Annotated in this window: 62 protein-coding genes and 1 tRNA gene (1 of these 63 only partly in view); 12 read left to right on the plus strand and 51 right to left on the minus strand. The window is 35.1% G+C overall.

Going from position 1 to position 57671, the window contains the following annotated elements; translation table 11 throughout:
- Positions 1-139 precede the first annotated feature (139 nt).
- From MKD52_RS01345 to hisF, 5 genes are all read right to left on the minus strand, one after another.
- Positions 140-781, minus strand: coding sequence for an HNH endonuclease family protein (locus MKD52_RS01345; RefSeq protein ID WP_242098996.1), 642 nt, complete (start codon positions 779-781; stop codon positions 140-142).
- A gap of 18 nt (positions 782-799) precedes the next feature.
- Positions 800-1114, minus strand: a complete 315-nt coding sequence (locus MKD52_RS01350; RefSeq protein WP_242098997.1) for a hypothetical protein — start codon at positions 1112-1114, stop codon at positions 800-802.
- Between the two features lie 62 nt (positions 1115-1176).
- Positions 1177-1539 (minus strand): DUF262 domain-containing protein, encoded by a 363-nt coding sequence (locus MKD52_RS01355; RefSeq protein ID WP_347340925.1) that lies wholly within the window; start codon positions 1537-1539, stop codon positions 1177-1179.
- 72 nt (positions 1540-1611) lie between these two features.
- Positions 1612-2052: a YqaA family protein gene (locus MKD52_RS01360; RefSeq protein ID WP_242098998.1), complete on the minus strand. Its 441-nt coding sequence runs from the start codon at positions 2050-2052 to the stop codon at positions 1612-1614.
- 10 nt (positions 2053-2062) lie between these two features.
- Positions 2063-2839 (minus strand): imidazole glycerol phosphate synthase subunit HisF, encoded by a 777-nt coding sequence (gene hisF, locus MKD52_RS01365; protein WP_242098999.1) that lies wholly within the window; start codon positions 2837-2839, stop codon positions 2063-2065.
- 103 nt (positions 2840-2942) lie between these two features.
- Between hisF and trpS the strand changes: the two genes are divergently transcribed.
- On the plus strand, positions 2943-3950 hold the full coding sequence (gene trpS / locus MKD52_RS01370; protein ID WP_112057272.1) for a tryptophan--tRNA ligase: 1008 nt from the start codon (positions 2943-2945) through the stop codon (positions 3948-3950).
- 7 nt (positions 3951-3957) lie between these two features.
- On the opposite strand, the gene MKD52_RS01375 is transcribed toward trpS, so the two are convergent.
- Complete coding sequence (locus tag MKD52_RS01375; RefSeq protein ID WP_242099000.1) at positions 3958-4899, minus strand: D-2-hydroxyacid dehydrogenase; 942 nt, start codon at positions 4897-4899, stop codon at positions 3958-3960.
- A gap of 59 nt (positions 4900-4958) precedes the next feature.
- Here MKD52_RS01375 and argB point away from each other — a divergent pair, with 59 nt between their 5' ends.
- On the plus strand, positions 4959-5810 hold the full coding sequence (gene argB / locus MKD52_RS01380; protein WP_242099001.1) for an acetylglutamate kinase: 852 nt from the start codon (positions 4959-4961) through the stop codon (positions 5808-5810).
- 37 nt (positions 5811-5847) lie between these two features.
- Here the strand turns inward: argB and MKD52_RS01385 are convergent, their stop codons facing one another.
- From MKD52_RS01385 to nikA, 11 genes are read right to left on the minus strand one after another with little or no spacing between them, the layout of a single operon-like run.
- On the minus strand, positions 5848-6357 hold the full coding sequence (locus MKD52_RS01385; protein WP_242099002.1) for a YhcH/YjgK/YiaL family protein: 510 nt from the start codon (positions 6355-6357) through the stop codon (positions 5848-5850).
- A gap of 12 nt (positions 6358-6369) precedes the next feature.
- The gene (gene sixA / locus MKD52_RS01390; RefSeq protein WP_112057268.1) at positions 6370-6837 is read right to left on the minus strand and encodes a phosphohistidine phosphatase SixA; all 468 of its coding nucleotides are present in this window, start codon (positions 6835-6837) and stop codon (positions 6370-6372) included.
- Positions 6838-6847: 10 nt separating this feature from the next.
- Positions 6848-7537, minus strand: coding sequence for a 5'-methylthioadenosine/adenosylhomocysteine nucleosidase (locus MKD52_RS01395; RefSeq protein ID WP_242099003.1), 690 nt, complete (start codon positions 7535-7537; stop codon positions 6848-6850).
- A gap of 3 nt (positions 7538-7540) precedes the next feature.
- Positions 7541-8461 (minus strand): ACP S-malonyltransferase, encoded by a 921-nt coding sequence (gene fabD, locus MKD52_RS01400; RefSeq protein ID WP_242099004.1) that lies wholly within the window; start codon positions 8459-8461, stop codon positions 7541-7543.
- Between the two features lie 9 nt (positions 8462-8470).
- Complete coding sequence (gene argS, locus MKD52_RS01405; protein WP_242099005.1) at positions 8471-10036, minus strand: arginine--tRNA ligase; 1566 nt, start codon at positions 10034-10036, stop codon at positions 8471-8473.
- Positions 10037-10039: 3 nt separating this feature from the next.
- On the minus strand, positions 10040-10288 hold the full coding sequence (locus MKD52_RS01410) for a twin-arginine translocase TatA/TatE family subunit (RefSeq protein WP_242099006.1): 249 nt from the start codon (positions 10286-10288) through the stop codon (positions 10040-10042).
- A gap of 36 nt (positions 10289-10324) precedes the next feature.
- Complete coding sequence (locus MKD52_RS01415) at positions 10325-11122, minus strand: ATP-binding cassette domain-containing protein (protein ID WP_242099007.1); 798 nt, start codon at positions 11120-11122, stop codon at positions 10325-10327.
- On the minus strand, positions 11106-11837 hold the full coding sequence (locus MKD52_RS01420) for an ATP-binding cassette domain-containing protein (RefSeq protein ID WP_242099008.1): 732 nt from the start codon (positions 11835-11837) through the stop codon (positions 11106-11108). Before MKD52_RS01420 ends, MKD52_RS01415 begins: the two co-directional genes overlap by 17 nt.
- Entirely contained in the window at positions 11834-12634 is an 801-nt protein-coding gene (nikC, locus tag MKD52_RS01425; RefSeq protein WP_242099009.1) for a nickel ABC transporter permease subunit NikC, read from the minus strand. Before nikC ends, MKD52_RS01420 begins: the two co-directional genes overlap by 4 nt.
- Positions 12634-13566 (minus strand): ABC transporter permease subunit, encoded by a 933-nt coding sequence (locus tag MKD52_RS01430; RefSeq protein WP_242099010.1) that lies wholly within the window; start codon positions 13564-13566, stop codon positions 12634-12636. The genes nikC and MKD52_RS01430 overlap by 1 nt, the downstream gene beginning before the upstream one ends.
- Positions 13566-15041: a nickel ABC transporter substrate-binding protein gene (gene nikA / locus MKD52_RS01435; RefSeq protein WP_242099011.1), complete on the minus strand. Its 1476-nt coding sequence runs from the start codon at positions 15039-15041 to the stop codon at positions 13566-13568. Before nikA ends, MKD52_RS01430 begins: the two co-directional genes overlap by 1 nt.
- 218 nt (positions 15042-15259) lie before the next feature.
- Between nikA and MKD52_RS01440 the strand changes: the two genes are divergently transcribed.
- Positions 15260-15697 (plus strand): globin domain-containing protein, encoded by a 438-nt coding sequence (locus MKD52_RS01440; protein ID WP_112057258.1) that lies wholly within the window; start codon positions 15260-15262, stop codon positions 15695-15697.
- A gap of 124 nt (positions 15698-15821) precedes the next feature.
- Here MKD52_RS01440 and ilvC read toward each other — a convergent pair whose 3' ends face one another.
- From ilvC to MKD52_RS01495, 11 genes are all read right to left on the minus strand, one after another.
- Positions 15822-16847 carry a ketol-acid reductoisomerase gene (gene ilvC, locus MKD52_RS01445; protein WP_242099012.1) on the minus strand — a complete coding sequence of 342 codons (1026 nt, stop codon included), beginning with the start codon at positions 16845-16847 and terminating at the stop codon, positions 15822-15824.
- Between the two features lie 95 nt (positions 16848-16942).
- A complete protein-coding gene (locus MKD52_RS01450; RefSeq protein WP_242099013.1) occupies positions 16943-17194 on the minus strand; it encodes a helix-hairpin-helix domain-containing protein in 252 nt (83 codons plus the stop codon).
- A gap of 113 nt (positions 17195-17307) precedes the next feature.
- Positions 17308-18825: a YifB family Mg chelatase-like AAA ATPase gene (locus MKD52_RS01455; RefSeq protein ID WP_112057255.1), complete on the minus strand. Its 1518-nt coding sequence runs from the start codon at positions 18823-18825 to the stop codon at positions 17308-17310.
- 2 nt (positions 18826-18827) lie between these two features.
- Positions 18828-19334 (minus strand): peptide deformylase, encoded by a 507-nt coding sequence (gene def / locus MKD52_RS01460; RefSeq protein WP_112057254.1) that lies wholly within the window; start codon positions 19332-19334, stop codon positions 18828-18830.
- Positions 19334-20422, minus strand: coding sequence for a diguanylate cyclase (locus tag MKD52_RS01465; protein ID WP_242099014.1), 1089 nt, complete (start codon positions 20420-20422; stop codon positions 19334-19336). Before MKD52_RS01465 ends, def begins: the two co-directional genes overlap by 1 nt.
- A gap of 8 nt (positions 20423-20430) precedes the next feature.
- Positions 20431-21021: an ATP-dependent Clp endopeptidase proteolytic subunit ClpP gene (gene clpP, locus MKD52_RS01470; protein ID WP_112057252.1), complete on the minus strand. Its 591-nt coding sequence runs from the start codon at positions 21019-21021 to the stop codon at positions 20431-20433.
- Complete coding sequence (gene tig, locus MKD52_RS01475; protein WP_242099015.1) at positions 21018-22322, minus strand: trigger factor; 1305 nt, start codon at positions 22320-22322, stop codon at positions 21018-21020. Before tig ends, clpP begins: the two co-directional genes overlap by 4 nt.
- A gap of 92 nt (positions 22323-22414) precedes the next feature.
- Positions 22415-25006: a DNA translocase FtsK gene (locus tag MKD52_RS01480; protein ID WP_347340926.1), complete on the minus strand. Its 2592-nt coding sequence runs from the start codon at positions 25004-25006 to the stop codon at positions 22415-22417.
- A 912-nt stretch (positions 25007-25918) separates the two neighbouring features.
- Positions 25919-26017 (minus strand) — tRNA-Sec (locus tag MKD52_RS01485).
- Positions 26018-26097: 80 nt separating this feature from the next.
- Positions 26098-27171, minus strand: coding sequence for a flagellar biosynthesis protein FlhB (gene flhB, locus MKD52_RS01490; RefSeq protein ID WP_242099016.1), 1074 nt, complete (start codon positions 27169-27171; stop codon positions 26098-26100).
- Complete coding sequence (locus tag MKD52_RS01495; RefSeq protein ID WP_242099017.1) at positions 27164-27721, minus strand: molybdenum cofactor guanylyltransferase; 558 nt, start codon at positions 27719-27721, stop codon at positions 27164-27166. Before MKD52_RS01495 ends, flhB begins: the two co-directional genes overlap by 8 nt.
- 89 nt (positions 27722-27810) lie before the next feature.
- Here MKD52_RS01495 and moaA point away from each other — a divergent pair, with 89 nt between their 5' ends.
- From moaA to MKD52_RS01510, 3 genes are all read left to right on the plus strand, one after another.
- Positions 27811-28776 carry a GTP 3',8-cyclase MoaA gene (moaA, locus tag MKD52_RS01500; RefSeq protein WP_112057283.1) on the plus strand — a complete coding sequence of 322 codons (966 nt, stop codon included), beginning with the start codon at positions 27811-27813 and terminating at the stop codon, positions 28774-28776.
- A 111-nt stretch (positions 28777-28887) separates the two neighbouring features.
- Positions 28888-29325, plus strand: a complete 438-nt coding sequence (locus tag MKD52_RS01505; RefSeq protein WP_112057248.1) for a DNA starvation/stationary phase protection protein — start codon at positions 28888-28890, stop codon at positions 29323-29325.
- Positions 29326-29505: 180 nt separating this feature from the next.
- Positions 29506-30273, plus strand: coding sequence for a complement resistance protein TraT (locus MKD52_RS01510; RefSeq protein ID WP_242099018.1), 768 nt, complete (start codon positions 29506-29508; stop codon positions 30271-30273).
- A gap of 49 nt (positions 30274-30322) precedes the next feature.
- On the opposite strand, the gene dgt is transcribed toward MKD52_RS01510, so the two are convergent.
- Positions 30323-31414, minus strand: coding sequence for a dGTP triphosphohydrolase (gene dgt / locus MKD52_RS01515; RefSeq protein WP_242099019.1), 1092 nt, complete (start codon positions 31412-31414; stop codon positions 30323-30325).
- Between the two features lie 80 nt (positions 31415-31494).
- On the opposite strand from dgt, the gene MKD52_RS01520 reads away from it, so the two are divergent.
- A complete protein-coding gene (locus tag MKD52_RS01520; protein ID WP_242099020.1) occupies positions 31495-32196 on the plus strand; it encodes an MBL fold metallo-hydrolase in 702 nt (233 codons plus the stop codon).
- Between the two features lie 49 nt (positions 32197-32245).
- On the opposite strand, the gene MKD52_RS01525 is transcribed toward MKD52_RS01520, so the two are convergent.
- Entirely contained in the window at positions 32246-33880 is a 1635-nt protein-coding gene (locus MKD52_RS01525; protein ID WP_242099021.1) for a lactate permease LctP family transporter, read from the minus strand.
- A 229-nt stretch (positions 33881-34109) separates the two neighbouring features.
- Here MKD52_RS01525 and MKD52_RS01530 point away from each other — a divergent pair, with 229 nt between their 5' ends.
- Genes MKD52_RS01530 through queC form a run of 4 tightly spaced genes read left to right on the plus strand, consistent with a single transcriptional unit; the run spans position 34110 to position 37620 of the window.
- Complete coding sequence (locus MKD52_RS01530; protein ID WP_242099022.1) at positions 34110-34835, plus strand: (Fe-S)-binding protein; 726 nt, start codon at positions 34110-34112, stop codon at positions 34833-34835.
- Positions 34836-34845: 10 nt separating this feature from the next.
- On the plus strand, positions 34846-36288 hold the full coding sequence (locus MKD52_RS01535) for a LutB/LldF family L-lactate oxidation iron-sulfur protein (protein WP_112057242.1): 1443 nt from the start codon (positions 34846-34848) through the stop codon (positions 36286-36288).
- Complete coding sequence (locus MKD52_RS01540; protein ID WP_112057241.1) at positions 36281-36928, plus strand: lactate utilization protein C; 648 nt, start codon at positions 36281-36283, stop codon at positions 36926-36928. The genes MKD52_RS01535 and MKD52_RS01540 overlap by 8 nt, the downstream gene beginning before the upstream one ends.
- A 17-nt stretch (positions 36929-36945) precedes the next feature.
- Entirely contained in the window at positions 36946-37620 is a 675-nt protein-coding gene (queC, locus tag MKD52_RS01545) for a 7-cyano-7-deazaguanine synthase QueC (protein WP_112057240.1), read from the plus strand.
- Positions 37621-37633: 13 nt separating this feature from the next.
- On the opposite strand, the gene MKD52_RS01550 is transcribed toward queC, so the two are convergent.
- Positions 37634-38017 (minus strand): group III truncated hemoglobin, encoded by a 384-nt coding sequence (locus MKD52_RS01550; RefSeq protein WP_112057239.1) that lies wholly within the window; start codon positions 38015-38017, stop codon positions 37634-37636.
- Positions 38018-38026: 9 nt separating this feature from the next.
- A complete protein-coding gene (locus tag MKD52_RS01555) occupies positions 38027-38467 on the minus strand; it encodes a copper resistance protein CopD (RefSeq protein ID WP_112057238.1) in 441 nt (146 codons plus the stop codon).
- Positions 38468-38569: 102 nt separating this feature from the next.
- Between MKD52_RS01555 and MKD52_RS01560 the strand changes: the two genes are divergently transcribed.
- Positions 38570-39139 carry a Crp/Fnr family transcriptional regulator gene (locus tag MKD52_RS01560; RefSeq protein ID WP_112057282.1) on the plus strand — a complete coding sequence of 190 codons (570 nt, stop codon included), beginning with the start codon at positions 38570-38572 and terminating at the stop codon, positions 39137-39139.
- 197 nt (positions 39140-39336) lie between these two features.
- Here MKD52_RS01560 and MKD52_RS01565 read toward each other — a convergent pair whose 3' ends face one another.
- The 19 genes from MKD52_RS01565 to MKD52_RS01655 form a co-directional block, all read right to left on the minus strand.
- On the minus strand, positions 39337-40308 hold the full coding sequence (locus tag MKD52_RS01565; protein WP_347340927.1) for an NnrS family protein: 972 nt from the start codon (positions 40306-40308) through the stop codon (positions 39337-39339).
- Between the two features lie 146 nt (positions 40309-40454).
- Positions 40455-41144: an ATP-binding cassette domain-containing protein gene (locus MKD52_RS01570; RefSeq protein ID WP_112057236.1), complete on the minus strand. Its 690-nt coding sequence runs from the start codon at positions 41142-41144 to the stop codon at positions 40455-40457.
- A gap of 8 nt (positions 41145-41152) precedes the next feature.
- Entirely contained in the window at positions 41153-41947 is a 795-nt protein-coding gene (locus MKD52_RS01575; RefSeq protein ID WP_242099023.1) for an ABC transporter permease subunit, read from the minus strand.
- Positions 41944-42936, minus strand: a complete 993-nt coding sequence (locus MKD52_RS01580; RefSeq protein WP_242099024.1) for an ABC transporter substrate-binding protein — start codon at positions 42934-42936, stop codon at positions 41944-41946. Before MKD52_RS01580 ends, MKD52_RS01575 begins: the two co-directional genes overlap by 4 nt.
- 11 nt (positions 42937-42947) lie before the next feature.
- Positions 42948-44840, minus strand: a complete 1893-nt coding sequence (locus MKD52_RS01585) for a TonB-dependent receptor (protein WP_242099025.1) — start codon at positions 44838-44840, stop codon at positions 42948-42950.
- A gap of 630 nt (positions 44841-45470) precedes the next feature.
- Positions 45471-47714 (minus strand): flagellar hook protein FlgE, encoded by a 2244-nt coding sequence (flgE, locus tag MKD52_RS01590; RefSeq protein WP_242099026.1) that lies wholly within the window; start codon positions 47712-47714, stop codon positions 45471-45473.
- A gap of 212 nt (positions 47715-47926) precedes the next feature.
- Complete coding sequence (locus tag MKD52_RS01595) at positions 47927-48601, minus strand: di-trans,poly-cis-decaprenylcistransferase (protein WP_112057232.1); 675 nt, start codon at positions 48599-48601, stop codon at positions 47927-47929.
- Positions 48602-49360 (minus strand): hypothetical protein, encoded by a 759-nt coding sequence (locus MKD52_RS01600; protein WP_242099027.1) that lies wholly within the window; start codon positions 49358-49360, stop codon positions 48602-48604.
- A complete protein-coding gene (coaBC, locus tag MKD52_RS01605; RefSeq protein ID WP_242099028.1) occupies positions 49357-50577 on the minus strand; it encodes a bifunctional phosphopantothenoylcysteine decarboxylase/phosphopantothenate--cysteine ligase CoaBC in 1221 nt (406 codons plus the stop codon). Before coaBC ends, MKD52_RS01600 begins: the two co-directional genes overlap by 4 nt.
- A 2-nt stretch (positions 50578-50579) precedes the next feature.
- Entirely contained in the window at positions 50580-52397 is a 1818-nt protein-coding gene (mrdA, locus tag MKD52_RS01610; protein WP_242099029.1) for a penicillin-binding protein 2, read from the minus strand.
- On the minus strand, positions 52398-52862 hold the full coding sequence (locus tag MKD52_RS01615) for a hypothetical protein (protein ID WP_242099030.1): 465 nt from the start codon (positions 52860-52862) through the stop codon (positions 52398-52400). It lies immediately after the preceding gene.
- Complete coding sequence (locus tag MKD52_RS01620; RefSeq protein WP_242099031.1) at positions 52829-53350, minus strand: GNAT family N-acetyltransferase; 522 nt, start codon at positions 53348-53350, stop codon at positions 52829-52831. Before MKD52_RS01620 ends, MKD52_RS01615 begins: the two co-directional genes overlap by 34 nt.
- Positions 53347-53976 (minus strand): ribosome biogenesis GTP-binding protein YihA/YsxC, encoded by a 630-nt coding sequence (yihA, locus tag MKD52_RS01625; RefSeq protein WP_242099032.1) that lies wholly within the window; start codon positions 53974-53976, stop codon positions 53347-53349. The genes MKD52_RS01620 and yihA overlap by 4 nt, the downstream gene beginning before the upstream one ends.
- The gene (lptA, locus tag MKD52_RS01630) at positions 53973-54440 is read right to left on the minus strand and encodes a lipopolysaccharide transport periplasmic protein LptA (protein WP_242099033.1); all 468 of its coding nucleotides are present in this window, start codon (positions 54438-54440) and stop codon (positions 53973-53975) included. The genes yihA and lptA overlap by 4 nt, the downstream gene beginning before the upstream one ends.
- On the minus strand, positions 54437-55009 hold the full coding sequence (locus MKD52_RS01635; RefSeq protein ID WP_242099034.1) for a hypothetical protein: 573 nt from the start codon (positions 55007-55009) through the stop codon (positions 54437-54439). The genes lptA and MKD52_RS01635 overlap by 4 nt, the downstream gene beginning before the upstream one ends.
- The gene (locus tag MKD52_RS01640) at positions 54996-55487 is read right to left on the minus strand and encodes an HAD-IIIA family hydrolase (RefSeq protein WP_242099035.1); all 492 of its coding nucleotides are present in this window, start codon (positions 55485-55487) and stop codon (positions 54996-54998) included. The genes MKD52_RS01635 and MKD52_RS01640 overlap by 14 nt, the downstream gene beginning before the upstream one ends.
- Positions 55484-56056 (minus strand): imidazoleglycerol-phosphate dehydratase HisB, encoded by a 573-nt coding sequence (gene hisB, locus MKD52_RS01645; protein ID WP_242099036.1) that lies wholly within the window; start codon positions 56054-56056, stop codon positions 55484-55486. The genes MKD52_RS01640 and hisB overlap by 4 nt, the downstream gene beginning before the upstream one ends.
- Positions 56057-56059: 3 nt before the next feature.
- The gene (locus MKD52_RS01650) at positions 56060-56860 is read right to left on the minus strand and encodes a septal ring lytic transglycosylase RlpA family protein (RefSeq protein WP_112057222.1); all 801 of its coding nucleotides are present in this window, start codon (positions 56858-56860) and stop codon (positions 56060-56062) included.
- A gap of 3 nt (positions 56861-56863) precedes the next feature.
- Positions 56864-57671 carry the 3' portion of a lytic transglycosylase domain-containing protein gene (locus MKD52_RS01655; RefSeq protein ID WP_242099037.1) on the minus strand. It continues 266 nt past the right edge of the window, so only the last 808 of its 1074 coding nucleotides appear in the window; the start codon falls outside the window, past its right edge; it ends in the stop codon at positions 56864-56866.

Genomic DNA, 57671 nt, shown 5'->3' on the forward strand with positions numbered 1-57671 from the left:
TTTTAAACCATAAAAAAAAATTTCTCCCACCCCCGTTGTGCAAAAATCTTTTTTTTAATTAATATATTGTCCAAATTTTCCCCCCCCCCCCCCACTTTTTTTGCATTATTAGAAAATTGATTACTCTAAGCAAATATGCTTAGATATGTTTGCTAAAGAAATCATTTAATCTTTGATAGATTTCTTTGTTTCTAGATTCAATATCTTCTTTTAGACATTTTTTCTCTCTTATGTCCAATTCATAAACTTCTTTTAAGCCTATGATTTTTTTATACTCATCTTGCTTTTTTGCAAAAAAGTGATCAGAGCATTTGATATTATTCTTATCAGGAAGCAGAATCTTGTTGCCAATTTGTTCTAAATATTGGTTGTGTAGATTCTCATTCCAACCATTAAAATTTGCATTTTGCCATTGTTTTGGCAAAATATGCTCTATTTGAAGCTTAGCTGTATTAGCATTTTCAGTAAAATCAGCATAGATATTCGCATATAAAAAGAGTATGAATTTTATTTTTCTGCTATCCATATTTTCTAGGTTTTGTAAAAAGGTTTCAAAATTTGGCATTTGTTGCTTGATTTGAATATTGCTCCAATCATTAGTTTTTAGGGCTACATTCATTTTAAAGATTATTTCTTTAGTGGTATTAATGGTGGCATTATTATTCAAAAGCAATAAACTTGATATTGTTATCAGTTTTGGCAAAAACTTATCAAAATCCTCACTAAATTTTGCAACATTAAATTTAACTTGCTTAAATTCAAGATGATTTTTCCATACCAAGCAACTTACAAAGCTTTTCTAAGCATCATTTTGAAAAAGATTTAAGTTTTTTAGGCAGTTTGTTGATTTCCTACTAAGATAATCTTGCGGATTAAGCCAAAAGTCAGCTAAATTTAAAATAAAAGGCATAGTTTCATCTTTGTATAGCCAATTTTCAGAAGCTCCATAATACACTTTTTTATCTTGTTTTGTAAAAAAGTTTAAAACGCTTTGGGTTGTTGTATCAAAGTCTTCGTGTTGAGCGCGAATAATATGCATAAATTGCAAAAATAAAAAATCTAAACTTTTGATTTCTTTGTCATCATCAATAGCTACTTCGCTATACAAATGCATTTCATCAAAATATAATTTTTCATCAGCACTATCAAATTTCCAAATACACCTTCCAAAACCATTTAAATAACCTTGCTTAACATTTTTGCCCTCATTTTTAAAATGCTCATAAAATGCTCATAAAATGCTCTAAAAAGCAAAGTCAATGTAGTAATTCTTTGTTGCCCATCGATAATTTCAAGCAACTTTTGATCATTTTTGTAAGTTACAATAGAACCCAAAAAATACTCTTCAATGTTTTCTCCATCTCCAAATACATTGATTATATCAGTCCAAAGCTGCTCACATTCATCTTTCCTCCAACTATAAGGACGCTGATAATCAGGTATAACAAATATCGTATCTTCTTCACCAAGTAGCTTTGCTACATATTCTTTTTTGGATTCAAATTGTATCTTAATCTCCTTTGTAAAAATAGCAACAATTTATAGGTAACATAGTATTTCTTGATTATGTCTAAATTTTACACAAAGAATTCTTACTTTGCCCCGATATAGTTAAAAATAAAAAACTTTGGTTAGGTAGATTAACAGATAATATCGTAAGCCTTTGCCAAGAAAAATAAAAAAGGTGGCTTTTAAAAAAGGGTAGCGAGTAGCCCCTAAAACAAATGCAAAAATATCTCCCAAAAAGGGCAAAAAACTAAAAAATGCCCCCACAAAACCATATTTGCCAACAAAAACGAGATATTTTTCAAAATTTTTTGGTTTTGTAAAGTGTTTTGCTAAAATAAAATTTTCTCCCCAATAGCCAATGGCATAAGTGCTAAGCGAACCTAAAGTATTGCCAATGGTAGCAACACTCCACACAAGAAACAAAGGATAATCTAAAGTCGCAAAAAAGCTAACAAAAACTTCAGATCCCAAAGGATAAAGGCTACTTGAAATGAAGCAAATGCAAAAAAGCCCAAATAAGCCAAGTGATTCTAGGGTTTGCATTGCTTTGGTGCTAGATTCTTACAGGAATGCCTTTGGATTTAAGGAAGTGCTTTAAGTCTGCGATTTGGATTTCTTGATAATGAAAAATTGAAGCAGCTAGTGCCGCATCAGCTCCATTCAAAAAAGCTTCTAAAATATGTTCCTTGCTTCCTGCACCACCACTTGCAATAAGTGGAATATGGACTAATTTTGAGATTTTTTGGAGTTGGACTAAATCATAGCCATTTTTGGTGCCATCACAATCCATACTCGTAAGCAAAATCTCTCCCGCGCCCCTGTTATAAGCTTCTAGCGCCCATTCTTCTAAGTCGATTCCAGTGTTTTTTCTGCCGCCGTGCGTATAGACCTCCCAGCCTTTTCCTGTGGCTTTTTTCTTGGCATCTATGGCAACGATAATACATTGTGAGCCAAAGCGTTTTGCGCTTTGTGTGATGAAGTTGGGATTTGCAATGGCAGAAGAGTTTAGGCTAACCTTATCGCACCCTGCATTAAGTAGCTTGTAAATATCTTCTAAACTAGAGATTCCGCCTCCCACAGCTAGAGGGATAAAGATTTCTTTAGCAACTCGCTTTACCATTTCTATGGTGGTGTTGCGCCCTTCGTGAGTGGCAGTAATGTCTAAAAAGGTGATTTCATCTGCTCCTTCATCGTTATAGCGTTTTGCTACTTCTATGGGATCTCCGGCATCTTGCAAACCAACGAAATTAACGCCTTTAACTACGCGCCCATCTTTAATGTCAAGGCAGGGAATGATTCGCTTTGTGAGTGTTGGTTTGGCTAAGTTCAATCGTGCTCCTTTTGTGAGATTCTTTGGGTAAAATTTTAACAAAAAAGTTTAAGTTTTGTTATAATTCACACTTTAAATTACACTTTTTGAAGGATTGATTGCTATGCAAACCAAAGTAACCACAAAGAAACCGCGCGTTTTTTCTGGGATTCAGCCAACAGGAAATATTCATTTGGGGAATTATTTGGGTGCAGTGAAAAATTGGGTGGATCGCCAAGAAGAATATGAAAATATTTTTTGTGTGGTTAATTCACACGCCATCACGATTCCACAGAATCCAAAGACTTTGCGCGAAAAAACTTTTGAGCTTTGTGCGATGCTACTTGCTTGTGGTATTGATCCACAGAAATCTACACTTTTTATTCAATCAGAGATTCAAGAACACACCTCTTTGGCGTGGCTTTTGACTTGTATTACGCCTATGGGTGATTTAAGTCGTATGACGCAGTTTAAGGACAAAAGCCAAAAGAATCCAAAAAGTATTTTTGCAGGGCTTTTTAATTATCCTAATTTGATGAGTGCAGATATTTTGCTTTATAAAAGTGAGTTTGTACCTGTGGGCGAGGATCAAAAGCAGCACATTGAATTAGCGCGTGATACAGCAATGCGGTTTAATCGTGATTATGGTGAGATTTTTGTTGTTCCGCAGCCTTTGATTCAAAAAGAGGGCGCAAGAATTATGGGGCTAGATGATCCGACAAAAAAGATGAGTAAAAGTTCAGGAGATAAGCCAAACCACTTAATCGCGCTTTTAGATAGTCCTGATGAGATTGTAAGAAAATTCAAAAAAGCAACGACTGATTCAGAGGGTGTTATTGCTTTTGATGAGAGTCGTGCGGGAGTTTATAATCTTTTGAATATTTATCAATGTTTTAGCAAAGAATCAAGAGAAGAAATTGAAAGGTTTTTTGCAGGAAAAGGTTATGGGGAATTAAAAATGAAAGTGGCAGAGGTCGTAATTGAGGGATTGCGCCCTATTAGAGAATCTTATGAAAGGCTTTTTGGTGATTTTGCCTATTTGCAAGGGATTTTGCAAAAAGGATCACAGACAGCTAGAGAAATCGCACAAAAAACCTATCAAGAAGCCAAAGAAAAAATGGGACTTATCTAAAGGCAGATTAAGCCTTTAGAAAGTTTTGAATATTGTCTATTACACCTTTTATGAGGATTTCTTTGCTTGTTTCATAACCCCAAGCATTGTGCGGAGTGAGAATAAATTGATCGGCGATTTTAGGGTTTAAAAATGGATGATTTTCTACCATAGGTTCTTGGCTAAAAACATCAAATCCAGCATAAATTTTACGCTTTTGCATTTCTTCTGCCAATTCAAGTTCATTGACGATTCCACCCCTACCTACATTAATAAGGATTCCACCCTCTTTAATAAGGGATAAATTGCTTTTGTTTAATAGATTCTGTGTGGAGGGATTTAGCGGTGCGTGAATGGAGATAACATCACTCTCTTTAAGAAGAGATTCTAAGGCAATACAAGGGTAATTTGGGTTTTGATTCTTGCCGCTTGTAGAATAATAGCTTATTTTAGCGCCAAATGCACTAGCTAGTCTTGCTACTTCTAAGCCGATAGTTCCAAGCCCAATTATTCCCCATTTTTTATTATCTAGTAATTCTAGTGGTGTGGATAAGTTTGTAAAAATTGGGCTTTTAGCATAGGTGCCACTTTTGCAATAAGAATCATAAAAAGGTAGTTTTGCACTCAAAGCCAATGCCATCATTAAAGTGTGCTGGGCAACGCTTTTTGTGGAATAACCTGCGACATTTTTTACTTCGATTCCTAAATCTTTAGCGGTTTGCAAATCAACATTATTGGTCCCTGTAGCAGTGATACAAACTAGTTTTAAAGTATCTTTTAGGGCAGTTAAGATTTCTTTGTTTAAAACTACTTTATTTGTTAAGACAATGTTAGCCCCTTTGCAACGATTAAGAGTTTCATTGGGGCTTGTAGTAGGGTATTCTGTGTAATTTCCAATACTTTGTAAGCTTTCTCTTAGGTTGTTTTCGCCAAGACTTAAAGCATCTAAAAAAACAATATTATTTTGCATTTTGAAATCCTTTTTTGAGTTATAATTTCATAAATATTTTACTAGAAAAAAGGAAAATAATGCATAATTATTCTAAAATTGTTTCTATTTTACTTGATTCGCTTCCCTATATCAAAATTTTTCGTGGTTCAAAAATTGTGATTAAATATGGGGGTGCTGCACAAATTAATCCTGAGTTAAAAGAGCAATTTGCTATGGATATTGTGTTGCTTTATATGCTTGGCATTAAGCCTATTATTGTGCATGGTGGGGGAAAAAGGATTAATGAATTATTAGGGGCATTAAAGATAGAGAGTGAATTTATCAATGGCGTGAGAGTAACAAGCGCAGAAGCACTAAAAGTGGTGGAAATGGTGTTAAGTGGAGAGATAAATAAAGAAATTACTTCATTTTTAAATCATCACGGAGTGAGTGCTTTGGGTATGAGTGGGAAAGACGCTTCATTGTTTTTGGCTAAGCCAAAAGAGAATGGGAAATATGGTTATACTGGAGAGATTATTGCAACTAAAGGCGAAGTGATTGATAATCTCTTAGCGCAAAACTTAATTCCAGTGATTGCTCCTATTGCTTATGGAGGGGAATCTGGGCACCCTGGGTTTAATATCAATGCTGATAGTGCAGCAAGTGCGATTGCCATTGCTACCAAAGCTAAAAAGGCTATTTTCTTGACAGATACCCAAGGGGTTTTAGATGCAAATAAAAATATCATCGAAAGCTTGAATCTGCAAGAAACAAAGCAACTAATTAATGAAGGTGTGATTAGTGGAGGAATGATACCTAAGGTGGAGGCTTGTTTAGAATGCATCACAAATGGTGTTGAAAAAGCTCATATTATCGATGGAAGAATCCCGCATTCATTGCTTCTAGAGCTCTTTACTAGCGCAGGTATTGGCAGTGAGTTTGTCAGATAATATAAAATGAAAGAATAGCAGATTTGAATCTAATCTGCTAGAAATTTAATTTAATAAGTTCTTTGGGGATTTTAATAACAACTTTTTGGACAAGTTCGCTTGTATTAACAGAAATTCCACCCGCATGAACATCGATGCTTTCAAAAACAGCCAGATTCCCCCTAAAGAGCAAAATACTTGAAGTATAGGGGCTTTTATGATATTCAATGAGATCTTTTGTGGAATCTAGAGGTGTTTTAATTTCACAAAGGCTATGTGGAGAGACAAAGAAGATTTCTTTTCCATTAATTAGCATTTGGAAATCAACCATTGCTTGGTGGCTTTCATAAAAGGCTTCCTGTGGAGTTTTGGTGAGATAAGCTTGTTCTATGGCTTTGGCTCCCCCATCAAAATATACTTCAAAGGTTTCACCTGCTTTGAGATTGGAGATTCTTGCAAAGACTTCGCTTTCCTCATCAATCGCTTCCCAAAGATAGCCAAAAACTTTTGTCAAAACTTCATTTTTTTTGAATTTGCTAATGATATCTGGAAGATAGCCTACAAACATTCATCTACCTCCCTAAAAATTTCTCAATCCCACCAAAGCCCAATCTTCATTGCCCTCGTGCTCTAGCTCTACAACGCCACCTTTATGGATTTTGATATTCAAATTGCCCTTAGAGCAGATACTTTTGACAAATTCGCTAATAGCAGGTTCGTGCCCAACAACTACAAGAGTTTGCCAATCCTCTTCAATCTCATTTTGATGCTTAGTGTAGCCTTCAATGCCAACTTCTGGGTTTAGATGTGGGCTTAGAAAAAAAGTGCTATTTTTTTGGAGTTTGGCAATATATTTTGCAGTATCACAAGCACGTAAAGCTAAAGAAGAAATAACTGCATCTACTTCAGGATAGCGCTTGTAAAGATATTTGGCTATTTTTTTGGCTTGTTTTTTGCCTTTTTGTGTAAGTGGGCGCTTTAAATCATCTTCCCCTTTCCATTGTTCCCTATCCTCTGCTTTTGCATGACGCACTAAAATAAGACGCATAATTCCCTCCTTAGTTAATTTTTTCAATCATTTTTATGACAAGTGATGCACTTTGTTTGGCGGAATGTTCTAAAAATTCCTCATAGCTAATAAGTGCTTCATCGCCAGCATTATCAGAAATAGCGCGAATCACACAAAGGGGTGTGTTGAGATTATCGCAAACCACAGCTACACTTGCTCCTTCCATTTCAATTGCATCAGCGTTAAATTCATTTTTTATCCACTCTTTTTTCTCTTTGTTGCTAATGAATTGATCGCCAGTTGCAATGGTTCCTTGATGAATGGTAATGTTTAAATCTTTGGCAACTTCTTTAGCAAGCTCATTGAGTGTTTCATCAGTTTGTGTGAAAATTTTGCTATCAGAAAAATACCCAAAAGGATGCCCAAAGATTGTAATATCTACATCGTGTTGGCAGAGTTTTTCACCAATGACTAAATCGCCAATTTTGTAGCTTGGATTGATTCCACCTGCTACGCCATTAAAGATTATTTTATCACAACTAAAATACAGAATCATTGTGGCTGCGCTCAAGCTAGAATGCACTTTGCCAATGCGACTGCATGCGATAATGAGCGTTTTATTGCTAAGGGAGACTTTATAGAAAGTATTGCCTCCAAAAGCTATGGTTTCATAAGTTTTGTAATGCTCTAAAAGAGGAGAGATTTCCTCTTGCATAGCTCCTAAAATGCCAATTGTCATTTATTAATCCTTTTGTAAGAAATTTTGGATTTCATCATAAGTTTGCAAAGAAAGTGTTTCTTTTTGCGTTAAGCGTTTGTTTAAGCCTTTAAGAACATTTCCTCCACACTCGATAAAGAGATCTACTACAGAATCATTTTCTCTAATGGATTGCTTATAAAGCACGGGCGAAATTAATTGCTTAGAAAGCAGATCTAAAGCTTGATTTTTCGTGTTATAAGGACGCGCAGTAACATTAGAGACAATCGAGAATGCAAATGATTCTTGCAAAGTCTTCTCTAAAAGCATTTCAAATTCTTTGCACATATTTTCCAAAATAGGGCAATGGCTAGCAACAGACATTGGTAACATTAAGGCTCTTTTAGCGCCAAGCCCTTTTAGTTCTACTTCAAGCTCTAACAAGTCTTCTTTGCTACCTGCTAAAACCATTTGCCCATCACCATTATAATTAGCACACCAGACTTTTAAGCCTACATTGCGTTTTTTATCGCAAAGCTCTTCAAGTGTAGAATCTTCCAAGCCTAGCACTACCATCATTCCCGCTTGTTGCTTTTTGCAAGATTCTTCCATAAGGTTTCCGCGTTGGCTTACCAGCTTTATAGCCTCTTCAAAGCTTAGGGCACCACTTGCACAAAGTGCGCTAAATTCGCCTAAAGAATGTCCTAATGCTAGGTTGATTTCTCCATTTATTTTGGGTTTAATAAGATGAAAAACGCTATAGCTTACAAGCAAAATAGCAGGTTGTGTGTAGCGCGTAAGATTAAGTTTATCGTTTTCTTCAAAGCAAAGTTTTTGCATATCCTCTTTTAAAAGGTCGCTTGCTTTTTCAAAAAGCTCCCTTACTTCTTGACTATTTTCAAAAAGGCTTTTTCCCATTCCGATGCTTTGACAACCTTGTCCAGGGAAGATAACAGCTTTATTCATTGTTTTCCTTTACATACTTTTTTTGGCTTTAACTCCAAGTAAATCTAATCCAGCATTAAGCGATTGTGCAACAATGCTTAAGACACTTAGAATTGTCTGTTCATTAGGAGTATTAAGAATTTTTTCTTCATTGTAGAATCGATGAAACTCACTTGAGAGAGTGCGTAAATACTCTACGACTTTTTGGGGATTTCTTTGGATAAAAGAATCTTCAAGTGTTTTTGAGAGATTGAGCGCCAAAACAAGCAAATCTCGCAAAGATTCACTAAGATTACTAAAGTTTTTTTGTAATGTTTCTAAGGTGTGATTGGATTTTGCAAAAAGTGTGTGAATCCTAGCGTGTGCGTAATTAATATAATAAACAGGATTGGATGAATCTTGCTTTTTTAGATCTTCAATATCAAATTCCAAATGCGTATCGGCTCTTTTACTTAAAAAAATCAAACGCAGTGCATCTGAACCAACATCTTCTATAATGTCTTTCATTAAGATAAAATTACCCGCTCTTTTGCTCATTTTATAAGATTCTCCACCCTTTAGTAAAGCGACCATTTGGGAGAGTAAAATTTCTAATTGATTGCTATTGTAGCCCAAAAATTCAACTGCAGCTTTTACTCGTTGAATATATCCGTGATGGTCGGCGCCCCAAATATTGATATATCTATCAAATTTGCGTTCAAACTTGTTTTTATGATAGATAATATCTCCTGCTAGATAAGTTGGCTCACCATTTTCGCGCACAACAACGCGATCCTTTTCATCGCCAAACTCTGTGGATTTGATCCAAATTTTACCTTCTTGCTCATAGATGCCATGGTGTGATTCTAGGGATTTTAGTGTGTCATTCCATTGCTTATAAAGCTCTTTTTCGCTAACAAAATTATCAAACACAATTCCTGCTTCTGCAAGATTGCTTTTGATTTCTTCTAGCATTTTGTCTTTGCCAAAAAGGCTTAATTTTTCAATAAATTCTTCACTTTTAAAACATTCTACCCCAAAGCATTCTTTTGCCTCTTTAGCTAAATCCAAAATATATTCGCCTTTATAGCACCCTTCTGGTAATTCATAAGAATCACCCAAAAATAAGTGTCTTCCTGCAAAATAAATGGATTTTCCTAGGTTTTCAATCTGTGAGCCTGCATCATTAATGTAATATTCTGTTGTAATAGAGTAACCCAAATGCCGCCCAATTTTGCATAAGCTATCGCCTAGAATCGCTCCCCTTGCGTGTCCAATATGCAAAGGTCCTGTGGGATTGGCACTTACATATTCTAAGAGAATCTTTTCTCCATTTTTTTGTTTTGGTTTTAAGAAATCTTGTGTGCATTGCTCCAAAAATAAATCACTTAAGAAAAAATTAACATAGCCACCAACAACATTGAGGCTAGAGATTTCTGGTAGCAATTCAAGCTTTTTTGCAAAATCTTGGGCAATATCTTGGGGGGATTTCTTAAGGCTTTTTGCCAAACTAAAAGTCGGCAGGGCAAAATGCCCAAACTTCTTATCGCGAGGTTGCTCTAAAACACTTGTAGTTCCAAGCGTCTCATCAACAATTTTTTTAATTTTATAATACATTTGTTAAACTTTTGTAGTTTCGTTTTGGTTTGTGGAAGCGGTTGTTTCTTTTGTGTTAGAATCATTTTGAATTTTGTCTGGTTTGGCTTCTGTAGTCTTGATGTCTGCATTTTCTTCATCTTCTTTGATTGCTTTTTTGAAGTTCTTGATACCTGAACCCAAACCCTTTGCTAAATCTGGAATCTTCTTAGCTCCAAATAACACAATAATAATTAACAAAATGATTAATAATTGCTGAACACTTGGTCCCATTTTAGTCCTTTGCCTTAGAAAATAGAACCCATTATATCATAATTCCACTTGCAAAAAGGTATTTTGAAAACTTGCTTCTAAAAACTCTCTAAAAACACCCGTTTTATCACGCAAAATTGCATCTTGAATGCCTTCTTGCTTAGAGGCTTGGAATATAATTTTTCCTTTTTTAAGCAAAATAATTTCTTGACATAACTGCAAAATAACCCTTAAATCATGGGAGATAACAATCAAAGTTAGAGCGAAATCTTGTTGAATTTTTTTGAGATTCTCTATCATTTGCATTTGTAAATGCGCATCAAGATTAGAAAAAGCTTCATCTAAAATGAGAATTTTAGGTTTTAGGGCTATGGCGCGTGCAATAGCGATTCTTTGTTGCTCACCACCGCTAAAATAGAGACTTTTTTTATCAAGATCAAGGGGATTTATTTCTACAAACTTTGCTAATTCCTCGCTTTGTTGTTTTTTGTTTGTAATACGATGATAATTTTTTAATCCCTCTAAAATACATTCTCTTGCACTCCATCTGGGATTAAGAGAGCTTTGAGGATCTTGAAAGATACCTTGTATATTTTGGCGAATCTCTTGATCTGAACCTTCAAAATATTTTTTGCCCAAAATCTTAACTTCTCCGCTCTTAGCCTTTTCTAATCCTAGCAAGATTCTCACCAAGCTTGATTTTCCAGCACCATTTTCGCCTAATATGCCTAGATTCTTTCCTTGTGTTAGCGAGAAGTTAATATTTTCTAAAATCACCTCTTGTTTTGATTGAGAAAAAAAATTCCCTTTTTTGTAGCTTTGAGTTAGGTTTTTGACTTCAAGTAATTTTTCCACGAAAATCCCCCCAAGGTGTGTTTAGAAGTTTTTGATTCTCTCTTAACAACTCTTGTGTTTTTTGGTGCTTTGGGTTGGTTAAAATTTGATTCTTATGCCCTTGTTCAATAATTGTTCCTTGATGAAGCACGATGATTGTTTCTGCCATTTTGGCTGCCAATGAAAGGTCATGAGTGATAAAAAGCAGTCCAAAACCCATTTTTTTTTGCAAAGAAAGCAAGAGACTAGAGATTTTCAGTGTGCCTAAGCAGTCTAAATTGCTTGTCATTTCATCTGCGATAATAAAGCTAGGTTGAATGCAAATACTAAGTGCAATCATTAATCGCTGAAGTGTTCCGCCACTTAGTTCAAAAGGATAAGAATCTAAAATATCTTGAGTTAATCCCACCTCCTTTAGCCCCCAAGAATCTTCTTTTAAAGCGCTTAGATGGTGAGCTTTGAGTGTTTCTAAAAAATGTTGCCTTAAAGTAAAAATTGAATCAAAGCAACTTGCAGGATTTTGCAAAATTACTCCAAATTTTTCATCACTTTGGAGAGTGCCAGAGCTTGTAAAGTCTTGAGGTAAAAGTCCCAAAATAGCCCTTGCTAGGAGACTTTTTCCGCTTCCACTCTCGCCTAAGAGAGCGACTCTTTGGTTATTTTTGAGATTTAGATTTAGGTGGTGCAATATTTGTTTTTTGCTAGAAAAAAGGTTAAAATCTTGAAGTCTTATCATTGTTTTTCCATTTGGAGCGAATATTTATCTCTTAAGGCTTCCCCTAAGGTGTTAAAAATAGCCACAGAAATAAAAATGCAAAGCCCCGGATAAAGCATTAAAGTAGGGTGCTCCATAATATAAGGCGCAGAATCTTGAATCATCACTCCCCATTCAGGCATAGGCGCTTGCACACCAAGTCCCAAAAAAGAAAGTCCTGAAATATGTAAAAGCATATGCCCAAAATCAAGTGTAATAAGAATAATCATTTGTAAAAATACCACAGGCAAAATGTGTTTTATGATAATCATAAAATCATTACCTCCAAGCATTTTGGCAGCTTGAATATGGTTTTGGGTTTTTGCTTCAAGCGTGATACTTCTTATCATTCTAGCATACCAAGCCCAATGCGTAAGCACAATGGCTAAAATAACATTGGTGATTCCAACCCCAAAAATGGCAATGAAAAAAAGCGCTAAAATAAAAGTAGGAAAAGTCAAAAATACATCGCAAATCCGCATTAAAACGCTATCAATAAAACCACCCTTATATCCAGCAATAATACCAATAATAAAAGAACTCAAAGCAATTAGTAAAGAAATCACAAAAACACTAAAAAGGGAGATTCTAGCTCCATAGCCCAAACGGCTTAAAATATCTCTACCTAAATGATCTGTGCCTAGCCAATGTTGCGCAGAAGGAGATAGGAATTTCTGCTCTAAATCTCCAAGAGTAGGGTCATAAGGAAAAATCCAAGGCGCAAAGAGAGCAACAAAAATCCAACACAAAGCAAGAAAAAGAGCAATTTTTAAGCGCATTAGGCATTCTCATAGCGGATTTTTGGATTAAGATAGGCAAGGAGAATATCTACTAAGAGATTTAAAAATACAAAAATAACCACCATAACAATCATAAAGGCTTGAATCACTGGGTAATCGTGGCTGTAAATTGCACTCACTGCATATCGTCCAAAGCCAGGTAAGCCAAAGAGAATCTCCACAACCACTGCTCCACCTAAAATCTCTCCAAAGTGCATACCCAAGGAAGTAACAATAGGGAGTAGAGAATTTTTTAAGATGTGTTTTTGAATGGTTTGTTTAGGTAGATTTCTCGCATAAGCATATAACACGCTTCTTTGGCTTTGGTGCTCTAGATAGCTTACACGCACTAAGCGCATATTAATGGCAATAGACATTAGGCTTAGGGTAATGACAGGGAGAATATAACTTTTGAGTGAAAAATCATCATAGGGAGAGAGAATCCCTAGCTTTAAAGTAAAGAGATAGATTAGCAAAAATCCAAACCAAAAGCTTGGTATTGATACGCCAAAAAAAGCAAAAATACTCAAGCTTTTATCTACCCAACTTCCTTTTTTGACTGCGCCAAGCATACCTAAGAAAACCCCAAAAAATATTACAACAAGCATAGAAAGCAAAGCTAAATTTAGAGTAGTGGGGAGATAATATAGAATATCTTCTAGCACAGGGCGTTTAGTAACATAGGAGATTCCAAAATCTAAGTTTAAAAGATTTTTTAGCCAAAGAAAATATTGCTCAAAGAAAGGTAGATTTAAGCCAAGCTCGATTCGAGTGGCTTCTAGGGCTTCTTTGGTGGGTGGAATCTGGGATTGTGTAAGGTAGGCAAAAGCAGGATCAATAGGACTTAAGCGCAAGATCCCAAAAACAATAAAGGAAACGGCTAACAAAATGGGGATTAAAAGTAGGATTCTTTTACAAAGAAATAGAAGCATTAAAATTCCATATTTTCAAATAGAAATTCTGTTTCCATAGCACCCATTTGATAGGATTTGATGCGTTCTTTGTTATAAATTCCAAGCACTACTCCATGGCTAAAAGGGAGATAAATCGCACTTTGGTGTAAGAGATTAAATAATTTCGTGTAGTTTGTTTGGAGAATCTTGGGATTAGTTTGGTTAAGGATAGTATTGATAAGTGCTTCTATTTCTTTGCGCGAATTTAAGTCTTTTTGTGCAGCAAAATCAGCGTGAGATGGGGCTAACATTGAAGCAATAAAAGAATGTGGGTCATAAGGATTCCCCCAAGTCTCATTAAAAATCAAGTCAAAATCACCATTTTTTTGTCTTTGGAAAAAGTAAATTGGCTCTGTGGCATTGAGCTTGATTTTGATTCCAATTTTGTTTAAATCATTTTGAATAGCTTCGGCAATTGTTTTTTGAACGGGATTGTTTGCGATATAGACAAGATTAAGAGCTTCTTGCCTGTAGGTGCTTTTTAGGAGATGGTCTTGAGCGCTTTTTGGGTTAAAAGTGGGAGTTTGTGGCTGTGTGCTACAAAATTCCAATTGAGGGTTAAAAAGATTATAGGCTAGTTTGTCAATTTGAAGGAGAATCTTTTCTAAAATCACTTGGCGATTAATGGATTCTAATATAGCTTGACGCAAATTAATATCATGAGTGGGGCGCTGATTATTAGCATTAATAACAAGGTGAAAAGTGCCTTGAGGGTTAGAAGTGATGGTTTGGTATTTGGGGTTTTTGCTAAGGCGTAAGAAATTTTCACGCGAAAGTGAATCTTTGCCCACTAAAATATCCAATGCACCACTTTCAAAGGCTAAGATTCTAGAGTTTGGATCGGGTAGGATTTTCATTGTGAGTTTTGAAATTTCAGGTTTCTTGCCTTGAAAATGAGGGTTTGGAGCAAAAATATCATAAGATCCTAATTTACTTTCTTTTAACACCCAAGCACCACTTCCAATGGGAGCTTTTATGCCATTTTTGGTTGAATTATTGATCATTGCACTTGGTGCGATAAATCTAAAGGGGCGTGGGAGACTAAGCTCGTTTAGAGTGGCAGTATAGGGAGTTGTGAGTTTGAGTTCAAAAGTTTTGGAATCAAGTGCTTTAGCATAGGCAATTTTTTGTGTGATTCCAAGCCACAAATGTCGTGTTTTATTCTCTAAAATGGCTTTGAAATTCATCTCTATTGCATAGGCATCAAGCGGACTACCATCAGAAAATACAAGATCATCTTTGAGAAAAAAAGTGTAAGTTTTGCCATCTTTAGAGACTTCCCAGGATTTAGCAACTTCGCCTATAAACTTTTCACCATCAAAACGCACTAAAGATTGATAAAGCATAATTTGGGCATACATTTGATTGGGTGAATAGAGATGCGGATTGAGATTCCCAGCATTTACCGCCCAAGCACTTGTAATTTCGCGCCCAAAAAGTGGAGAAAGCAACAAAAAAGGGAAAAATTTTAGAAAATAAAAAAAGAAATTTTTGATATTTCGCTCCTAGGTAACCGATATTATTGCTTGAAATTATACAACAAAAACCTTAATGGTTTGATTTTTTTATCTTTTTTGATTATTTGAGATTTGCCAAAATTAACATAAATCAATTTTTTTATTTTGATTTTTTCTTACAATGCTGATTTTAATTTACTATAAAAGGTTAAATAATGTTAGATTTACACACTAAAGAGATTGTAAAAAGCACGATTCCAGCGCTCAAACAATATGGAGAGGACATTACAAAAGTTTTTTATCGTGAGCTTTTTGGTCGTTATCCACAAGTGCAAGGAATGTTTGATATGGAAAAACAAAAAAATGGAAAACAACCCAAGGCTTTGGCAATGGCGATTTTAAATGCGGCTAGTAATATTGATGATCTAGAAAAGATTCGTCGTTCTGTAGAAGCTATTGGAAAAACTCATGTGAGTTTAAATGTTTTACCCGAACATTATCCGCTTGTGGGGGAGTGTTTGCTAGTGGCTATCAAAGAGGTGTTAGGTGAAGTTGCTAATGATGAGGTAATTGAGGCTTGGGGAAAAGCTTATGGCGAAATTGCAGATTTTTATATTCATATAGAAGAAGAAATGTATAAAGCACAAAAATAAAGCCACAGAAAGCTTTAAAATTATAAAATTTAGAGCTTTTGTGGAATTTGTATAAAAAGTTAGAAAGTTTGCTTCTTTGAAATATAAAACTCCCAATTAGAAATTTTGGGAGTTTTGCTTAAAATTAGTTTTTGTTTTGATCGACAAGCTTGTTTGCACCAATCCAAGGCATCATAGCGCGAAGTTTTTCGCCCACTTGCTCGATTTTATGGTTAGCTAGATTTTTGCGTTCTGCATTCATTCTCGCATAACCTGCTTTACGCTCTAAAATAAAGTCTTTTGCAAAGCGTCCTTCTTGAATGTCACTCAAAATCTCTTTCATTGCTTTTTTAGATTCAGCATTAATCACTCTAGGACCGCTTACCATATCGCCGTATTCTGCGGTATTTGAGATAGAATATCGCATATTTGCCAAGCCACCTTCATAGATTAAATCCACGATTAGCTTAAGCTCATGCAAACATTCAAAATACGCCATTTCTTCAGGGTATCCAGCCTCTACAAGTGTTTCAAATCCTGCTTTAATAAGACTACTTACACCACCGCAAAGCACGGCTTGCTCACCAAAAAGATCGGTTTCAGTTTCATCTTTAAAAGTCGTTTCAATAATCCCACTTCTACCACCGCCAATCGCACTCGCATAGCTTAGTGCAATCGCTTTTGCATCGCCTTTACTTGTATCTTGTTCTACCGCGATGAGATCAGGGATTCCGCCACCTTTTACAAATTCACTTCGCACTGTGTGTCCAGGTGCTTTTGGTGCTATCATAATCACGCCTACGCCTTTTGGTGCTTTGATTTGTCCAAAATGGATATTAAATCCGTGTCCAAAGGCAATAATTTTATCTTCACTTAAATTTGCTTTTATGTCGCGTTCAAACACATCGGCTTGTAATTCATCAGGGATTAGAATCATCACTACATCAGCCCATTTTGTAGCTTCACTTACTTCAAGGACTTTGAAGTTTTTTGCTTCTGCTTTTGCCCAGCTTTTACCACCTTTATAAAGCCCAATAACAACTTCTACTCCAGAATCTCGTAAGTTTTCCGCGTGTGCGTGTCCTTGAGACCCAAAACCGATAATTGCCACCTTTTTCTTTTGGATTAACCCTAAATCACAATCTTTGTCGTAATACACTTGTAATGCCATTGCCAACCTCGTTAAAAATAAATTAAGAATTTAAAATTATATTCTTTGCAAACTTAGTAGAAACTTTGATAAATCTTAATTGAGATTCTTTTGGCTTATTGTTCTTTAGCTGTCTCTACTACAAGTTCCTTGCGAATTTTTTGAATCGTTTTTGCTCCAAATCCTTTGACATTTTCTAGATCATCAATAGAATAAAAAGGCGTTTTTTCACGATAATCAATAATAGCTTGTGCTTTTGCTTCACCGATTCCTTTGATGCTCATAAGCTCCTCTTTGCTTGCTTTATTTAAATCAACAGCTCCAAATAAAAAAGATAGAGCCAAAAAGAGTACAACAAGTAGTTTCATTTTTTCTCCTAAAATTTAAAATATACTTTAATCTTAACAGAAAAGTTAAATATATTTTTATTTTTTAAGAAAAAAATTATAGGTTTATTTAATATGTGAATTTTTGTAACAAATTAGGAAGTTTTGCGATAGCTTAAAGCCTCCAGTAAATGTTCTTTTGAAATTTTTTCACTTAGAGCTAAATCAGCGATACTTCTTGCAGTTCTTAATATTTTATTTATCGCCCTATAAGAGAGAGAAAAGCGATCTTTGGCTAACTCTAAGATTTCTTGTTCTTGATTACCTAAAGCACAAAAATCTTTTAGATTCTCCCCCTCTAATCTTGCATTGAAGCATTTTTGGTTGCGCGTTTTTTGAAATCTAAAGGCATTTAAAACTTGAGTATGCATTTCTTTTGAAGTTATGGTGTGCTTGGTGTGTGCGCTCTCTTGCATAGCTACAAATAAATCTAATCTATCCCAAAAAGGATCGGAAATCTTGTTTCTATAGGCGTTAATTTCTTTTTGGTTGCAGCGACATTCTTTTGAAACGCTCAACAAATTTCCACAAGGACAAGGATTCATTGCCCCAATAAACATAAAATCTGTGGGGCAGGTGATTTTTGCTTGGAGGCGTGAGATAGTAAAATGGTGATTTTCCAAAGGCTCTCGTAGTGATTCTAAGGTATTTTTTGGGAAGTGGGGCAATTCATCAAAAAACAAAACTCCAAGGTGTGCAAGACTAATTTCTCCATATTTGATATTTTGTCCAACGGCACTTCCAAGAATCGCTGCTTTTGTGGCGCTATTATGTGGATTTCTAAAGGGGCGCTGTGCAGAAAGTTTTAGAGTTGTGGAAGCAAGTTGCAGGATTTCAGAAAGTTTAAGAGGAGGTAGAATATAGGGGATTCTAGAGGCTATCATACTTTTTCCACTTCCAGCGCTACCTTCAAACAAAATATTATGGAATCCACAAGCGGCTATAAGTGCTGCTCTTTTGGCTCTTTCTTGCCCGATAATGTCTTTAAAATCTAACGGAAAATGGGTGTTTAAATAATATTTTTCATCATTGATTATTTCATAGTCAAAGGGCAGATTGGTTATTGTAGATTCTAAAGGTGGAGGGTATTTTAAAATTTCAATGGCTTCTTTAAGTGTTTCTACAAAATAAGCTTTTAAATTAGGCAGTGTGGAGTAAAAACCTTTTGCGCTTTTGGGAAGTATGAAAATACCATCTTGATTTTCTTGACGACTTAAAAGAGAAAAAAGTAGAGGATAAATAGAAGGAGTATCTTTAACTCTTCCATCAAGCCCCAATTCTCCAAAGGCAAAATATTTTTGAGGCTCTTTATTGTCAAATTCTAAATCGCAATGACCATAAAGTGCTATCAAAAGTGCAATAGGTAAATCATAAAAGCTACCTTGTTTGGGGAGATCTGATGGGGAGAGATTGACACTTATTTTTAAAGGAGGAAATTTGAAATCACTAAAAAGCAGGGAAGATTGAACTCTTTGGCGTGATTCTTGGATTGCATTACCTGCTAATCCGGTGATTTGAAAAGAGGGAAGCGCTTTTGTAAAGCTTACTTCTACCTCCACTTCTCTAGCTTCTAAACCTTCTTGAGCGGCGCAATAAAGAAGGTTTAGAGCCATTTTTATCCTTTCCTTTTATGTTTTAATTCTTTTTCAAATTTTTTGCGCTTAAGAATGGAGAGTTTGTCAATAAATAAAATGCCATTTAAATGATCAATCTCATGCTGCAAGGCAACTGCTAAGTAATCTTTGGCTTCTAATTCTTTTGGATTCCCATAGCGGTCTTGATAAGCCACTTTTAAAGAAGAAGCGCGTTTTACCTCTTCATAAAATTCAGGAACACTTAAACAGCCTTCATTAAACAAAATTTCGCCATCTTTTTCCAAGATTTGCGGATTGATGATTTCTAATAAATCTTCTTTGTGTTGATTTCCCTCTTCATCGGGCAAACAAATAAGTAATGCGCGAATGGGTTTGGCAACTTGGATTGCAGAAATTCCAACTCCATTTTTTTGAAGCATAACTTCATACATTGCATCTAAAAGATCGTGCAATGATTTATCAAATACTTCAATGGGTTTGGAGATTTGTCGCAAAATAGGATTTGGGTAAGTGATGACTTCTAACATTATTTTTCTCCATGAACAACAAACGAAAGATTACTATTTGAGGCTTTCTTGAGAGCTTCAAGAGTATTTTTAAGGATTTCTCTTGCCTTTGATTGCTCATCAATTTCGCAAATTCCACTGCAAATACTTAAAGATAACTCTTCATCGCCAAGATAAACATTGGTCTCCACAACTTTTTCAGAAAGATTATTAGCAAAACGCTTAGCGCTTTCTTTGTCCCTGTGATTGAGCAAAATACCAAATATGCCCTCTCCATAATAGGCAAGTATGTCGCTGCGGTTTGCGGTTTTTTGGAGTATTTTTGTGATAGTTTTATTGATTAAAACTGCATTTTTTTCTGAGGTAACCTTTTTTTCTAGATTTTTTGTGATTTTGAGTAAAAGAAGAGAGGATTTGTGTTTGTCCATGGCTGAGTCTTGACATTCCTTCTGAATCTTATTTTCCAAAAAGCGTTGATTATAGATATTGTAGCGACTATCGCAAATAATCTCTTGGGTAATATCTTCTATTACATTGGTGGTTTGATCATAAGCTGTTTTAATATCTTTTAGCTGCTTGGTTGAGATCTCGCCAATTTTCTTGAGTTCTCTTTCAAAAAGAGTGATAATATTTTGTAAAATATTAGCATTTTGGACAGAATCAATCTCTTTTTCGTGTTTTTTGAGAATATTTTGAAGCAGTTGAAAATTGCTAAAAAGTGCGCTAACAAGGCGGAGTGTATTAATCATTCTGCTTTGAGCTTTAAGCACTTTGTTTTCTAGCGATGCTTGCTTTTCAGAGGGGATTAATTCTGTTTGGAGAAATTGTATAGCGCTGTTTTTGAAATCTTGAGATTTGTTCTCCAAAAGCTTTTCAAAATAAATTTTGTAGTTATAAGGTGTTGGCGGAACGCCATTTGCCACCATAGTCTGGATAATATGCATTCCATAAGATTCTATTGAATCATCATTAGCGGGTTTGGATTCTTCTTGGCTTTGGATAGTGCTAGTTGAATCAAAAGAAGGAATGGAATCAAAACTTGAAGTTCTCTCTTCGATTCCGCCAGTTTCAAAGTTGGGTAAATTTGCTCCCGCTAAATCTTCTCTCATTGCTAATCCTATTTTAAACTTTTTGTCAAAATATTATCAATTAGTCCATAATCTTTGGCTTCTTTGGCACTCATAAAAAAATCTCTATCCGTATCTTTAGCAATCTTTTCTAGGGATTGGCTAGTGTTGTTTGCTAGAATCTCATTTAAAGTCGCTTTTAAGCGTAAGATCTCCTTTGCTTGAATCTCAATATCTGTAGCTTGTCCTTGGGCTCCACCTAAAGGTTGGTGAATCATGATTCTTGAATTAGGCAAAGAATAGCGTTTCCCTTTTGTTCCACAACTAAGCAAAAATGCTCCCATACTTGCTGCTTGTCCGATACAGATTGTGCAAACATCGGGCTTAATATAATTCATAGTATCATAAATGCTAAGCCCACTTGTAACTACTCCACCTGGAGAGTTAATGTAGAAATAAATGTCTTTTTGCGGATCTTCTGCTTCCAAAAAAAGAAGTTGAGAGACAATAGAAGCCGCAACTCCATCATCAATTTGACCACTTAGCATAATGATTCGGTCTTTAAGAAGCCGTGAGTAAATATCATAGCTTCTCTCGCCGCGCCCAGTTTTTTCTATAACGATAGGGACATAATAGCTCATTGTGCATTCTTGTTGAGTAGATTAGTCAAGATTCTATCTTCTAGCATTGCCATTTTAATAGCAGGGATAAGATTATTATTTTTGTAGTATTCTAAGACTATTTTTGGATCTTGACGCATCGCCATTGCTTCATAATAAATTGTGTTAAGAATTTCATTTTCATGAATATCAATATTATCGCGTCTTGCAATTGCATCGATAATGAAAGTGGTTTTAACGCTTTTTTGCGCAGCGTCTCTTTGCTCTTCGCGTTTAGCTTTGAGTGCTTCAGTGTCTTTGGCTAATTTTTCTTGTTCTTCTTTTGCGAGTTTGGCAAACTCATTTCTTAAGAGTAAGTCCATCTCTTGTTCGACAATGAGATTAGGCAAATCAAAGTCAATGGCTTTGTGGATATTTTCAATTAATGTAGCTTTTAATTCGTTATTGTAAAGCGCTTGTTTTTTTTCTGCAGCAATTTGTTCCTTGATTTTTTCTTTAAGCAACGCAACATTAGCCTCTTTTTCTTCTGGCAAGAGTGTTTTGGCAAAGTTATCATCAATCTCTATTTTACCTTTAGTCTGGATTTCATTGAGTTTAACTTTAAAAGTTGCTGGTTTTCCTGCTAGATTTGCGGCATGATAGTTTTCTGGGAATGTTACTTGAATATCTTTTTCTTCATCTTTTTTCATTCCAATGAGCTGATCTTCAAAACCTTCAATGAAAGATTTGCTACCGATTTTTAAGAGATAATTTTCTGCCTTGCCTCCTTCAAAAGGCTCTCCATCAATAAACCCTTCAAAGTTAATTTTTGCGTATTCGCCATCTTTGAGCTTTCTTCTAGCATCTTCTATGCCTACAAGCGGAGCTCTTGTATCAGCAATCTCTTCTAACCTTTTGTTAATTTCTTCTTCAGTAACTTCTGGAATCTTAACCTCTGGAATGCAACTTTCTACATTGTCTAATGGAATCTCTGGCGTTAGACTTAATTCAATTTCTACTTCAATTCCATTATCTTTTTTATCAAATTTTGTGATTCTTGGATCACCTATGAGTGCATCGGCTTTAACATTAAGTTCTTTTAAAATTTCTTGCAATAAGTCTTGCACACATTCTCTTTGCGCATCTGTTTCTAGTTGTTTGCCATAGCGAGACTTGATAATAGTGGCTGGAATTTTTCCTTTTCTAAAACCATCAATCTTGAGATTTTTACTAGCAACTTTAGTAACTTCATTAATTTTCTTATCTAGCTCACTAAGTGCGATAGTAGCTTGTGCATTCGCGTTTGCACTATTGATTTTATTGACCTTTAAACTCGGATTCATACTTTCTCTACTCCAAAAATAAAAATACTTAAAGTAAATAAGTTTATCAAAAATTTACTTAAAATTACATATTTTTTAGAGTAGATTAAAGATTATTCGCCGATGATTTCACGCACTCCTTTAGAGTTTGGCTGACTTAAAAAGCCCCTAGATATCATTTGTTCTACGATATTAGCTGCTTTGTTATAGCCAATTCCTAATCGCCTTTGAATGTAACTTATGGAAGTTTTATTATTAGCAAGCATGATTCTTTTTGCTTCCTCATAGAGTTCATCTGTCTCACCCTCATAATTAAGCCCCAAAGTTTCATCTTCATTGGGCATAAAGTTTTCATTGTATTGCACAGGTCGCTGTAATTTGATAAATTCTACGATTTTTTCGATTTCTTCTTCTGTGCTCCATGGCGCATGAAGTCTCACTATTCCTCCACCTGGGGGTGTGAAAAGCATATCACCACGCCCTAGGAGCGACTCAGCTCCAAAGCTATCTAAAATTACTTTAGAATCAATTTTTTGCCCCACCTTATAGCTAATGCGTGAGGGTAGATTGGCTTTGATAGTTCCTGTAACAACATCAACGCTTGGTCTTTGCGTGGCAACAATGAGGTGAATACCACTAGCGCGCGCCATTTGCGCTAAACGCGCGATAGAAAGTTCAGCTTCTTTTCCGCCGCTCATCATCAAATCTGCTAACTCATCAATGACAATTACAATATAAGGAAATGGCTCAAAGCCTTCTATTTCAGCCTTTTTGTTATAACTTTCAATATTTTTGATTCGTGCCTCGCTCATTAGCGTGTAGCGTCTTTCCATTTCTTTAACTGCGTTATCAAGTGCAATGATTGCTTTTTTTGGTTGTGTGATAACTGGGGTTAATAAATGTGGAATATCATTGTAAATGCTAAATTCAAGCATTTTAGGATCAATCATAAGTAACCTTAGTGTATCGGGAGAATTTTTGTAAAGCAAAGAGAGAATCATTGCATTTATTCCCACACTTTTACCGCTTCCTGTTGTCCCTGCAATGAGTAGGTGAGGGAGCTTTTTAAGGTCGGTAACAAAAGGATTTCCCACAATGTCTTTGCCTAAAGCCAAAGTAAGCGGTGAAGTTGCATTTTGAAAAATATCATTTTCTAGAATTTCTCGTAAATAAATAGTTTGGATTTGACTATTTGGAATCTCAATGCCAACGACATCTTTTCCTGGTACAGGAGCTTGAATCCTGATAGTTTTAGCTCTCAAAGCCATTGCTAGATCATCTTGGAGAGTTTGGATTCTAGAGACTTTGACATTGGGGCTTGGTCTAAATTCAAAAGTTGTAACGATAGGTCCAGAATAAGTGCGGACAATATCGCCTTCAATTTTGAACATACGAAGTTTGTTAAGTAAATCATTGATTTTTTTATCAATTTCATCTTCGTCAATCTCGATTCTCTCTTCTTGAGGAGTTTGTAGAAATTCAAGCTTAGGCAGAATAAAATCGGTTTGGATAGGCTTTGATTCTGTGCTTGTTTCAATCTCATTGAGAAGATTTTGATTTTCTTCAAGGATTTTAACTTGGGTGGTATTGGTTTGAGATTGTGGAGTTTGGGGAGCTACTTGGGTTATAGATTCTTGGGCATTTGGAATGGATTGGTTTGGTTGGTTTTGGTTGGATTCTAGAGGAATCTTTGTTGGGGTTGGGGCGATTTCCTCTTTAAATTGTAGGGTTAAATCTCTTTTTTCTCTAATGGCATTTTGCAAAATCTCTAAAGTTTCTTGTTGGGATTGTGGAGTGATAGGTGTAGGCGTATTTTCTTGAGGTTTTTGTTGGGGCAATGTTTGTTGGGTAAAGTTTGGATTTGTCTCTTGTGGAGTTTGACTAAAAGTATTTCCATAGCCATAAACCGGGAAATTGATATTTTGCAAGAGTGATGCTTCTTGCAAATCTTGTGAAATTGAGGTGATTGGTGATTCTTGAAGAGGTGATTCTTCAAAGGCGGTTTGTTGGTTTGTGATTGTTAGATAATCTGAATTTAGCACTATATCTTTTTTTTCTTCAAGCTTTTCTTTGATTATCTCTTGTGTTTCTTGTGTTTCTTGTGTTTCTTGTGTTTCTTGTGTTTCTTGTGTTTCTTGTGTTTCTTGTTGAACAATCTCATCTTCCACAAAATTAGGTGATGATTCTTGTTGAACAGATAAGTAATCTTGAGCTTTTTGCAGCTCTTCTTGGATAGCCATTTGAATGGCACGCATATCCTCATCTTCTAGTTGTTGTTGGATTGATGCTGGTTTGTTTTGTGGGGTTGCTTCAGCTATTGGATCTTCATTGGTTATTGTGGTTTGATTTTGTGAAGTTTCTGTGTCATTGGGGACAAGGCAGTTACGCGTTGCATCGGCTGGATTTTTTTCATAATAAGCACTAAAGGGTGTGGCAGAATAGAGTTTTTTGGGATAGGCTTTGATAGGCTTAGGCGATTCTTTGAGTGATTCTTGGAGCGATTGATCTTCTTTGGGGTTTGGTGCTGGAGATTCTTGCAGTTCTTGCCGATCTTTTAAGAAAGCAAATGGATTTGTCTCTTGTAGTTCTAGATTTTCATCTTGGGTTTTTTTGATTAGCTTAATGGGATCATTATCTTCTTCTTCTTGAAAAAAAATATTTTTTTCAAAGTTCTTAAATCGCTCCAAACTCATTATGGATTCCATTTGGAATTGCTGCAAGTTGTGATTTTTTTGAGTTTTGGCTTCTTGAGTGGAAATGAGCCGAATCTGTGATTCTTGTGATTCTTCAGTGACGCTAGAACTTGGGGTATTTTGGGATTTGCCATCAATGTTTGGCATATTTTGTGGAAAAGTGAGAGATTCTTCTTGTTCTGCTAGATTTTGTGATTCCTCTGGCGATTCTTCCTTGGTCTGCAAGATAGGATTATCAAAATTTAGTTCTTGCTGTGGCGTTTGCGTTGCGCTAGGCGCACTAGGTGGATTTTTGCTAAGAGAAGCCAATTCCTCTAGTGTTAGGGAATGGGGATTTCTCTTGTTAGATATTTTGGTAGGTAGGGTAAAAAAGGCTTTTAGACGCAGGAAAAAGCTTTCTTTTTTTGGCTGTTCTAGCTCTTTTGGGGTTTTTTTAAGATCATCTTTAAGCCCTTGAATGAATCTAGAAAGCAATGTTTTGGCAGATTTTCCAGTATAAAGCACAATGCCAAATAGAGTTAAAACAAGAGTAAGCCCAAAGATTCCAAGTGGATTAATAAAAGACTTTAAAATGCTACTAAATGCGTTGCTAAAGAATCCTGCATTACCTATAAAAAGCCCTTGTAAAATCAATAGGGCTAATCCTATAATAACTACGCCAAGTGTTTTTTCAATGATGCGCTCTTTGAGATTATGAGCGTTTTTGTAAAACAAATAAGCAAGGGCTAAAAGCCAAATATATCCCAAATAGCCAAAAAGGTTAAAATGGAGACTAGCATAAGATTTTCCTATACTCCCTAATAAACCAAATCTTCCAATAATGGATAAGATTCCCAATAACGCTAAAATTTCTACCAATAGTATTTTTTGATTAATTTTTAAAAAATTTGCTTTAATGTTGATTCCTTAAAAAGTATTCAATAATGGCGAGAGGGTGAGAGAATCGAACTCCCCAGCAAATAGACACCTATCCACTCAAATGGGTTTGAAGCCCACGATGCCCACCAGCGACATATACCCTCCAATTATCTTGCATAGAGAAGTAAATTTGTCAATTTAACGAATTTTTACTTAAAAATTCTTGATAGAATCATAAGGATAGATTAGAAATTCACGTCTTTTTTGCGCTCTTCGTTGATTTGTTGAACTTTAATGAGAACTTCTACCATAGCCTGATAGAGAGTTTCAGGAATTTCTTTGTCAATATCAACATCTTTATAAAGCGCCCTTGCTAGGGGTGGGTTTTCAATAATGGGAATTTCATTTTCTTTGGCGATTTCTTTGATTCTTTGGGCAAGAAAATCCACGCCTTTGGCTAAAACTCTTGGTGCTCTTTCTTTGCTGGAATCATAGCGCAAAGCTACAGCATAGTGAGTTGGGTTAGTAACAACAACATCGGCATTAGGAATATTTTGCATCATTCGCTTTTTGGCAGCTTGAAACATTAAAGATCGGATTTTTCCTTTGACTTGTTGATCCCCTTCTTGGCTTTTAAATTCATCTTTGACTTCTTGTTTGCTCATACGCAAGGACTTGAAATATTGATAGCGCTTGATAAGGTAATCAGCGATTGCCATCACTAAAAAAAAGGCTAATAATATAGCAATGAGAATAAGAGCCTTGTCTTTTAGCCAAATCATTTGATCGCCAATAGGAAAAAGTGAAACGGTAGTTAGTTCTTTCATAAAGCCTAAAAAGACAAAAAAAGCAATGATAAAAGCCGTGAGAACTTTAAAGGTAATCAAGAATCCATCAAGCAATTTTTTAAGAGAAATGATATTTTTTAATCCACTAATGAAATTGAGTTTTTGGAGTTTGGGCTGGATAGCTTTTGTGGTTAATAAAAAACCGCTTTGAGAAATATTAGCAATAATTCCTATAAGCATTAAAGCACCAAAAATAGGCGCAAGCAAATAAAGCACTTTAAAGACTAGAGAAATTGTGAGAGAAATGGCATTAGAGCGCGTGAGATCTTGATTAAAAATATGATAAACTTCAAAAAAGATACCACTTAAGCCATTCACCCAAAAATTAAAGCATAAAAAAATCAAAACAAGCCCTACAACTAAGCCTAAAAAAGCATTAACATCGGGGCTTTTGATGACATTCCCTTCCTCACGAGCTTTCTCTATTTTGCGCGCAGAAGGGGCTTCAGTCTTTTCTTCTTCATTAGCCATTTAAATATCCTTGTAAGGCATTTTGATATTCTTTAGGGGTATTGAGATTTTGGGTTTGGAATTCTGGAATCTCTACAAAATTAGCGCTAAGAAGCCCTAATAAGTCCATTAAACGATAATTTTTTTTTGCGATTTGTTGTTGAATGGGAGTAAGAGCTTCATAGGTGTAAATTCCAAGAAGTGGATGGATTTTTTGATTCTTAGCAAAGGTTGGCTTTTTAGCTTTTTGGTAAGAAGCAATGAGTTTTGTAATGCTTTCTTCGCTTAAAAAAGGAGTGTCAATGCTAAGGATAAAAATGTCTGTTTTAAGTGTTTGCAAAATGCTTTCTAAGCCAAAAATGGGAGCAAATTCTGTATTTAAATCCAAAAGAGTTTGGAAATGACTTGAGTTAGATATAGGCTTTTTGCCAGAAAAATAGACTTGTGGAAAGATTTTTTGCATTTTTTTGGCTTGAAAATCTGCCAAACTTTCACCAAAAAAATCTAAATTTTCTTTCTTTTGCCCCATTCTTGAGCTTTTTCCACCACACAAAATTACACAATTTTTCATATGCAAACCTTCAAACTTTGAGTGAAATTATAGCTTTTTTTGCTTGGCTTGGGTATGATTGCAAAAATTTTACTCCCAAAGGAGAACTTTTGTTGATTGATAGTTTTGGGCGCGTGATTGATTATATTCGCGTAAGTGTTACAGAGAGATGTAATTTTCGTTGCCTTTATTGTATGCCAAATACTCCTATGGATATAGGTAGGGAAGAAGATGATGTGCCTTTGGAGAGTGTATTAAATTTTATTAAAGTAGTTATTGATGAAGGAGTAAAAAAAATCCGAATCACAGGTGGAGAACCACTGCTTAGGCGTGGAATTGCTGGATTTATAGGGGAGATTTATCGTTATAATTCTAACATTGATATTGCATTAACCACCAATGCCTATCTCTTAGAACCCCTTGCAAAAGATCTAAAAGAAGCAGGGTTAAAGAGAATTAATATTTCTCTTGATTCTCTAAAAAAAGAGGGAGTTGTTTGTATTTCTAAGCGTGATGCTTTAGAAAAGATTCTAGCAGGAATCAAAAAAGCCGTAGATGAGGGGTTGATTGTTAAATTAAATATGGTGCCCCTAAAGGGAATTAATGATGATGAAGTAGTGGATATTTTAGAATATGGAATGAATCTTGGTGTGGGAGTGCGGTTTATAGAATATATGGAAAATACACATGCAAAAGGCGGAACTATCGGACTTAGGGGAGAGGAGATTCTCCAAAGGATTAGCAAGAAATACGAATATAGACTTTTAAAAAAAGATGTATTTGGACCAGCAACATTATATGAAATACCCCAAAGAAACTCTTATCTTTTTGGCGTCATTGCTCCCCATAATGATGATTTTTGTAAAACTTGCAATCGAATCCGCTTAAGCAGTGAAGGGAAGCTGATACCTTGTCTTTATCATGAAAATGCTGTGGATATTAAAGAAGCAATGCTTTATGGGGATGCTGATGAGATTTTGCGTAAGCTTAATCTTTGTGTTCAAAATAAGCCTGAAAAAAATGATTGGAATCTAGATGAGGTTTCAAAAAGGGCATTTTACAAAACAGGTGGATAAATTATTAAATAATAATAATTTTCTTTTAAGAATAATTATATATAATTTTATTAGCTTTTTTACAAGCAAAAGTGTATAATTCAAAGATATTAAATTTTTAAGGAGAATATTATGGAAAAGATCGTTCAACAACTTAAACAAATTCAAGCAGACAGTGCAGTTTTTTACATTAAATTACACAATTACCACTGGAATGTTAAGGGAATGGATTTTCATCCTGTTCATGCGGCATTAGAAAGTATGTATGATGATATGGCAGATTTAATGGATGATATGGCAGAGCGTGTTTTGCAAATTGGACAAAAGCCCTATGTTACTATCAAAGACATGTTAGCAGTTAGTAAAATCAAAGAAGAGAGTGGCACAAGCTTTGATTCAAGAACAATCGTTCAAGCAATTTTGCCTGAATATGAGTATTTTTTAAAGGCTTTTAGAGAGCTTTCTGATACAGCAGGCGAAGCAAATGATAAGGCGACTACTGCTTTAGCAGATGAAAAAATTGCAAGTTTAGAAAAAGCAATTTGGATGATAAAAGCTCAACTTGCATAAAAATTGATTCCCTTTGGGAATCAAAATATTAACATATCGCAATTCTGACAAATAAAAATAAAATAGATTGATTATGCTTTCAACGCCTTCCCTAAGCCATTTTAAAGATAGAAATTAGCTTTTAAAGTGAAAATTAGTAATATAATAAATCTTAATCCTAAAATTACTCAAGGAGCGTTTATGAAAAAAACTTTATTAATACCTCTTGTTTCTGTTTTTTTACTAAGTGGATGCGTAACAACTTCATTGCAAACTACTTCAACAATGTCTCAAAGTATTTTTGTTGATCCTGTGGCAAAATCTGAACAGACTATTTTTGTTGCGATGCGAAACACTAGCGGACAGAATATTAATTTAACGCCTAAAGTAATCGGTTTGCTTCAAAGCAAAGGTTATAAAATCGTTGAAGATCCAAAAGAAGCAACTTTTATTTTACAAGCAAATGTTTTGTATTGCGATGTCAAACAAGAAAATAATGCAGCTCCCGCAGCTGGAGTAGGTGCAGTTGCAGGTGCTGGAGTGGGGATATATAATCATTCTTCAGCCACTAGTGGTGTTGTAGGTGGATTAATTGGGGCGGCTGTAGGTGGAATAGCAGGAAAACTCACAGAAGATACAATCTTCCAAATGCAAGTAGATATTAATGTTCGCCAAAAAATAGCTGGAGGCACGATTAATACTAATGCTAGTAGTTCAAGACAGGCTTCTGTGAATGACCAAAGAAGAGCAGGTTTCTTAAATAGCTTTGCAGGTGATGTGGCAAGCACACAAAAAACAGGCAAACTTAATGATAATAGGGCTAATTACAATGAGCAAGTTTATGCTAGTGATTATTCTGAGAAGCAAACCACTCTTTTTGCAGAAGCTACTAAGTTAAATCTTAAACTAGAAGAGGCGATTCCTGTTTTAGAAGATAAAATTGCAACACAAATTAGCGGAATCTTTTAGTATTTAGTCGCTAAAGTAAAGGCTTCACTGGAGCTTTTACTAGATAGCACTAAAATCCTAATTCACGATAAAGTGCCATAGCATAGCGATCAGTCATAGAGGCAATATAATCGGCGCATACGCGGTGAATTTTAGCGCCTTTTTCAATTTTATTGCGCATTTGGCTAGGTAGTAAATTAACATCATTATTAAAACATTCATAGAGTTTTTTTACACATTGTTTGCCCATAAACATTTTCCTTGAAATTTCTTCATGGCGATAGAGCTTTTTAAAGAGGAGCTTTTTGAGAATCTTGATTTCTTTTTGTATGATCGGAGTGTGGCTAATGGGGAGTGATTCTTGGGCTTTGTAAATAAAGTGTTGCACTTTATCTTGTGTGCAAGGCTTGTTGTTTTCTATAATATCATAAACAAGCAATGTAATGAGCTTTGAAGTGAAGCGATAGCGAAAAATTGGATCATCTTGGGAAATTTTTTCAATAGTTTTGACATAGCTAATAGAATCGCAAACTAGTTTGCTTTCTTGTAAATCTTCAAAGCAGATTAACCCATATTTAACTCCATCATCTATATCGTGGCTAATATAGGCAATCTCATCAGACAAATCAACAATGATTGCTTCTAGGCTTGGGTGAAATTCAGGCTTAAAAGTTTCTTTGTGCCATGGATTTAAAAATGATTTTTCATAGGGATAGGAATGTTTTAAAATACCCTCTAAAGTAGCAAAAGTAAGGTTTAAGCCATCAAATTCTTTGTAGCGTTTCTCTAGGCTAGTTACTACTCTAAAGGATTGAAAGTTATGATCAAAGCCGCAGTGATAACCATAATGTTGCATTATTTTATCAAGCTCATCTCCTCCTGCGTGCCCAAAAGGCGTATGCCCTAAATCGTGAGCTAGAGCGATGGCTTCAGCAAGGTTTTCATCAAGTTTTAAATATTCTGCAAGTGTTCTTGCAATTTGGCTAACTTCCAATGAATGCGTAAGGCGTGTGCGGAAATAATCTCCACTTTGATTCAAAAAAACTTGTGTTTTATATTCTAAGCGCCTAAAATACGAGCTATGAAGGATTCTGTCCCTATCCCTTCGGAAAGGATTCCTAAAATCTGGATTGACTGGAAAAAAGCGATAATATGGATTCATAATAAGCCTAAAATAATTGAATGCTTTTGTTATTTTATCATCTTGTGCTAAGATTTGCAAAAAGATTTAAGGAAATGGTAATGATTGTTTTTGAAAATGATTTTTTTAAGATTTTAAGAGAGCCTTTTGGGGAGTATCAAACAAATTGTTATCTTGCAATTGCGCAAGATGAATCTGAATCGCTTGTGATTGATCCTGGGATTGGAGCGACTAATTGGGTTTTGGAAAATGCCAAAAATCCACTGGCTATTTTAAATACGCATGGACATTTTGATCATGTTTGGAGTAACGCTGCATTACAGGAAAAATTGCCAAATATTCCTTTGGTATGTCCTTTTGAAGATGCCTTTATGTTGCAAAAAGACTTTTTTAATACGGGATTGCAAGAATCTAAGCCAACTATTTTAGTGGGTGCGGATTATGATTCTGTGATTAAAGAATTCCATTCCAATGTTTCTAATTTGGGTAGAAAAAATCAATTACACTATGGAAATTTTGAAATAGAGTTTATTTGTTACCCCGGACACACGCCAGGTTGCAGTGTGATTGTATTAAACCACAAAAATTCCCCTAGTCAAAAGGTAATGTTTAGTGGAGATTTTGTTTTTTATCGCTCTATTGGGCGCAGTGATTTTCCATATTCAGATAGTGCGACAATGAAAGCAAGTTTGGAGGCTTTTATGCAAATTAAAGAAGATATATTGATTCTGCCTGGACATGGCATAGAGACAAGTTTTGAACAAGAGAAAGAAAATATTCCTTATTGGCTTATGCGATTTTAAAAGTAAAATTTAATTACAGAACCCCCCCCCTTAAAAAAGGGGAGTGAAATTATCTTGACATTGGGATTGCATCAGGGAAGATAAAAGCTAATGCATAAGTAAAGATTCCAATACCAATGACAAAAATAATTGAATATTTAACGGTAAATCTAAAGAGATCAGATTCTTTTCCTACTAATCCCACTGCCGCACACGCAATAGCAATACTTTGTGGAGAAATCATTTTTCCTACGACACCACCCACAGAGTTTGCAGCAAGGAATAAGACTTCTGGAATATCAAGTTGTCTAGCTGTGAGTTGTTGCAATGTTCCAAAGAGTAAGTTGGAGCTTGTATCGCTGCCTGTTAGGAATACACCAAGCCAACCAACAATAGGTGAGAAAAATGCAAAAGCATCGCCTGTTTCTGCTAAAGCAAGAGCAAGAGTTGCAGATAAGCCACTATAATTTGAAATATATGCAAATCCAACTACCAAAGAAATTGTCAAAAGTGCAAATTTCATTTCATTTAAAGTTTCACCAAACGTTGTTATGGCAGTAGAAATTTTAACTCTTAGAAGTGCCATTGTAATCAAGGCAGTGATGAAAATTGAAGTTCCTGCATTTAAGATAAGTGGTAAGGCAAAAACAGAATTCACTGCTTTTACTTCGCTAGAAGCAGGGGGCGTTTGGAATAATCCTTGAAGATTTTCAAAATTAAACTTCAAGGTTGTGAAAGCTAGAGCCTCTTTAAACCAACCTTGTGTCCAAATAATGATCATTACAATTAAGATGACAAAAGGAAGCCAAGCAAGTGTGATTTGAGATATTGAATATTGTTTGGCTTCAAGTGTTTGCTTTCCGCCAACCTCTGAATCAAACTTGAAGGTATTTTTGGGTTTCCAAAATTTTAAAAAGATTGTTGTAGCCGCAATAGAAACAACTGCTGAAGCAATATCGGGTAGCTCTGGTCCAAGATATGTGGCGGTTAAATATTGCACTACTGCAAAACTAAATCCTGCAACAAATAGTGCTGGCCAAGTTTCTTTGATACCCTTAAATCCATCCATTAGGAATACTAAGAAAAATGGCACAAAAAGTGAGAGTGGCGGAAGCATATGTCCAGCAACAGAAGAAATCTCAATAGCAGGAACGCCAACAACACCCGCCATAGCAATAATTGGAATCCCAACAGCACCAAAAGCAACGGGTGCTGTGTTGGCTATCAAACACAATCCTGCCGCATAAAGTGGTTTTAAGCCCATACCCACAAGCAATGCTGCAGTAATAGCCACAGGACCACCAAAGCCGATAGCTCCTTCTAAGAATGCACCAAAACAAAAACCAATCAAAATCACTTGCAATCTTTGATCGGGTGTGATAGCGATAATAGATTCACGCAAAATATCAAAATAGCCTGATTTTACTGTGAGCTTGTAGAGGAAAATCGCTGCAACAATAATCCAAGCAATAGGCCAAATCCCATAAATAGCACCATAAATAAAGCTAAAAAACATTTTATCAAATGGCATACCATACACAAATACAGCAATGATAGCCGCTAAAACTACGGTTAAAAATCCGGCTGTATGTCCTTTGGTTTTAAAAATAACCAATGAAATAAAAAAGAGAGCGATTGGTAAAAATGCTACTAATGCACTTAGCCAAAGATTGTTTAGTGGGTCATAAACTTGCGTCCATTCCATATAAACTCCTAAAAGAAATATTTAAAAATGAATCAAGGTAAATTATAAAAAATATTTTAAAAATTTTGTAGAATCTCATAAAAATACGAGATATTTTTAATAAAATATGTTACAAAATTTCATTCTGCATCAAAGAAAATAATCCATACTTTTTTATTTTTAATTTGAAAAAAACTTTTTTGTGATAGATTTTTAAATGAATTTTTTAAATGAATTTTAGGAGCAGATCTTGAAAGTATATTTTTTCTCGACTTGTATTGGTGCGGCAGCTTTTGCTGACACTTGTGTCAATAGCATAAAGCTCTTACAAAAAGAAGGCGTTAAAGTAGTCTTCAAAAAAGATCAAACCTGTTGTGGGCAGCCTAGCTTTAATTCCGGATATTATGAGGAAACTAAAAAAGTTGCCCTTTATAATATGAATCTATTTAAGGGTAGTGAGCCTATTATTCTACCAAGTGGATCGTGTGCGGGAATGATGAAAGTAGATTATATAGAGCTTTTTGAAGGCACACCCTATGAATCTCAAGCAAGAGATTTTAGTAGCAGAATCTATGAGTTAAGCGAATTTTTAGATAATGTCTTAAAGGTGCGCTATAAAGACAAAGGAGCGCCTACTAAAGTAACTTGGCATAGCAATTGCCACGCATTGCGCGTAGCAAAGTGTATTAATTCTGCAAAAAATCTCATAAGAAGCCTTAGCAATGTGGAGTTAATCGAACTAGAACGCGAGGAAGAATGTTGCGGATTTGGTGGAACTTTTAGCGTTAAAGAGCCTGAAATTTCTAATGCTATGGTTAGCCAAAAGGTGCAAGATATAACATCAAGGGGCGTAGAATACCTTTTGAGTGCAGATTCTGGATGTTTGCTTAATATCTCTGGTGCGATGAAAAAGCAAGGCGTAGATGTCAAACCAATGCATTTATATGACTTCCTTGCACAACGAATCGGATTATAAGGAGGCACAAATGAGTGCAAATATCAAGCAACAATACCACGATGTGATACATACTAAACTTGAAGATGCACAATTACGCAAAAACCTTCTAAGCGTTATGGATACGCTAAAAGGCAATCGCAAAAAGCTTATTTCTACGCGTTTTTTGGATTGGGAAGCATTGCGAGAAAAAGGCAAAGAGATTAAACAAAAAAATCTCTCCAAGCTTGATGTATTGTTAGAAACTTTTGAATCTAATGCGCGTAAAAATGGTTTTATCGTGCATTGGGCAAAAAATAGCGAGGAAGCTAATAACATCGTGCTTGAAGTAATGCAAAAAAATCATATCACCAAGATTCTTAAAGGTAAGTCTATGGCGAGTGAAGAAACCCATCTTAATGCTTTTCTCAAAGCCAAAGGATTAGAACCTATTGAGACGGATTTGGGTGAGATTATTATCCAACTCATTGATGAGCCACCTGTGCATATCGTCGCACCTGCTATCCACAAAAATCGCTATCAAATTGGCGAAATTTTTCATCAAAAACTCGGTGCTCCACTTGAATCTGAACCTGAAAAACTCAATGAAATTGCACGCACACATTTACGCAGAGAATTCCAAGAATTCAAACTCGGACTTAGTGGCGTGAATTTTGCCATCGCTAATGAGGGAGCAATTTGGCTTTTAGAAAATGAGGGAAATGGGCGTATGAGCACCACAGCTTGTGATATTCACATTGCATTTTGTGGAATTGAAAAAGTGATTGAAAGCTTTGAAGATGCCTCTACGCTTAATGCCTTGCTTATTCCTTCTGCTACGGGTGCGGCAGTAACTTGCTATAACAATATCATCACTTCCCCTCGCAAAGAAGGCGAACTTGATGGACCAAAGGAAGTGCATATTATTTTGCTTGATAACAATCGCTCACAAATGCTTAGCGATTCGCATTATTACCGCGCATTAAGCTGTATTCGATGTGGCACTTGTCTTAATCACTGCCCTGTGTATGACAAAATCGGCGGACACGCTTATCTTAGCACCTATCCTGGTCCTATTGGTGAGGTGATTTCACCCCAACTTTTTGGATTAAACAAATTTAGTCCTATGCTAGATTTATGCTCATTGTGTGGGCGCTGCTCTGAAGTATGCCCTGTGAAAATCCCTCTTGCAGAGCTTATTAGAGATTTGCGGAGTGAGCGCGTAGGACAAGGGCGAAAAAGTGTGGTAGGCACAGATTCAAGCACACAAAATCCTGCTGAAATCAAGGCAATGAGTCAATTTGCCACTTTGGCAACAAGCCCTAATAAATGGCGATTTGTGCTTACTATGGCAAATATCTTTGCACCACTTGGCAAGGTATTTGCGCCCTTTACGCCATTGCTAAAAAATTGGGTGAAGTATCGTGAGTTCCCAAAAATCAATGGCAATCTTCACAAAAAAGTATCTCAAATGCAAGGAGTAATCTATGAGTAAGGCAGATATTTTAGGGCGTGTGCGAGATTCTCTTAAAAATAATACACATATCCCAAGCCCAAAGGTGCAGTATGCTAACCCTATGAATTACACGCATAAGGAACTTTTAGAAGAATACAAGCTTAATCAAAGCAATAATAAAGCCATCGTGCGTGAATCTAGTCTGGATACTCTAGAATCTACAATCGCAGAAATCCTTGGAGAAGTCAAGGCTAAAGAAGTGCTGTATAACACTGATGTGTCATTAGACTTTAAGGGTATGGAAGCCAAATTTATCCCATACACACAAAGCGTAGATTCTATGCGTGGGGAATTATTTGGAATTGATACCTCTATCGTGGAAGCACGATGTGGTGTGGCAAATCTAGGCATTGTAGGACTAAGTGCTAATCCACAAGCCCCTAGACTTTCTTCACTTATCACCAATAACTGCATTTATCTACTCAAAAAAGAGCATATAGTAGAAAATCTCTATGCTGGTATTGAATGTATCAAAACATATGAGAAAAATCGCAGTGGAAGCGAGATTTTGCCAACAAATATTATCTTTGTCGCAGGTCCTTCACGCACCGCTGATATTGAGTTACAAACGGTGTTTGGTGTGCATGGACCACGCGTGGTGTATGTGGTGTTGTATTAAAATAGGGATTTTTTAAAATGGATAAAGCAATTGTTCTGGCAAGTGGTGGGCTTGATAGCTGTGTGAGCATTGCTTGTGCTATTAATGATGGCTATGAAGTTTGTCTTTTGCATATCAACTATGGGCAAAGGACGCAAAAGCGCGAGTATCAAGCCTTTAATGATATTGCAAATTACTATGGAATCCAAAATAAATTAATTATTGATATTGACTATTTGCGACAGATTGGTGGTTCTTCGCTTGTGGATTTTTCGATACCCATTGAGGAAGAGACGATTCCAAGCTCTACAGGAAAGATTCCTTTAACTTATGTGCCTTTTAGAAATGCTAATATGATTTCTATTGCGGTGAGCTGGGCAGAGGTCATTGGCGCTAAAAAAATCTATGTGGGGGCAGTGGAGGAAGATTCAAGTGGTTATCCTGATTGTAGGGAAATTTTTTATGAGAAATTTAATGAATTATTAAAAGTTGCCTTGCTTCCACAAAATAATATAGAGATTGTTACACCACTTATTCATCTAAATAAAGCAGAGATTGTTTATCAAGGTATTTTGCTTAAAGCACCGCTACATTTGACTTGGAGTTGCTATCAAAGTGAAGATGAGGCTTGTGGTGTGTGCGAAAGCTGTAAGCTACGCTTAAGGGGATTTGAACTTGCAGGAGAGCGTGATCCAATTGCTTATAGGCAATGAATCTGCAATAAGCTTAATGCCCACTTTCATAAAGCATATATTGGAATCTCTCAGCAATCATTTGCGCCCTTTGTAAAATTTGCATAGAAATTTCAGGACTAAAAACCTTGTGAAGACTCTCCTCAAAAAGCTCAAGCCAAATGCTAAAAAATTCTCTAGGGAATGGAGGCAAATCTAAATGCGCTTTCATTGGCTGTCCTTTGTAATCCCCAATTCCTAAAAGCATTCCCTGCCAAAAGCTTGAAATCTTTTTTTTATGAGCTTCCCATTGCTCATCGCTTGTGCCAATGGCTTTGTTAAAGATATCTCCAACTCCATTTTTATCAGCTCGAATCTTGGCATAAAAAATATCCATTAGCAGATCAATTCCTTCAGTGCAAATTGTTTGGTATTGCATAAAAACTCCTTAGAAGTAAAAAGCAAATTTTGCTAAAATGACAATGAATAACCCTAAAATCAAAGCCAAGGGATGAATGATTTTAGCAAGAGGATTTGGCTTTTTTAGGATATAGTGAAAGGTAAGTGAAGTGATGACTGCAAGGACAATGAGAAGCGCTAAAAAGGTTTTTAGCACCAAAAGCTGTTGTAAGTGAGTGCTAAAATATCCTATATCACTTCCGATATATCGGCTAATCATAGCTCCACCACTAAGCACCAAAAGAAGCAGACAAAAAGGCATTATTTTTCCACCTCTTTTGCCGATGATGCTAAACATTTTGTTGGCAAACTCATCACCTAAAACTTTTCTAATGGGCGTAAGTAGCACTACATCAGTGAAAATAAAGCCTAGAAAAATAATCGCACAAACAAGATGAACTAACAAAAAATAAGGATAAAGTGCTTCCATAAAATACTCCTTTTATTTTAGTAAAATCATAGCAAATCTTTAAAAAATAAAAATTGATATGGGTTAAGTTTGTTATACTTGTTGAAAAATTTTGGAGAGAAAATGCAAGATTACATTAAAATGCTTTATTCTGTTGGTTATAAGCGTTTTTATAATCCAAATGAGTTTTTATTTTTTGAAGGGGAGATTCCAAAGAGAATCTTGGTGCTTTTGAGCGGGAAAGTGAGAATTTATAAGACTAATCAAAATAAAGAGGAAACTTTTCATTATATTCTTGCGCCAAGTTTTATTGCTGAAATGCCTAGTTTTTTAGGATTACCTTATCCTGCAAGTGCGGTTTGTGTTGGAGAATGCGAGATTTTAGAGATTGATTTGGAGACTTTCAAAAAATATTGTGTGGGAAATGCAGACTTTTGCTTTTCCTTTATTGCTTCTTTATGTCAAAAAATTAGAATCTTGGAGAATCATATTTCAAGGTATTCACAAAGCCTTAAAGAAAGGGTTAAAGAGTTTTTGTTGGAAAACAAAGAGGATTTATCAAATTTTACCCAAAGGCAAATTGCTCAAAAGCTTAATACAAGCCCCGAATCGCTCTCTAGAGTCTTGAGAGAGTTCAAAAAAGAAGGGTTAATTAAAACACAAAAAGGCAAAATTATTATATCAACGCAATAAGTTTTTATCAGATTAAAATAAAGAATTCGTTGTTACAAGATTTATTTTATAATAATTTGCAATCCAAATCCCTTTTGTTTTTTGATATTGCTGTAGGTAAATTAAGTAATCTGTGCCTTAATTAAAGTGATTTGCCTTATAACCTAAAACTTATTCTTTTAAAAGAGCACTTATGGATAAAATAGTTTTCAGGATTGCTATTTTGGGTCATCACTAAAATCATTATCTCTATAAATAATAAAGAAATCTCTTAAAAAAGCAATAAAAATTACACTAAGCAAAATTGCTGGAAAATTGATATAAAAGAGATCCCATTTTTGCCATAAAAAGACTTTTGTAAGGGTAGCTAAAGCCAAAAGTAAGAATCCAATTTTAGAGTTTAAAGGGAAATTTAGCACAATCTGTCCGCTATGCCTAAGAGAGGCAACATTAAAAACCAGATAAATAAAGCCAATCAAAACAAAAAGTGTAATTCCATGTAAAAATGTGCTTGAATAACTAAAATTAAATAAATCATTTACCCCTAAAAGCACATAAAAGATTCCATTTCCAAGTAATAGAAAATAATAGATTAATGTGTAATGCACTTTTAAAAAAAATTTATAATGCCACTCATAGATTCTGCTAAGTAAGATAAGTCCAGCACCAAGTGCGATAAAACCTTGCAAAGTTTGCGATAAAGAGAGAGTGTTGCAAAGTGCTAACATAAGGATAGCAAAATATGAGAGATTGCGCAAAATAGGATTTGGAATAAATACACAAGAATTTTCACCTTTTATTTTATCTAGTGCAGTTTGTGCTAATACTGTGCTAACTCTAAAGCCAATTACAATAATTCCAGCAACATAGCAGTGAATTAATGCATAAGGTTTTGGTGCAAAAAAAAGACCAAAGCTTTGCAAGAAAACAAGGCACAAAAGCACGAAAATAAGATTAAGATGATTTGTATTTTTGTCCTTATAGAGCCAAAATATACAACTTCCCAGAATCCATAACCAAAATAAAAGCATAAAGATTCTGCCATTTAATGCTAAAAGTTCAGTTAATAGTGCAAAGTTTAGCAAAATAAAAGCTACAATACTAAATGGAAGCAAACTTTTTTTATAATTTGTCCAATCTGGAATTGCAGAAAATAAAAATCCAGCAAATGCACAACCGCAAAAAAAGATCTATAAAAATAAATTGATGCAAATGTATAAAGTTACCAATTTGAAATAGTAAAATCATAACGCCAAAAAGTGCTAAGATTCCAGCATAAAGAAAAAATATTCGCATAGGATGCGTAAAAAAATCATATAATAATTCTTTGTTTGTTTTAGTCAAAATACATTCTCCCTTTAAATTCTTGCTTAAAGAGTTCTTTTAAAAACTTCTCATTTCTCTCTTGTTGTGTGATATTTAGTGTTTTTTCAATTTGCATTTTATGCGTGGATAGGAAAAGAATTTTGCTTGAGAGCATGCAAGCTTCATATGCATCGTGCGTTACTAAAATCACAGCAACTCCCTTTTCTTTGGCTAAATGTGTGACTTTTTTTATTAAAATCTCGCGCATTTTAAAATCTAATCCAGAAAAAGGTTCATCAAGCAACAAAATATTGCATGGATATGCTAATGCACGGATAAAAGCAACTCTAGCACGCATTCCTCCGCTTAACTCTTGGGGATATTTTTGTGCATCTTTCTCGCTTAACCCAACACTATTTAAAGCTCCTAAAATCCATTGTTTATCTATCTTTTGCATCACTAGAGCAATATTTTCATATGCACTTACAGATTCAAAAAGTCTATGTTCCTGAAATAAATATGCAACTCTTCCTGTATATTCTACACTTCCATTCCAAGGCTTTAAAATCCTACTAATAATTTTTAGAAGCGTGGTTTTTCCACAGCCTGAAGGCCCAAAAAGTGTTACAATCTCGCCTTGTTTTATGGAAAAGTTAAAATTTTCAATAATGCAGCTATGCGCTAAATAAAAATCTAAATTTGTAATTTTTAAAAGTGGCATTTTTATCCTTATTTTTGCCAAGGTAAAAAAATAATTCTTAAAGGCTTGATTACTAAAAAATCAAATAATAAAATAATTCCAACCATAACTACAACATAGGCTAAAACTTCTGTAGTATCTAAATAGCTTCTTGCATCTGCAATCTTTGCACCAACGCCATCACTTGCACCTAAAAGTTCTGCCATTATCATGATTTTTATTCCCATTGCATTAACCAGACTTAAAGCATTTAAAAGGTGTGGTAAAATATGGGGGATATAGAAATATTTTAAGCGTTTGTATAAATTTAATCGATATACAATGCATACTTCATCCAGTCTTTTATCAAGAGTTATAATGCTTAGCATTGTATTTGCAAAGCTTAAAGGAAAGATTGCGATAAACACTGAAAAAATTACACTAATATTTCCAATTCCAAACCAAAATAATGCAAGCACAATCCACACAATTGGTGGAATCCCTAAACATATATCCATTAAGGGCTTAAAGAGCTTGGCAAGTGTCTTAAAACTTCCTGATAAGATGCCAAGCAACGCGCCAAATACAAAAGAAAAAAGAATTGTTAAAAATACACGATAAAGTGTGATGCCTATTGCACTATCTTTATAAATTAAAAGCTCTAGAGCACGCTCTAAAACAGACAATGGAGAAGGGAGAATGAAGCTTCCCATAAATTGATTTCCAATTTCCCAGATTCCAAAAAGAAGACAAAGAATCCCAAGCCCACTTAAACTTTCTATTAGATAATTACTTATTCTATGAAGTAAGCTTAGCTTTTGTTCTATACCATCTTCTATAATCATAAATACAAGCTTTTAGGAGGCATTTTACCTCCCAATAATTTTGGATTAAGTTGGTAAATAATTGAGAAAAATGCATCTAGGTTTTGTGCAATATCGCTACATTTTTTGGCTGTAAAATTTGCATAGGGGATTGCTGCTTTAATTCCAAATTCCGGCGTTGGTAGATATTTTGCACCAAATTTTGCTGCGGTATCTTGATTGTTTAAAATCCAAGTAATTGCATTGTCTAAATCCTTATGGAAGACTTCAAAAAAATCTTTATTTTCTACATAAAAAGATTCTCTTACAATAAGTCCAGCTTGTGGGATCTTAGGACATTCTTTAAAGGTTTGCTCCCATAATTTTTGAACATCAATGTTGCGATATACTGCTACACCATTTTTCTTAGCAAGTAATTGCATTGCTGAAGCCATAGGTTCTTGTGTGATAACCGCATCAAATTCATTTTTATTTACAAATAGCATTGTGGCTTCTGGTGGAGTTTGGACATATTGGATTGTAATTTTATTAAGATTTATATTGTGTGCATTGCATAAGGCTTGAAATACGATATCTGGCAAGTCATTTTTGAAAGGTGCAATAAGTTTTTTGCCTTCTAAATCTTTTAAACTCACAATATTTTTATCTTTTGTAAAAATATAGTTTAATCCATTTGTTAAAATATTTAACATTTTTATATCAATGCCTTGATTATAAAGATTTACTCCCACATTTGAAGGAGAAGCCGCTAAAATAAAATCACCCCCAGCAAATCCAACCCTAAGTTGGTCTGGAGTTTTCCATTCTTTATAATTTAGCGGAATTATATCTCTAGCTCTACCTTGTTTAATTGCAACAGCAAGACTTAGAGAAATAAGCGCTGGTGCACCCCAAATATTTAGTGTATTTTGTGCAAAAAGCACATTTGGAAAGGATAATGCACTAAATGCTCCTAAACCTAAAATCATACTTTTTTGTAAAAAATTTCTTCTTTGTGTGTTGTATTGCATACTATCTCCTTTTAAAAATTTCCATGTAATGCGATATAAAAACTTCTACCGGGGGCATAAATAATATTTGTTGGCGAAACAGCTTCTACATGAGAACCGCTAATATATTCGCTATAATTTTTATCAAATACATTATTCACACCAAAACGCAGTCCAAAAGTATCTTTAAAGCTTAAACTTCCGTAAAGATCTACTACTGCAAAACCTCCCATTTTTCTATCAATTCCTAGACCGCTTTTGGCGTCAAAATCTCCTCTATTTTGGTTTGCAACAGCCCTTATTGCGCTTCCTAGCGCATACTTACCAAAACTTGCATAGTTTTGGTAATCAAAATTTAAAGTTGTTTCAAGTGGTGCAATTTGATACAAGGGGCGATCATCACTTCTATTTTCACCATAGTTATAATAAATATTTGCCTTTACCCCAAAATTTTCTAAAAAATTATAATTTGCAAAGGCACCAAAACTATATAAAGTGGCATCTATATTTCTTGAGATAATATTATTTGATTTGTAATTAGGATTTGTGCCTTGCTGTCCTCTTGCACGATCCCAAATAATAAAATCATTCGCATAATCCATAACTGCTAAAGCTCCAATTTGCCATGCATTATTATCAAAGTGCGATTCCATATAATTTAAATAATTTTCATCTTTTAATGTTAATAGGGCTTTGATTCTATTGCGTCTTTCTGGTTTTAAGTTTGGGTTAGAAGCCCAACCTTGTCCTATTGCTAAGTTATTTGGAGGATTCAGCGCAACAAATCTTTCGTCATTACTGGGAATCCTTTCAATACTCTCTAAGGCAAGTGTATAAGTTTGTGTGGATGAAGGTGTAAAATTATATTTTGAGGCAACGCTAAAAGTATGATGATCTACTTTCCCATTAAAAGTTTCTCCATAATGGTTTTTCCAAATATTTTGTGCGGTGATGATTTGTGTGCCTTGTCTTGCTATAACTTCGTTGATTTTATTTACTTTTGCTTGATTAAAATTATAAGTAAATCCCAAAGCTATTTTGTGATTAGTTTTTGGCACATAAGTTAGTGTATTAAAGGCAGAAAATTCATTTACTTTAACATCTGGAATTCGATACCCGTTAAGAGTAAAATCTTTTGCACTAGGTGCTTTCCCAAAACGCCTTGCAATATGTGTATCATAGGCGTATCCAATTCCAAAAAGATTATGGAATGCAGAAAAATCTACATCATGTTTTATTTCTGTATTAAAAATACTTCTATCCACTTCCATTTTCATACGCATTGCATTATTAGTTCGTAAAGAAAAATTATCCGCCTCTCTATTAAGCACGATATAGGATAAATCAAAATTTAAAGTATTAGACAAATCAGCTTCTCCAAAACGATAATTAAAGCGACTAATATAACGTTCTGTTTGTATTGCATCCATATTGTGTTGTGGTTGTTTATCATCGGAGATTCCATCATAAATAAAGGTGAATTTTGCCTCATTTTTAGAATCTAAAATTGTTCCTAAGACAATATTTGCACTAAATCTATCATAACCAAAATTAACAGAATCCCCATTTCCACTTTTGTAAGAATTTGCATTTGTATGATTAGTATTTAAAATCGCATAAGTTTTTGTTTCTCTTACTTTAAATAAAAGCGATTCGTATCTTGCATTGTCAAAATATCCAACACTAAAATGAAAAGGATTTATTGAAGAATCAAGCGGATTTACAGCGGAAAAGTAGGTATTGCGCGATGTGTGATCAAACTGATTTTCTGGATAAAATCCAAGCGCAATATTTGGATTAATAATTGCCGGTGGTCCAAATTGCTTTAATTGTGTAAATTGTTTGGGTGAGGCAATATTTTCAGTTGCACTTAATTGTTGTGCAAATAATGCACTAGTAATTGCAAAATAGTATAACTTTTTCATCATTTTAACCTTTTTGAAAAAATAGGAATGGGGGTAGAATAATGTTTTTTAAATTAAACAATTATTAAAAATAATAATTGTTACTATTTTTATATTTAAATTGTTACAATTAACAATTCTTACAATTAATAATTCTTACAATTAATAATTCTTATTTAATATTTATTTGATTAAGTATTAATATTATTTGGATAATGTGAATAGTTTTGTTGAAAATCCACCAAAAACTTATACTTCTAAATATAATAGAACTGAAGAGAGTAGGCGTTTTTGGAATTTCTTTAATGGTAGTTTTTAGTAAAATTGCCCTTTGTGTTAAAGCATAAAACTTTAGTGCAACTTCTTAATTTTAGAATTTTATTTTAAGCTAGATTCTTGGAATCTGGCTATCTACTGCTAATATAAAAATCAGCAAAATTCTTAATAGTTAAAGCTTAGATTGATATAACAATAAGTTTTCTTGTAAAGATAAATAATTTTTAGGAGATTTTGAAAGATATTCACTAGCATATCAAAGTGGCAGAAGGCTAATTAAAAAGTTACAATGCCTAAAATATTTCATCTAGTTGGTGAGATTATCAAAATGCGAAATTTTAATCTTAAGGAGAAAATTCTCCCAAAGTGGGAGAATTATTGTTTTAAGCCAAGGAGTGTATTGAGAATTTGATCAGAAGTGGTGATAGATTTTGAACTTGCTTGGAATCCTCTTTGCACTACGATTAGTTGAGTTAAACCACGACTTAAGTCAGAATTACTCATTTCTAGTTTAGAGGCTTGAATACTTGCTCTTCCGCCTAATCCAGCAGTTCCTATTGTAGGTCCTCCAGAGTTTGGAGATTCAGCAAAGAGATTGCTACCTGATTCTTGTAAGCCTTCATAGTTGGCAAAACTTGCTACAGCAACTTGTGCTAAAGCAAGATTTTGTCCATTGTCAAACTTTCCTATCATTGTTCCTGTGGCATCAAAGTAGAAGTCTTGGAGCATTCCTGCAGTGTAACCATCGCCTCTAATATTAGTGGCTTGTGATTCAGCAGCGGTGCTTTTTAGTCCATCATATCCTCCGCTTGTTCCAAAATCCAAGTCGATACTTTGTGGGAATGCAGCACCATTGTTTGGCTTAAATTGAACGGTTGATGGGTTAAACCCTAGAATCTCACCTCGTTCTCCAAAAGTTACGCTACCTCCCTCTAGGATATTAGGTCTTTGTGCAGTTCCACCGATGAGTTCTGCTGGTTCTGGCACGATGATACGCCAATTCCACTGATTTCCAGCGACTTTAGTAAATTGTATAGTGAAATCGTGTTTATTTCCAAGACTATCATAAATATCAAGTGTTTGAGAATAAGTTGCCATTCTTAAACCTGCGGTGCTTGTGATATTTCCCCCTTCTACTAATACTCCTGTATTCATTGCTTTCATTTGATTTTTGAAAAGCACATTGGTAGTGGTTAGAGTATCATTATAGGCTGAAACAAAGATATTTAGGTTATCATAAGCAGCACCTTGTTGGTTATTTGCGACATTGACCCCATCATCTCGGTTATTGATTTCAAATTGTCCATTTCTATTGAGCTTCACACTCACGGTGTAGTTACTTTGGAGGAAAGTAGGGTTGTTTCCTGTCATTCCTGCAGCAGCCGCCGCTGAATCTCCACCAAATTCTTTGACTTTATTAGCATCTTGTTGCATGAGTGCTCTTAAGTCTTCTGTGGTTCTAAATTGACCTGAAGTTGAATCTGCATCAGTTTGGAGTGTGTAGTTGTATTTGAAAGCAGTGGTAACGGTTGTAGCAGAATCAAGATTGTTTCTATTGTCTCCAAAACCTAATACAGCGCCACTTCTTCCCGTAACGCGAATATTTTTATTGCTACCATCACCATCAAGTTGGTTAGTGTTTTGTAGGATAAGCGTATTTCCTCTTGTGAGTGCTTCTACTCCAGTGGTGTCTTTAAGATTATTAATCGCAACTTGTGCAGCAAGAAGGTTAGAAGAACCACTTGCATTTGGATCATTATTCCAAGTAATTTCTACACCATTAATGGTAATGCTTGCAGCTCCAGCTGTAGCAGAATCAATTTGTAATGGTTTAGTGGTAGCAGTTTGGTAGCTAACCCAAATCCCTTGTCCTTCTTGGAGTCGCATTGCCTCTCCTGCATCATTAAACATTACACCCATATCTTCAGGAACTTCAAGTTGTTTATCAGTAGTATCATAAAGTCTATCTAAGCCACCTGCAATATAGTTATTAGCTGAAGTGCTATCTAATGGGCTTGGACAAGTAGTATTTTCTGTTTTGTTTCCGCTTGTTAGATTGATATTTCCAGTAACGCTTTCAGTAGCTTTTGCAGGGATAGTAAGGCGTGGATCAATAGTGATATTTCCAATAGGTCCTGTTGAATCAACGCGATTGATATTTCCGCTACCACAATTACAATTTAATTTAGAAAGATCTCTCACCCAGCCTTGCACAATATAACCGCTTGTAGTTACAAGGTTACCTACAGCATCAAAGCTAAATGCACCATCTCTTGAATACATATTAGTAAAACCACCATTGTTGCTTACAACAAACATTCCATTGCCTTCTAAAGCCAAATCCGCTTTTCTGCCAGTATTTTGCAAAGAACCTTGTGAAAAGATTTTTGTGGTAGTTTCAATCCCTGTTCCAAGTCCCACAGAATAGTCATTCACCCCACCATAACCTGCATAAGGAATCGTAGCGGCTCGTTTGGTTTGGCTAACCATTGTTGAGAAGTCCGCACGAGAATATTTAAAACCATTGGTATTTACATTGGCGATATTGTTTGATTCTACATCAAGAGCCACTTGATGAGCTTGCATACCGCTAACACCTGACCATAAAGATCTTAACATTTGCAATCCTTTTTAAAAAAGTATTTTGCAGAAAATAAAGCAAATATTATTCCAAATTTAAATTTTATAGTTACAAAAGCCGAGGAATTCAATCTCCAGCTAATTATCATTTATAAAATGTTCATTGGTTTTTCAATTTTAAATTTATAGCATAAGCAATTAAAGATTTGTTACTTTTTAGAGCTTTAGAGAGTATGTAGTAGGCAAAATTATCAAATTGCGCCAAAGCGCCTTTGTCTTGTCGCAAATTTTTCTATCATTGCTTCAAGTTCATCGCTTCTAAAATCAGGCCATAAAGTTTTGGTAAAAAAGAGTTCAGCATAAGCACTTTGCCAAAGTAAAAAGTTTGAAAGCCTCTGTTCCCCACCAGTACGAATTAGCATATCTACTTCAGGGATTCCTGCTGTATCGAGGTTTTGTGTGATTGATTCTTGTGTTATGGGGAGATTTTTGCTTTGGATTTTTAAAAATGTGCGCCTTAGCTCATCTTTTGCACCATAATTTAGGGCAAGAATCTGTGTTAAGCCATTGCAAGATTCTGCGGTAATAGATTGTAAATGGTGGATTTTTTCTTGTAATTTTGGGCTAAAAGCGGAAATATCGCCAATAACCTTAAAAACAATATTTGAATTAAGATAGGTTTGGGTTTGATCGTGCAGATATTTTTCTAACAAATTCATTAAAAAATCAATTTCTTTTTTGGGGCGATTCCAATTTTCCGTGGAGAAAGCATAGAGACTTAGGTATTTTATGTCTTTTTTTACGCAGGTTTCAGTGATAGAATGAATGATTTTTGCTCCCTCTTGATGACCAAAAAAACGAGGTTTGAATCGGTTTTTTGCCCATCTCCCATTGCCGTCCATAATAATTGCAAGATGATTTAACATTTAACCTTCTAAATCAAGCAAAGAATCGCTAAAATCATAAAGTGGGGTGATTGTGCTATCCACATTAATATTAGCTTGTGCGATAAATTTTAGCTCACTAAGATTGTTTTTTAGGATTCTAGCCACGCTTTCATACATAACATAAATATCAAGTCTTGTCCCTAAATCAAGATTATACAAGACTCCCCAAGTTGCGCCAAGATTTGCAAAAACCGAATAAAATTCTAGGGCGTTTTGATTGGCTATTTTCTTTTTGCGCAATTGCATAAAGCCATTTTTCTTTTCATCATCATAATGCAAGGGGAGAGTTAAAACTTTGTGTTTGAGCGACATTAGCATATGGCTTAAAAAGGCAAATTCCCACTTGCTCTCGGCATTTCCAAGTCGTTCGGTTAAAAATCCACGCATAACTTCAAAGGGGCTTTCCCCTTGTAAAAATTGTTGCATCGCCTCATTGCTTAGTTTTAGTGGTATATTTTCATCTTTGAGAAGTTTTGGTTGTTTAATAAGATTTGAAAGTGTGATAGATCCGCTTGTATTTTTTCCCATCATCGCCCAATATTTGCCACCAATTTCCAAGTCTTTAATGCTTTTTGTTTCCATTGCAATATTGCCTACTTTTATCATATAGCGGATTCCTTGTAGTTTTTCCATGACTTCAAGCTTCATAGGCAATGTGGCATTAAATTGCGTGGTTTTACCTGCTGCATTTTGGAGTTGATTTTGCACTTGCGTGAGTTGCCCCATTTGCTTTATCATAAACTTTTTGCCTCATTAAGAATTTGGAATGCAAGGGTTAATTTATCGCTTTTACCTAAGTTTTTTTGAGATTTTTGGCTAACCCATGTAATTTGATTTTCTGTAGCATTCATAGGATTTAAAGAAGGGGAGATTTCATTAAGGCAAATTGCATCTAAATTTTTATTTTGCAAGGCTTTGATCGCATTTTCTAATCCATTTTGGCTTTCTAGTTTAAAGCCAATTGTAGTTTGTTTTTTGCTAATAGTGCTTAAAATATCAAGATTCTTTTGCAAGCATAGATTCCACTCTTGCCCTATGGCTTCTTTTTTGAGTTTGCCTTGAAAGGATTCTTTTGGGATATAATCGCTAATGGCTGCACTCATAAATAAAAAAGAATCTTTAGAAAAAGCATTAGATTCTTGCCATTTTTGGATAGATTGGAGAAAGTCTTGGGTGCTTTGTGCGGAATTATAATTGATTCTAAGTGGGAGAGGGTAGGGGCATAGGCTACCTATATAAGTAACCTTTGCGCCTAGAAAATATCCCGCTAAAGCCAAAGAAGCGCCCATTTTTCCGCTAGAATGATTTGAAAGATAGCGCACACTATCAATATTTTCTTTGCTACCTCCACTTGTGATACAAAGGGCTTTATTTTCCCAAAACTTTTCTTGATAAAATGCGCGAATGGTTTGGTAAGTAATTTCTAAAGGATCGGCTAATGCGCCATCACCTATAGTTTTACAGGCAAGTTCTTTACTTTGGGAGGGAATAATGGCGATTCCTCTTTGAATAAGAAGATTTAAAGCACTTTGGGTGGTAGGATTTTGGAGCATTTTGGTATTAGCAGCAGGAGCGATGAGTTTTGGACCATCAAAGGCTAAAAAACTCTCCAAAAGAATATTATCTGCTATTCCATAAGCGACCTTATTAAGAGAATTAGCGCTAATTGGAGCTATTAAAAATATATTGCCCCACGAGGCTATTTCAATGTGATTGTGTGGAATCTCTCCCCAATTTTGGGATTGCGTGGTTAGCACTTGGTAACCACAAAGTGCTTCAAATAAAAGCGGATTGATAAATTTTTGCGAATCATCACTCATTACAACGCGCACACTCGCACCAAGTTTTTGGAGGTTACGCAAAATTTCTATTGATTTATAAATGGCAATACTACCGCAGATTCCTAGAATGATTTTTTTGTTTGCAAGGAGTTTTGGGAGAAAATCTAAAGTCATTACTATTCCTTTTTTTTGCGCGTCTCTTTGACATAGCCCCAGTCTATTAGGGCATTAGCAAGTTCTGCTAAAAGCGGTCCCCCAGCACCAGATCCGCTACCGCCGTGTTCTACCATAATTGTAATTACATATTTAGGATTATCAATGGGTAAAAATCCTGTAATCCAAGCTTGTGAGCGATGAAAATAATCCATTTCTTCTTCTTTGATTCTTTCTTCATCTTCTTGCGAGATTCCAACAACTTGTGCAGTTCCTGTTTTACAAGCTAGTTTCACTCTACTGGCGCGTGTGGCATAATAAGCAGTACCATCTGTTTCGCTACAGACTTGTCGCATTCCCTCGCGTAAAACTCCCATTTTGCTTTTTTGAAAATCATTTAACACATCTTTGGGTGGGTAGGATTGGATTTTATCTTGAATGCGTTTGGCAAAATGAGGAGTGGGGAGTTTGCCTGTTGCAATAAGGGAAGTGTAGTTTGCAATTTGCAAAGGAGTAGTAAGAAACATACCTTGTCCTATGGAGCTAATAATACTATCACCTTCATACCATTTATCTCTAAAGCGCTTGAATTTCAGGCTAGGAGAAGGGACAATTCCGCGCGATTCGCTAGGCAAATCAACTCCAGTTTTTTCGCCTAATCCCATTTGTTTTAAGACATTGGCAATATCTTCAAAATCAACCTTTTGAGAAAGGAGATAAAAATACACATCCACACTTCGTTTTAGGGCTTTATAGAGATCAGATTTTCCATGACCTCCTTTTTTCCAATCACGAAATTTTCTTCCACCTGATTCAATAAAAGCAGGAGTATTAAGCTCTTCTTTTTCATCAATTTTTGCATATTCCAAAAAGGCTAATCCCATTCCCATTTTTATTACCGATCCTGGCGGATATAATCCATTGGCAAATTTGTTAATAAGGGGTTTGTATGGGCTATTACGCAAGGCATTCCAATTGTCGTGTGAGATTCCGCCAATGAATTGATTTAGATCGTATTCAGGGTAGCTTCCTGCGGCTAGAATCTCTCCATTGGTAGCATCCATAATAATAGCAGTGCCATTTTTTCCTTCAAAAGCTTGATCCATTGCTTTTTGTAATTCGATATCTAAAGTAGTAATTAGAGAATCGCCCTTTTTAGAATCTTGGTGAGAGAGGGTTTGAATCTCGCGATTTAGGGCATCAACTTTTATTACTCTCTTGCCAAGTTGTCCTTGTAAAAAGTCATCATATTGCTTCTCTAGTCCATCTTTGCCAATGTTTTGAGTATAATTAGAAATAGGCTGAAGCTCTATGTCTCTTTCATTTGCTCTGCTAACATAGCCAATAATATGCGAAGCACTTTGTTTGTGGGGATAATAACGCCTTGCTAGAGGGCTGATTCTCAAAATTTCATTTTGAAAAAAATACGGATAATATTTTAGGATAAAGCTGTGTTCCACAAAATCAATAATGGGAATAAAATCGTGGTTATAAGGCGAATCTTTTTGTCGGTATTTTTTTATCAATTCTTCTTTGGTGTGTTGCGGAAAAAATGTCAAAAGATATTCAATTTCTTTTTCTAAAATGGGTAAATTTGATCGTAAAGATAAGTTGGGTGGGAGTGAAATTGTAAAACCTATGTTATTTGTGGCAAGTGGTTCCCCATTGCGATCAAAAATTTCTCCCCTAATAGGGGCAATGATTTCTTCACGCAGGATATTTTTCATAGCTTGTTCTTGATATTGTTCATTTTTAAGAATGCTCAAGTTAAAGATTTTTATTAGTAAAATCAACCAAAAGACGATAAAACAAAAAAAGACAAAATACAAACGCTTATGCATTTAAAATATCCATAAAAATAGCCAAATTAACACAATTTCAATCCCAGCATAAAAGCTAAGAAACCAAGAAAATGGTGGCACATCATAATCTAATAAAAATCCCATAAAGTTTAAAAATATAAAATAGCCAAAATAGGCATAAATAATAAAAAATGGGATAAAAATTTTACTAAAGCCAAAAAATTTTCTAAATTTTGGTAAGATGACTTTAAAAGAAAAAGCCATAAACAAAAGAGTGCTTAAAAAAGGCAATCCCTTGCTTGTTTCAAGAAAAATTAAAAGGGGGATTAGCCAATAAAAGGCGTTAATATCATTTGCTTCATACCTCTCCTGTGCTAATACATAAATAACTCCAAAAAGTGGAGGCAAAAGATAGTAAATATCACTAATAGAAATATAAAAAACAATGCCAATAACTAAGAAAAAGATTCTTAGAATTTTTTTATCAGTGCGATTTCGTCGCATAGAGGAAAATGCTTGCATAAAATACAATCCGCCCAAATTTTTTGATTAGGAATCTTTTCTTTGCTAATTTCATTAAAGCCCATTTTTTCAAACAAAACCCTTTTGTAAGTTAAAACTAAAACTTCACCAATACCCAAAACTTTGCCCTCTTTAAGACAATCTGCTATCAAGGCACTTGCTACGCCTTTTCTTTGTGCAAAAGGCACAACAATAAGGCTGCGAATCTCTGCTAATTCCAAAGAATGAATATGTAACGCACAAAAACCTAGCATTATTGGTTTTTTTAAATCCTCTAGCTTTTTATTTTCTAAATTGAGTTTTTGCTGTGATCTTAGGATTTCTTCTTCTTCCCAAGCAATATGATAAGATCGAATCATATTTGCCATTATATCTAAGGGTCTCTCTAAAATCACTCCACGTTCAATTTCAGGCTTAAGAATCTCGCGCATTTGCGGGATATTTTTGAGTGTGGGTCGCGTGATAATCATTCTGTTTCTCCAAGGTTTGTTTGAATTCCTAGCGTGTGATTAAGGATAAAATCGCTCATTTCTTGAAGGTTGTTTTTCTGTAAAGAGCTAGAAAATAGCGCATTTGGAAATTCTTTTTTAAGATTGATTTTTTGGGTAGTGTTGAGTTTGTCAAATTTGGTAAAAATTTGTAAGATTTTTTGATCTTTTCTTAAAAAAGGTCTTAAAAATTCAACAAGATTAGAATCAATTTCTAAATGAGGGTGGCGACTATCGCGCAAATGCACAAAAAGTCGGATACTATCACGCTTTTTTAAGAATTCAATGAGATTTTTATTCCAAAGCTCTTTTTGTGTTTTGGAGACTTTAGCATAACCAAATCCAGGTAAATCAACCAAATAAATTTGTAAAATTTCATCACTATCTTTTTGTTTCCAATGTGTTAAAAAAAAGTTAATAAGCTGTGTTTTTCCTGGTGTTTGAGAGCTTTTTGCTAGATTTTTTTGTTTGCATAAGAGATTAATAAGGGTGCTTTTACCCACATTACTTCGCCCTAAAAAAGCAATTTCACTTAGGAGTGGTGGAGGGCATTGGGAGAGATTTTGCGCTGAGGTAAAAAAACTGGCTTTAGAGAGTGTGTAAGTCATTTTTTTGTTTCTTTGTCAAGTTTAAATATTAGTCGTGCAGGAGCTTTGTCATCTCCAACAATGTTAATATAACCCTCTTTATAGCGGATAATGATTTTTTCTCCTTTAACTTCGTTTTTTTTAGCAGGTTCTTCTACAAAAGCGCTACCAATAATTTGATATTCTTGAGTGTTTGGAAAATAAAGAAGCTCATTGGCTTTGCCTTGAATCTTGCGATTGTTTTCTAAAGTTAGCCAAAACTTCACATTTCCTAGGGCTTGCATTTTGGTGGGCTTATTATTTTTATCTAAGAAAATATAGGCTTCATCACAATTTAGCTTATCGTGCAATCTTGTGATTTGCACATTTCCTTTTAGTTGGGTAACTTTGCTTTTTTCATCGGCAATAAGCTCTTGGGCATCGATAACTATTTCATCGGCAATCAAGGGCAATAAAAAGGCAAGTATTAAAATGAAAAACCTCATTTTTTATCCGTTGTAAGAGTTCCATGAACATTATTGGCATAGATTTTGCCATTTTTATAAAGAATATTTTTGCCCCGAATATTGTAGGTTTCGCTAAAAATCATAAAGTCTCCCTTTCCTAAAATTTCTTTTGTTGGGATAGAATAATTAGCCACTTCACTCCAAAATTTAATGGCATCACGCGTGTAATTAACGCCTTTGGGGAAAAGAATGTCTTGCCTATTGAAAAAGGCTAAACTAGATTGCAAAAATTCTGATTTTTGCTCTTCAAACAAATAATGATTAACGCTAATTTGCTCTAAAATGCCACTTTCTTTACTAGTTTCTTTAGCATTTTTGCCTATAGCATAAGTCTCTACACCTAGTGATGAGATTTTGTAATATTCAAAATCAAAAGCTTCAAAGCGTGAAATATTTGCAAGAGCTTGTTTTTTCTCCTCTTGTTGCTTGTTGAGTATAAAAACCATTGCAATGCTAAAAAGCGAAAGGCATACAAAAAAGCCTGTTACGATTCTTCCGCTTTTTGGCTTTGAGGGGTTTTTGTGTTTTCTTAGACTAGAAAATCTCATAGAGTTTATCCTCTAGGTTTTCTTGTTTGATAAGAATATCAATCATTTCTCTAACAGCACCTTTGCCACCTTTTTTATTTAGGACCATGTGAGCAATTCTTTGAATTTCTTTAGCAGAATCTTTAGGCGCAAAAGTGTATTTGGCGATTTTAAACATAGATAAATCATTTAAATCATCGCCAATAATAGCAACTTCATCAATGTGGATTTGAGATTGATCTAAAATCTCATAAAGCGCGTTGGCTTTGTTAGAGATTCCTTGTTTGATGTAGGTGATGCCAAGCTCTTTGGCGCGATTTTCTACGATTTGTGATTTTCTGCCTGTAATGATTGCCGCTTTTTTGCCAAGCTTGATCCAAGCAGCAATCCCAAGTCCATCTTTGACATTAAAGCTTTTAAGCTCATTTCCTTCATTATCATAAGTGATTTTACCATCAGTTAGGGTTCCATCAACATCAAGCACGATTAGTTTAATCATAAGACGCCTTTGGTGCTTGGGATTCCTATTTTCTCGTTTTTAACACAAGCGCGACGCAAGGCAACAGCAAAGGCTTTGAAACTAGCTTCAATAAGGTGGTGACGATTCTTGCCTCTTTTTTGTATGATATGCGCTGATAAACCGGCATTAAAGACTAAAGCCCTAAAAAACTCCTCAACCAACTCGCAATCAAAAGTGCCAACTTTGCCCTCTGTCTTGACTTCAAAAACCAAAAAAGGACGATTGCTAAGATCCAAATCACATTCTACACAAGCCTCATCCATTACAACTGCACTATTACCAAAGCGCTCGACATTTTGAATAGGAAAAAGAGAGTTTCTAAGAAGCTGTCCAATAACGATTCCGCAGTCTTCAACACTATGATGATAATCCACCTCCAAATCCCCCTTGCACTCTAGGGTTAGATTCCAAGAAGCGTGTTTGCAAAGCGATTGTAACATATGATCAAAAAAACCAATCCCTGTTTGGATATTTGCTATACCAAAACCATAGACTTCTAAACTAGCAGAGATTTGAGTTTCTTTGGTGTTTCTTGTTAAAGTTTCCATATTTTACTCCGTAGTGATGAATGCACCAGCGATTTTTTGGAGAGAGATAAAATCTCTTGCTTCAGCCTCACTTTGAAATCCACTTAGCATAACGCGATAAATAGGTAAGCCATTAAGAGAATATTCTTTGATAATCGCTTTATATCCGTGAGAGTTTGCATGAGTTTGTTGAAATCTTTGTGCTCCATTTTTATTTCTAAAGGCTCCAATTTGAACTAAGAATTTTGAAAGCTGAACGCTTGTTTGCGTGGTAGCAACTTTGTATTCACTTGTGGCAAGTGTTTCTTTGGTAAGTGGAATAGAATTAGAGATTGCGCCATTAAATCCAATCACTTCGATTCTGACATTTGCAGTCCCTTTTTGGAGCATATCTATATCACGCGCTGCACTATTAGATAAATCAATGATTCTGCCACTAATAAAAGGTCCGCGATCATTGATTCTAACGATGGTAGATTTTCCATTTTCTTTGCTTGTAACACGCACGATAGTATTCATCGGCAGAGTTTTATGAGCGGCTGTGTGAGCATACATACTATAAGTTTCACCATTGGAGGTTTTTTTGCCGTGGAATTTTGGTCCATACCAACTAGCTATCCCCTCATAAGTTTCGCCTAAAGCAACCATAGTTGGATAATACCATTTGCCATTGATTTGATAAGGGCGCATCGTAGCTTTTTGGCTTTGCTGGCTGTTATTCATTGTTCCATAATTAGGAGTTTTATTGTAGTAAAGATTGTTTTTGCTGCTACAACCAAAGAACAAAAATGTAAATATTAGGCTTAAAAAAAGAGTTTTTTTCATAGTTTATCCTTGCTCTAAAGGAATCACAATCTCTTGATTGATAGAGAGTGAATTAGCATTTTTAATAGCATTGTATTGAGTAATAGTTTTTGAAGAAACCCCATAGTGTTTAGAAATGGAGTAAATTGTGTCGCCTTTATTGACGCGATGAAGTATGTAAGGCTTGTTTTGAATGGCGACTTTATCAATAGTATTTGTTTTGTAAGTGGCTAAGAATTGATAAGGTAAATAAACAGAATAGATTTTGGCATATGTTGGGGTAATATTGCGCTTAAATTGTGGATTGTAGGCTTTGAGTTTATTTAAAGGTAGATTGGCTTCTCTTGCAATTTTTGCAAGTGGAGTAGCAGGCGCAACTTCAATGGCGGCTAAGAGCGAGTTAGCACCGCGATTTAAAAAATAATCATAGTCGTTGGTTTTAAGCATATTGACATTGTGAAACAAGAGTGAAAGCGAAAGAATCTTTCGTATATACATGCGACTTTCAAGGGGAATATATTTTTTTTCTATATCTAAGAGTATGCTAAGTGAATCGCTATTGGCTTCTTTGATAGCTTTTCTAAGTCTGCCTTCTCCGCAATTATAAGCAATTGCTGCAAGATACCATTTCCCAAATTGTTGCTTTAGGCCTTTTAGATAAACAATGGCTGCTTTAGTGGATTTGATAAGATCTTTGCGTTCATCAATTTGGGTGTTAATATCTAATCCCAAAGATTGTGCAGTTTTTGGCACGAATTGCCACATTCCAACGGCGCGTTTATTGGATTTTGCAGAGAGTGAGAAACCTGATTCAATCATTGCAAGATAGAGA

This window comes from Helicobacter sp. CaF467b (assembly GCF_022664765.1).
GTDB classification, from domain to species: domain Bacteria; phylum Campylobacterota; class Campylobacteria; order Campylobacterales; family Helicobacteraceae; genus Helicobacter_D; species Helicobacter_D colisuis.

Bases quoted from the DNA above. Each gene is read 5' to 3' on its own strand.
- MKD52_RS01350 (WP_242098997.1), bottom strand. From the start codon at position 1,114: ATGCATTTGTATAGCGAAGTAGCTATTGATGATGACAAAGAAATCAAA.
- MKD52_RS01360 (WP_242098998.1), bottom strand. From the start codon at position 2,052: ATGCAAACCCTAGAATCACTTGGCTTATTTGGGCTTTTTTGCATTTGC.
- trpS (WP_112057272.1), top strand. From the start codon at position 2,943: ATGCAAACCAAAGTAACCACAAAGAAACCGCGCGTTTTTTCTGGGATT.
- MKD52_RS01375 (WP_242099000.1), bottom strand. From the start codon at position 4,899: ATGCAAAATAATATTGTTTTTTTAGATGCTTTAAGTCTTGGCGAAAAC.
- argB (WP_242099001.1), top strand. From the start codon at position 4,959: ATGCATAATTATTCTAAAATTGTTTCTATTTTACTTGATTCGCTTCCC.
- MKD52_RS01385 (WP_242099002.1), bottom strand. From the start codon at position 6,357: ATGTTTGTAGGCTATCTTCCAGATATCATTAGCAAATTCAAAAAAAAT.
- sixA (WP_112057268.1), bottom strand. From the start codon at position 6,837: ATGCGTCTTATTTTAGTGCGTCATGCAAAAGCAGAGGATAGGGAACAA.
- MKD52_RS01395 (WP_242099003.1), bottom strand. From the start codon at position 7,537: ATGACAATTGGCATTTTAGGAGCTATGCAAGAGGAAATCTCTCCTCTT.
- fabD (WP_242099004.1), bottom strand. From the start codon at position 8,461: ATGAATAAAGCTGTTATCTTCCCTGGACAAGGTTGTCAAAGCATCGGA.
- argS (WP_242099005.1), bottom strand. From the start codon at position 10,036: ATGTATTATAAAATTAAAAAAATTGTTGATGAGACGCTTGGAACTACA.
- MKD52_RS01410 (WP_242099006.1), bottom strand. From the start codon at position 10,288: ATGGGACCAAGTGTTCAGCAATTATTAATCATTTTGTTAATTATTATT.
- MKD52_RS01420 (WP_242099008.1), bottom strand. From the start codon at position 11,837: ATGATAAGACTTCAAGATTTTAACCTTTTTTCTAGCAAAAAACAAATA.
- nikC (WP_242099009.1), bottom strand. From the start codon at position 12,634: ATGCGCTTAAAAATTGCTCTTTTTCTTGCTTTGTGTTGGATTTTTGTT.
- MKD52_RS01430 (WP_242099010.1), bottom strand. From the start codon at position 13,566: ATGCTTCTATTTCTTTGTAAAAGAATCCTACTTTTAATCCCCATTTTG.
- MKD52_RS01440 (WP_112057258.1), top strand. From the start codon at position 15,260: ATGTTAGATTTACACACTAAAGAGATTGTAAAAAGCACGATTCCAGCG.
- ilvC (WP_242099012.1), bottom strand. From the start codon at position 16,847: ATGGCATTACAAGTGTATTACGACAAAGATTGTGATTTAGGGTTAATC.
- MKD52_RS01450 (WP_242099013.1), bottom strand. From the start codon at position 17,194: ATGAAACTACTTGTTGTACTCTTTTTGGCTCTATCTTTTTTATTTGGA.
- MKD52_RS01455 (WP_112057255.1), bottom strand. From the start codon at position 18,825: ATGGCTCTAAACCTTCTTTATTGCGCCGCTCAAGAAGGTTTAGAAGCT.
- def (WP_112057254.1), bottom strand. From the start codon at position 19,334: ATGTTAGAAGTCATCACTTACCCAAATCCTATTTTGCGACAAATCTCC.
- MKD52_RS01465 (WP_242099014.1), bottom strand. From the start codon at position 20,422: ATGAGAGAAGATTTAGCGGGAGCAAATTTACCCAACTTTGAAACTGGC.
- clpP (WP_112057252.1), bottom strand. From the start codon at position 21,021: ATGAGCTATTATGTCCCTATCGTTATAGAAAAAACTGGGCGCGGCGAG.
- tig (WP_242099015.1), bottom strand. From the start codon at position 22,322: ATGAATCCGAGTTTAAAGGTCAATAAAATCAATAGTGCAAACGCGAAT.
- MKD52_RS01480 (WP_347340926.1), bottom strand. From the start codon at position 25,006: ATGGAATCCATAATGAGTTTGGAGCGATTTAAGAACTTTGAAAAAAAT.
- flhB (WP_242099016.1), bottom strand. From the start codon at position 27,171: ATGGCTAATGAAGAAGAAAAGACTGAAGCCCCTTCTGCGCGCAAAATA.
- MKD52_RS01495 (WP_242099017.1), bottom strand. From the start codon at position 27,721: ATGAAAAATTGTGTAATTTTGTGTGGTGGAAAAAGCTCAAGAATGGGG.
- MKD52_RS01505 (WP_112057248.1), top strand. From the start codon at position 28,888: ATGGAAAAGATCGTTCAACAACTTAAACAAATTCAAGCAGACAGTGCA.
- MKD52_RS01510 (WP_242099018.1), top strand. From the start codon at position 29,506: ATGAAAAAAACTTTATTAATACCTCTTGTTTCTGTTTTTTTACTAAGT.
- dgt (WP_242099019.1), bottom strand. From the start codon at position 31,414: ATGAATCCATATTATCGCTTTTTTCCAGTCAATCCAGATTTTAGGAAT.
- MKD52_RS01520 (WP_242099020.1), top strand. From the start codon at position 31,495: ATGATTGTTTTTGAAAATGATTTTTTTAAGATTTTAAGAGAGCCTTTT.
- MKD52_RS01525 (WP_242099021.1), bottom strand. From the start codon at position 33,880: ATGGAATGGACGCAAGTTTATGACCCACTAAACAATCTTTGGCTAAGT.
- MKD52_RS01535 (WP_112057242.1), top strand. From the start codon at position 34,846: ATGAGTGCAAATATCAAGCAACAATACCACGATGTGATACATACTAAA.
- MKD52_RS01540 (WP_112057241.1), top strand. From the start codon at position 36,281: ATGAGTAAGGCAGATATTTTAGGGCGTGTGCGAGATTCTCTTAAAAAT.
- queC (WP_112057240.1), top strand. From the start codon at position 36,946: ATGGATAAAGCAATTGTTCTGGCAAGTGGTGGGCTTGATAGCTGTGTG.
- MKD52_RS01550 (WP_112057239.1), bottom strand. From the start codon at position 38,017: ATGCAATACCAAACAATTTGCACTGAAGGAATTGATCTGCTAATGGAT.
- MKD52_RS01555 (WP_112057238.1), bottom strand. From the start codon at position 38,467: ATGGAAGCACTTTATCCTTATTTTTTGTTAGTTCATCTTGTTTGTGCG.
- MKD52_RS01560 (WP_112057282.1), top strand. From the start codon at position 38,570: ATGCAAGATTACATTAAAATGCTTTATTCTGTTGGTTATAAGCGTTTT.
- MKD52_RS01570 (WP_112057236.1), bottom strand. From the start codon at position 41,144: ATGCCACTTTTAAAAATTACAAATTTAGATTTTTATTTAGCGCATAGC.
- MKD52_RS01575 (WP_242099023.1), bottom strand. From the start codon at position 41,947: ATGATTATAGAAGATGGTATAGAACAAAAGCTAAGCTTACTTCATAGA.
- MKD52_RS01580 (WP_242099024.1), bottom strand. From the start codon at position 42,936: ATGCAATACAACACACAAAGAAGAAATTTTTTACAAAAAAGTATGATT.
- MKD52_RS01585 (WP_242099025.1), bottom strand. From the start codon at position 44,840: ATGAAAAAGTTATACTATTTTGCAATTACTAGTGCATTATTTGCACAA.
- flgE (WP_242099026.1), bottom strand. From the start codon at position 47,714: ATGTTAAGATCTTTATGGTCAGGTGTTAGCGGTATGCAAGCTCATCAA.
- MKD52_RS01595 (WP_112057232.1), bottom strand. From the start codon at position 48,601: ATGTTAAATCATCTTGCAATTATTATGGACGGCAATGGGAGATGGGCA.
- MKD52_RS01600 (WP_242099027.1), bottom strand. From the start codon at position 49,360: ATGATAAAGCAAATGGGGCAACTCACGCAAGTGCAAAATCAACTCCAA.
- coaBC (WP_242099028.1), bottom strand. From the start codon at position 50,577: ATGACTTTAGATTTTCTCCCAAAACTCCTTGCAAACAAAAAAATCATT.
- mrdA (WP_242099029.1), bottom strand. From the start codon at position 52,397: ATGCATAAGCGTTTGTATTTTGTCTTTTTTTGTTTTATCGTCTTTTGG.
- MKD52_RS01615 (WP_242099030.1), bottom strand. From the start codon at position 52,862: ATGCGACGAAATCGCACTGATAAAAAAATTCTAAGAATCTTTTTCTTA.
- MKD52_RS01620 (WP_242099031.1), bottom strand. From the start codon at position 53,350: ATGATTATCACGCGACCCACACTCAAAAATATCCCGCAAATGCGCGAG.
- yihA (WP_242099032.1), bottom strand. From the start codon at position 53,976: ATGACTTACACACTCTCTAAAGCCAGTTTTTTTACCTCAGCGCAAAAT.
- lptA (WP_242099033.1), bottom strand. From the start codon at position 54,440: ATGAGGTTTTTCATTTTAATACTTGCCTTTTTATTGCCCTTGATTGCC.
- MKD52_RS01635 (WP_242099034.1), bottom strand. From the start codon at position 55,009: ATGAGATTTTCTAGTCTAAGAAAACACAAAAACCCCTCAAAGCCAAAA.
- MKD52_RS01640 (WP_242099035.1), bottom strand. From the start codon at position 55,487: ATGATTAAACTAATCGTGCTTGATGTTGATGGAACCCTAACTGATGGT.
- hisB (WP_242099036.1), bottom strand. From the start codon at position 56,056: ATGGAAACTTTAACAAGAAACACCAAAGAAACTCAAATCTCTGCTAGT.
- MKD52_RS01650 (WP_112057222.1), bottom strand. From the start codon at position 56,860: ATGAAAAAAACTCTTTTTTTAAGCCTAATATTTACATTTTTGTTCTTT.